Genomic DNA, 43,525 nt, shown 5'->3' with positions numbered 1-43,525 from the left:
CGATATTGACGATGCCCGCTTCGCGCCGTTCCAGGAAGGGATGGCCCGCCGCCGAGGCCGGTTCGGTCTGGTCGGGCAGCTTGAGGCTGCCACCGGCCGGCACCGCGCCGCCGATCACGAACCGCTCATTATGGCTGTAGTTGAGGACGACCTTACCCTCGACGAACATGCCACCCACCAGATGGCGGTCGCGCAGGCTCTCATTGTCCACGCACTCCATCATGTCTGGGTGCGTCGCGTGATAGGTCTTCTCGAACACAGGAATCTCCTTTGGGGATTTTTCCTGCTTATAGCGCCCGGCGACGCGAAAGTAAGCCTTTATTCCCGTAATGTGGAATGAAGTTCTACCATGCGGTGATTAATCGCGAAGCAGGATGACATGAAGGAAGCGCGGGCCATGTGCACCGCGGACATAGGTACCCTCGATATCCGTCGTGCCCGATACGCCCGTCACCCAATAATGGGCGCGGGGCTGGGCGCCCGGCAAGGGGCAGTCTTCAAGATAGGCGGCGATATCCTTCACCGCCAGCAGCACGATATGATGCAGGGTCAGGAAATTGGGGAGCATCGGTGATTGCGGTGATGTCTCGAAGACCAGCGAGCCGGTTTCGGCGATCCCCTTGCGCGCGATGGCGAGGGCGGCGGCTTCGTCGGGCGCCGCGGAATCGTGGAGGGTGAAGCCGCTCCAGTCGCACCCCGTCAGCCGCGGATCCGGTGGCAGGTATAGGGCAAGGGATTCGCCCTGCGCGTCGAGATAGCGGGCGATGGCGGCGGGCAGATCGGCGAGGGCGCCGATGACGTCATGGCTGGCATTGACGCTGGGGAGCGCGAGGCGGGCGAGAAATTCGGCCTCCAGCGCCGATTCATCTACGGCCGGACGTTCGGGCGCGATCAGCAGCGTGGCGGCCTCGGCCTCGATCGGGCCGGGTGTGGTGCTCTTCAGGCGGGCGAGGATAGCGTCGCGGGCGCTCATTTGCGGCGCTCCCTTTGATATTGGGCCATGAAGGTCTGCGCGGCAGGCCTGGGCATGTCGCGATATTGGGTCCAGCCGCCCGCGAGCGGCAGCTTGTCGATCCAGCCCTTGCGCCCCAGCAGCCGCATCGCGCGCACGGCGACGCCGGTGCCGAAGCGATAGAGCGCGGGGCGACGGGCGACCCAGGCCCAGACGCCGAGGCCAAAGCGCATCGAGGTCGGCTCCAGCCCCTCGCGCCAGCTTTTTTCGCGCCAGCCCCTGAGCAGGGTGGGGAGCGGGATGCGGACCGGGCAGACTTCCTGACATTTGCCGTTGAGCGTGCAGGCATGGGCGAGGTCGCGATTCTTCGGCAGCCCGTCGAAGACCGGGGTCAGCACCGATCCCATCGGTCCCGGATAGGTGCCGCCATAGGCATGGCCGCCGATCTGGCGGAAGACGACGCAATGATTCATGCAGGCGCCGCAGCGGATGCAGCGGAGCATTTCGGCAAGGCCTTCCTCGCGCATCCTGGTGCGGCCATTGTCGACGAGGACGATGTGCATCTCCTCCGGCCCGTCGCGGTCGCCGGGGCGCCTGGGGCCGGTGTAGAAGGTCGTATATTGGGTGAGCGCCGCGCCGGTGGCGGAACGCGCCAGCATCCGCAGCATGTGGATGGCATGGGGCATGGAGGGCACGATCTTCTCGATCCCCGCCGTCACGATATGGACGCGCGGCGGGACGAGCGAGAGTTCGGCATTGCCTTCATTGGTGACGGTGCAGATAGCGCCGGTGTCCGCGATCAGGAAGTTCGCGCCCGAAATGCCGACATCCGCGCCCAGCATTTCGCCCCGCAATTGACGCCGGGCGCTTTCGGCCATGGCGGCGATGGTCTCTTCCTCATGCGGGCTGCGATGCTTCGCCTTGAAGAGGGCGGAGACCTGCTCGCGGGTCTTGTGCATGGCGGGCCAGATGATGTGCGAGGGGCGCTCGTCGGCGAGCTGGATGATATGTTCGGCCAGGTCGGTTTCGACCCGGCCGATCCCGGCTTCGGCAAGCGCATGGGGCAGGCCGATTTCCTCGCCCAGCATCGATTTGGAGCGGGCGACGGTTTTTGCGTTGGCCCTTTTGCAAAGGTCGATGACGATGCGGCAGGCTTCGTCCGACGTGCTGGCCCAGTGGACCTTCGCGCCCGCAGCGACGGAGTTGGCTTCGAACTTTTCGAGATAATGGCCGAGATGGGCGATCACATGATCCTTGATCGCGGCGGCGCGGATGCGGGCGGCGTCGAAGTCGGGGAAGGCGGCGACGGCGATCCCGCGTTTGGCCTCGGCGGTGCCTGCGGTGCGCTCGACCGCGATCTTGAGGATCGGGTCGGCCAGCGCCGCGTCGGCGCGGTCTGTGAAGCCGCTCATGCTTCTTCCCCGATGGCCGGGCCGTCGCCCATGCCTGCGATCAGTTCGATGGCGTGGTAGGCGCGGACCTTGCTCCCCTTGCGGTTGAGCTTGCCCGCCATGTTCATCAGGCAGCCAAGGTCGCCCGCCAGCAGCAGGTCGGCGCCGGTGGCGTCGATGGCGTCGGCCTTTTCCCCGACGATGGCGTTGGAGATGGCGGGATATTTGACGCAGAAGGTACCGCCGAAGCCGCAGCATGTTTCGTCGCCCGCGAGCGGTGCGAGTTCCAGCCCGTCGATATTCTTGAGCAACCGGCGCGGCTGCGCCTTGATGCCGAGTTCGCGAAGTCCGGAGCAGCTGTCATGATAGGTGGCTTTCGCGTCGACGCTCACGCCCTCGGGTTTCCAGCCGCACACTTCGTCCAGATAGGCCATGACCTCGAACGTTTTCGCCGCCACCGCCTGCGCGCGGGGGAGCCAGGCCGCGTCATGCTCGAATATCTCGGGATAATGGCAGCGGATCGTACCCGCGCAGGAGCCGGACGGTACGACGATCGCCTCATAGGGTTCGAGCGCTTCGATGGTCTGCTTCGCCAGCGCGGCGGCATGGTCGCGGTCGCCGCTGTTGAACGCGGGCTGGCCGCAGCAGGTCTGGCCTTGCGGCACGACCACGTCGCAGCCCGCCGCCTCCAGCGCGCGAATCGCGGCGAAGCCGATGCGCGGGCGCATGACATCGACCAGGCAGGTGACGAAGAGGGCGACGTTGCGTGTCATAATGTGTGGCGTTTCGCGAAGGAGAGGAAGAGGTTGGGCCAGTGCGCCGGCGCGGCCGGTTCGGGGACGAGGCCGAAGCCATGGCCACCATTTTCGAACAGATGGCATTCGGCCGGGATGCCCTTCGCCCGCAGTGCGGCCAGCATGGACAGGCTGTTTTCGGGCGGTACTGCCTTGTCGTCCAGCGCATGGGCGAGGAACACAGGCGGGGTTTCCGCGCTCACATCCTGATCGAGCGAAAGGCCACGCAGCCGTTCGGGCGCGGGATTGGCGCCCAGCAATTGGGTGCGCGATCCGGCATGGGCGAACGGCCCCTGCATCTGGATCACCGGATAGATGTAGGCGGCGAGCGCGGCCTTGATCGGTTCGCGGTCCGCGGCGTCGATCGGCCTGTAGGTCTCCGCAGGCGTCCGGCTGGTCAGCCAGGCGGCGAGATGGCCGCCGGCAGAGAAGCCCATCACCCCGATACGGCTGGCGTCGAACTTCTCCTTCCGTGCGAGTGCGCGGACGAGGCGCAGCGCGCGCTGCGCATCCTGCAAGGGCGCTTCCGGCCCGGCGGCCCAGCCATCGCCGGGCAGGCGGTAGAGCAGGACGAAGCAGACATAGCCCGCCTGCGCGAAACGGCGGGCGAGGCTGTAGCCTTCATGGCCGATGGCGACGCGCAGATAGCCGCCGCCGGGGATGAACAGCATCGCCGCGCCATTGGGTTTCGCGCCAACCGCCTCCGGCCGCAAGATCGTCAGTGTCGGTGTCACGATATGGGCGAAGACGCCGTCGTCGGGGCCGCTGTCAGGGCGGCGCAGCGACTCCACCTCCTGCACATGGACATTCTCGCCGCCCGGCGCCTTGCCGGGCCAGATCGGGAAGCGCTCGAACCCCTGCGGCAGCGGGAAGCTCTGGGCGAATGCGGCGGTCGCGGGCGCCATGGCGGCGGTCACGGCCGCGCCGGTCAACAGGGTGCGTCGATCGATTTGCGTCATTGGCAGCTCGTCTTTCCCAGTGGCGTGATGCGGGCAAGGGCGGGCCGGTCGGCCAGCACCTTCGCGGAGATGGGCAGGTTCAGCGCTTTCAGCCCGCCTGCTACCAGATTGGCGACATTGCGGGCACCCACTTCGCTGAAATGGGTATTGTCGGCGATGCCCTTGGGGAAGCCGGGGGCATGATCCTCCGGCGCGTAATGGAGATAATAGGTCTTGGACGCCGCTTCCCCGGCGCGGTCGACCCAGGCGCGCGACAGCGCTTCCAGATCGATCAGCGGCGTATGTGTGCTGGCGGACAGGTCTCGCATCACGGCGGAATAGTCGGCAAAGTCCGCCTTCGCCTTGCCGTCCGCGCCGAAGCTGCGCCGCGCGACCGGCGTGACCAGCACCGGCGTGCCGCCTGCTGTCCGAACGTCCCAGATGAAGCGCAGCAGATTGTCGCGATAGTCGGTCGCGGCGGGTGCCCAGCGTTCGGGCTTGGCGCGGGTCGCATCATTATGGCCGAACTGGATCAGTACCGTGTCCCCGGGGGTGATTTCGCCGAGCAGCCTCTCCCACCGCCCTTCGCGCAGGAAGCTGCGGGTCGAGCGGCCGCCCATGGCGTGGTTGCTGACCCGGACGTCCGGGGACAGGCCGCAGGACAGCATCTGGCCCCAGCCGGTCTGGGGGTAGCGATCCGCCTTGTAGGCGGAGGCGGTGGAATCGCCCGCGATGAGGATCGTGCTGCCGGGCGGCGTCGCGAAGCCGGGCAGGGGCGCGAGCAGGGCGGCGAGGGTTGCTGCGAGCTTGGGGGCGATCCTCATGCTTTTTCTCTTTCATTCGTCATTCCAGCGAAAACGGGAACGCATCTCTTCACCTTTCGCCTGGGATAGCGGGAGATGGGTCCCCGCCTTCGCGGGGATGACGGTAATTACTGCAGATTCACATACATGCCGCCGTCGACCAGCAGCGCGGCGCCGGTGACATAGGCGGCCATGTCGGACGCGAGGAAGACGATCGGCCCGGCCAGATCCTCCGGCTGTCCCAAGCGGCCGAGCGGCGTGCGGGCTTCCATATACTGGCGCTTCTCGACATCGGCCAGGTCATCCTTGTTGATCTCGGTCAGGATGGTGCCGGGCAGGACGCTGTTGCAGCGGATGCCATGCTTGCCCAAGGCAATAGCCGTCGATTGCATCAGCGAATGCACGCCCGCCTTGGTCGGGGTATAGTGCGTCTGATATTCGCCGCCGACCAGCGCCGAGATGGAGGAGACCGCTACGATCGATCCGCCATGGCCCTGTTTCACCATCTGCTGCGCGGCGGCCTGCACCATATAATAGGCGCCGTGCAGGTTCACCTTGAAGGTGCGCTCCACCACGTCGACCGGCATGTCCAGGAAGGCGTGGAAGGGGCAGATGCCCGCATTGCTGACCATCACGTCGACCTTGCCGAAGGCTTCGACCGCCTTCGCGACAAAGTCCTGAGCGGTCTGCGGGTCGGCGACGTCGCCCTTCACCGCGATGGCCCGCTGGCCGAGCGCCTCGATCTCCGCCACGCAGCTGGCGGCCGGGCCGTCGCTGCTGGCATAGTTGATGACGACATCGGCGCCATGCCTGGCGGCGCCGATGGCCGCGGCGCGGCCGATGCCGGTCGATGCGCCGGTGACGAGGACGGTCTTGCCTTCAAGCAGTTTCATGGGATCGGTTCCTTGGTGTAGCGATTGTGACAGTCCTTCCCTGGCAGGGGAGGATTTGGTTTGCGCGTGGCGCCACCCTAGCGCCGCACCGGGCGGCGGGGCGGCTTGACGCCGGGGGTCCAGCCCAGATCGGCGCTGATCTTCTGCGCGGTGTCGCGGACGTCAGTGCTGAGCGCCTGCATCCGCGCATCGTCCATATATTGAGCGGCGCTCGACAGGCTGATGGCAGCGACGATTGCGCCCGACGCATCGCGGATCGGGGCGGCGACGCATCGGATCTGATCCTCATTCTCCTCCAGGTCGAAGGAACGGCCTTCACCGGCATAGCCGCGCATCCGATCCAGCCAGAGGCCATAGTCGGCCATGTGGGTGCCCGCGGCATATTCGGCGTCAAAGACGCGGCGCCAGGTCGGTTCCGAATCGTCGAGCAGCAGCGCCTTGCCGAGGCCCGTCGATGTCAGCGGATGGCGGTCGCCGATCCGGCTGGAAATATCGACGCGGCGGCGGCCGGGAATCTTGTCGAGATAGAGCGCCTGGTCGCCGTCGAGCCGGCCCAGATGTACCGTATCCTCGCTGGCCGCGGCCAGTTGTTCCAGATGCGGCCGGGCGATCTGCACCACGTCGGCCTGGCTCTGCGCCAGGAAGCCCAGTTGCAGCAGCTTCGGCCCGAGCTGATAGCCCTCGCGCGGGAGGAAGGTCAGGAAGCCGCGCTCCACCAGCGCATTGGCGAGGCGGTGGGTGGTCGACCGGGTCAAGCCCATGCGTTCGGACAGGTCGGCGAGCTTCACCGGCCCGTCAATCACCTGGTCCAGCAGGTCCAGCCCGCGTTGCAGGGTCTGCGATCCCGATGCCTTGGCTCCCTCGGCTTTCTCCGGCGCCGTCGCCATATCCTCTCGCTCTCCCGCTTCCGGACCCAATTCAGGGTTTGACGAAATTTGTCTCATCTACTAATACTCTATCCCACAAAATGAGAAAAACAAGGGTGAAGGAGGGGCCGACATGATTCTTCTCGATCGCGCCAGACCCTCATACTCGCCCGGCATCATGCGAGTTTGACCATATATTGGAAGTAGTTGCCGCTGTTTCCCAACATTTGGACAGTGGATAGGCTCAAGGAGTGAGTGCGTGCCGATCGTGACCTTGCCGAAGATCAAACATGTCCGTGCCTTCACCGTGCGCGGGGGCGGTGCTGACTATCATGACCAGGGCGAAGGCCACTGGATCGACGATCACATCGCGACGCCCATGTCGCGCTATCCCGAATATCGCCAGTCGCGGCAGAGCTTCGGCATCAACGTACTCGGCACGCTGGTCGTGGAGATAGAAGCCGAGGACGGGACTGTCGGTTTCGCCGTCACGACCGGCGGCGAACCGGCCGCCTATATCGTGGAAAAGCATCTCGCCCGTTTCCTCGAAGGGCGTTCGCCGACCGACTATGAGAAGATCTGGGACCAGATGTATTTCTCGACCCAATATTATGGGCGCAAGGGTCTGGTCGTGAACGCGATTTCGGGGGTCGACCTGGCGCTGTGGGATCTGCTCGGCAAGTTGCGGCAGGAGCCGGTCTATCATCTGCTCGGCGGCGCGGTGCGCGACGAACTGCAATTCTACGCCACCGGGGCGCGGCCGGACAAGGCCAAGGAATTCGGCTTCATCGGCGGCAAGATGCCGCTGCATCACGGCCCGGCCGAAGGGATCGAGGGGCTGAAGAAGAACATCGCCGAACTGGCCGACATGCGGTCCAAGGTCGGCGACGATTTCTGGCTGATGTGGGATTGCTGGATGGCGCTCGACGTCGACTATGCGACGCGCCTTGCCATTGCCGCGCATGACCTTGGTCTCAAATGGATCGAGGAAGCGATCAGCCCGGACGATTATTGGGGCTACCAGCAATTGAAGCGCAACGTGCCCAAGGGGATGCTGGTGACGACCGGCGAGCATGAGGCGACCCGCTGGGGCTTCCGGATGCTCATGGAAATGGACTGCTGCGACATCATCCAGCCCGACGTCGGCTGGTGCGGCGGCGTAACCGAACTGCTCAAGATCAGTGCGTTGGCCGATGCCCATGGCAAGATGGTCGTGCCGCACGGATCGTCGGTTTATTCCTATCATTTCGTCATCACCCGGCACAATTCGCCCTTCGCCGAATTCCTGATGATGCATCCGGGACCGACGGAGGTGGTGCCGATGTTCCACCCGCAGCTGATCGGCGAGCCGGTGCCGGAAAATGGCCGGCTGAAGGTCAGCGCGCTCGATGCGCCGGGCTTCGGCGTCGAGTTGAACCGCGATATCGCGATGCACCGTCCCTACACCCATTGATCTGCAAGAGAGTATAAACCCATGAAATTCGTTCGTTTCGGCCAGCGTGGCCAGGAAAAGCCCGGCGTCATCGACAGCGAGGGCCAGATTCGCGACCTGTCGGCGGTCGTCCCTGAACTGACCGTCGCCACCCTCGCCAAGGCGAAGGGCGCGGACGTGGATTCACTGCCGGTCGTGGAAGGCCAGCCGCGCTATGGCGTTCCGGTCAAGGGGATCGGCAAGATCGTCGCCATCGGCCTCAATTATGAGGATCATGCGATCGAATCCAACCTGCCGATCCCGACCGAGCCGATGATGTTCATGAAGGCGCTGTCGTCGCTCAACGGCCCGAATGACGAAGTCGTCCTGCCGAAGAATTCGACGCATGGCGACTGGGAAGTCGAACTGGGCGTCATCATCGGCGAAACCTGCCGCTTCGTGAGCGAGGAAGAGGCGCTGTCGAAGGTCGCGGGCTATACCCTCGTCAACGACGTGTCGGAACGCTTCAACCAGAAGCAGCGCGGCACCCAGTGGAGCAAGGGCAAGGGCCATGACACCTTCTGCCCGGTTGGCCCCTGGCTGGTGACGCCCGACGAAGTGGGCGACCCGCAGGATCTCGACATGTATCTGGACGTCAACGGCCAGCGGATGCAGACCGGCAACACGAAGACGATGATCTTCAACGTCGCCCAGCTCATTTCCTATGTCAGCGAATATATCACCCTGTATCCGGGCGACCTGATGATCACTGGCACCCCTCCGGGCGTGGGCGAGGGCAAGAAGCCGACCGCCATCTACCTCAAGGCCGGTGACGTCATGGAGCTGGGTATCGAGAAGCTGGGCACGCAGAAGCAGCAGGTGTCCGAATGGCGTCATCTGGGCGATGAGGTGCTGGGATGAGCGTTTACGCCGGACGGTTCGCGGGCCGTAACGCGATCATCACCGGCGGTGCGTCGGGCCTGGGCAAGCAGGTCGCCGCGCGCATCGTTGCGGAAGGCGGTAAGGTGGCGCTGTGGGATCTCAATCCCGAAGCGCTGGCCGCCACGAAGGACGAAGTGGGCGCGATCCATGTGGTCGCCCTCGACGTCAGCGATTACGCGGCCGTCGCCGCCGCTGCCAAGGAAACCGCCGCAGCGCTGGGCAAGGTCGATATCCTCATCTGCTCGGCCGGCATCACTGGCGCCACCGCGACGGTATGGGACTATCCGGTCGATAGCTTCCAGCGGGTGATCGACATCAACCTCAATGGCCTCTTCTACTGCAACCGGGAGGTCGTGCCCTTCCTGCTCGAAAATGGCTATGGGCGGATCGTCAACCTCGCCTCGGTCGCGGGCAAGGAAGGCAATCCCAATGCCAGCGCCTATTCGGCGAGCAAGGCGGGCGTGATCGGCTTCACCAAGAGCCTGGGCAAGGAACTGGCCGGCAAGGGCGTGATCGCCAACGCGCTGACTCCGGCGACCTTCGAAAGCCCGATCCTGGCCCAGCTGCCGCAGAGCCAGGTCGACTATATGCGCTCGAAAATCCCGATGGGCCGGCTCGGCCAGGTCGAGGAATCGGCGGCGATGGTGTGCTTCATGGCCAGCGAGGAATGCAGCTTCACGACGGCGTCCACCTTCGACACGTCGGGCGGCCGGACCACCTTCTAAATCCAAAAGTCGCGCGGCGCGACCGGCCAGCCAAAGAGCCGGCGCGCCGCCTGTTTTCCGGGGATGATGCCGTTGACCATCGCCTGTGACCGTCGCGCCTTGCTGACCGGCCTTGCCGGAACGGCCTGCGCGTTCGGGCTGGAGCGCGTCGCTGCGGCCCGCAGACCCGACATTTCGCGGGAGAGCAGCATGATCCCCTTTATCGATGCCCATATCCATCTGTGGGATCTGAACCATATCCGCTACGACTGGCTGAGCCCGCCTTTCTCCGACGAGGGGCCGAACGGCAGCGTCGAAGCGATCGCGCATGACTATGGGGTCGCGGACTATCGCGCGGACCTTGCCCGCTGGAATGTGGTGGGCGCGGTCCATGTCGATGCCGGCGCGGCGGCGGAGAGCGCGGTGCGGGAAACGCAATGGCTCGACGGGCTGGCCCAGATTGAAGGGTTGCCGACCGGCCTGGTCGCCTTCGCCGCGCTGAACGACCCGCAAGTCGACGCCCTGCTGGCCGCCCAGGCCGCCCATAAGCGCGTGAAGGGCATCCGCCATATCGTCAACTGGCATCCCAGCCCCAAGCGCACCTATGGCCCGGTCGACCAGACGCTCGATCCGCAATGGCAGGCGGGCTATGCGCTGCTGGCGAAGCATGGCCTTTCCTTCGACCTGCAATGCTATCCGGGGCAGATGCCCGGCCTCGCCCCGCTGATCGCGCGGCATCCCGATATTCCCGTCATCATCAACCATATGGGGATGCCGGTGCTGACCGACGCGGATGGCCTGGAGGACTGGCGCCGGGGCATGAAGGCGCTGGCCGCGCTGCCGCATGTCGCGGTCAAGCTGTCGGGCATGGGCTTCATCCGCCGCGACTGGAGCCGCGAAACGATCGAACCGCTGGTCCGCGAGACCATCGACCTGTTCGGCGTGAAGCGTTGCGCCTTCGCCAGCGACACGCCCACCGACAAGCTGTTCGGTCCTATCGACCGATATATGGAAGCCTATCACGCCATCGTCGCCGACTTTTCCGAAGCCGATCGCCGCGCCCTGTTCGCCGATAATGCCAATCGCCTCTATCGCCTGGGACTTGCCCTATGACCCCCAATCCGCTGCTCGGCGTTCTCTTCCACTGGCTGGGCGGTTTCGCCTCCGCCAGCTTCTACGTCCCCTATCGCGGCGTCAAACGCTGGAACTGGGAGATTTTCTGGCTCACCGGCGGCGTTTTCTCCTGGGTTATCGCGCCCTGGTTCTTCGCCTCGATCCAGACCAGCGACCTGATGGGAGTGATGGCCCAAGTGCCGTCTTCCGTTGTCGGCTGGTGCGTCTTCTTCGGCTTCCTCTGGGGTTTCGGCGGCCTGACCTACGGCCTCACCATGCGCTATCTCGGCCTGTCGCTGGGCATGGCGGTGGTGCTGGGCCTGTGCACCGTGTTCGGCACATTGATCCCGCCGATCTTCGACGGGACGTTCATGACCGAGATCGCCGGCACGCTGCACGGGCAGATCGTGCTGCTCGGCCTCGCGGTCACGCTGGCGGGGATCATCGTCGTCGCCCGCGCCGGGGCGCGCAAGGATGAGGCGCTGTCGGCGGAGCAGAAGGCTGCCGCCGTCGCCGAGTTCGATTTCCGCAAGGGCATCGCCGTCGCCATATTCTCCGGCATCATGTCCTCCTGCTTCGCCTTCGGCTTGGCGGCGGGCGAGCCGGTCAAGGCGCTGTCGGCTGCGGCGGGCACCGGGCCGCTCTGGACAGGATTGCCGACGCTCTGCCTCGTCATGTTCGGCGGCCTCATCACCAACGCGCTCTGGTGCGGATGGCTGATCGTGAAGAACAAGTCGGCGGGGCAATGGGCCGGAGCCCCCGACGCCAGCGGTCATCGGCCGAAGCTGCTGCCCAATTTCCTGCTCTGCGCGCTGGCCGGCACTGCCTGGTATTTCCAGTTCTTCTTCTACACCATGGGCGAAAGCCAGATGGGCCGCTTCGGCTTTTCGAGCTGGACGCTGCACATGGCGTCGATCATCATCTTCGGCACCTGCTGGGGCTTCGCCTTCCGCGAGTGGAAGGACGCGGCGCCCGCCGTGCGCCGAATGGTGTGGAGCGGGGTCGGGCTGCTGATCCTGGCCACCATCATCATCGGCTATGGCAACCGGCTGGCCGCCTGATGCGGATGCTTCTGGCTGCCCTGTTGCTGGGCTGGACGGTCCCGGCCGGGGGGGCCGCCGCGCCGCTGCTGACGTCGCATCTGCGCATCCATGATCCATGGGTGGTCGCGGAGGAAAGCGGGAAAAGCTACTGGCTCTTCTCGAAGAATGACCCAGCGGTGACGGGCGACAAGCGGCTGGGCATCATGGCCTATGCCAGCGGCGACCTCGCCCATTGGCAGAGGCCCAGGCTGGTCTTCGCCCTGCCGGAGGGGAATTGGGCGAATGACGGCGGCTGGGCGCCGGAAGTCCACCGGTGGAAGGGCCGCTGGTATCTGTTCGCGACCTTCCACAATGAGAAGGCGGCGATCGGCCCGGCGGCGAACCGCCCGCTCTATCGCCGCGCGACCTTGCTGGCGGTGGCGGACCGGATCGATGGGCCCTACACACTGATCCATGGGGGCGAACCGCCGACGGCGGCAGGCGACATGACCCTGGACGGCACGCTGCATGTCGATGCGGCTGGCAAGCCGTGGATGGTCTATGCCCATGAATGGATGCAGACAGGTGTCGGCACGGTCGAGGCGATGCCGTTGAAGGGCGATCTGTCCCCGGCCGGCAAGCCCCGCCTGCTGTTCCGTGCGAACGAAGCCGACTGGGTCGTGGGCCAGAAGCAGCCCGAAGGCGATACCGGCTATGTCACCGATGGCCCGGAGCTGTTCCGCACCCGGACCGGCACGCTGCTGATGCTCTGGTCGAGCTGGGGCAAGGACGGCTATGTCCAGGCCCAGGCGCGGTCGAAGAGCGGGACGCTGGCCGGGCCGTGGGAACAGCTCGGCCCGCTGGTCGAGCGCGACAGCGGCCATGGCATGATCTTCCGGGCGTTCGACGGCAAGCTGATGATGGTGCTGCACCGTCCGTTCAAACGCGCGATCGCCAAATTCTATGAGATGCGCGATGCGGGCGACCGGATCGAGGTGGTACGCGAGGCGGTCGAACTGGATGGCGAGGCCTATCCGACGCACGGTTGTCCGATGGGGGTGGACGATGCTGGCTGCTGATCTGGTCTGGCCGCTGCGTGGCGCGGCGAGCGGTGCCTTCACGCTGGAGGATGAGCGTGCGCCGCCCGAGCGGGCGGTGGTCAGCGCCGTCGATCGGCCGGTGCTGCTGGGCTATGCGCCCGACGCGCCCAATGGCCGCGCGATGCTTGTGCTGGGCGGGGGCGGCTATACTGCGTTGATGGCGGGGCGCGAGGGCGTGCAGGTGGCGCGCTGGCTGAATGGGCTGGGCTATCATGCCTTCGTCCTGATCCATCGCTTTCCCCACGCCGCGACCGGCCCGTGCGCGCCGCTCGACGATGCGCTGGAAGCCATGCGGATGATCCGTGGCAGCGGGCTGGCGAAAGCGGGGCTGGGCGTGGTCGGCCTGTCTTCGGGCGGGCATCTGGCCGCCTGCCTGATCGCCGACTATCCTGCGGCATGGGGCAAGGCGGAGCCAGAGCGGCCGGACGTGCTGGTGGTGGGCTATGCGCCCATCTCCACCAATGCGAAGGGGCGCACGATCATCGACGGCAAGCCGCCCCTGCCGCCGGTCGAGAAGCAGGCATTGTACGATGCGCTTCAACCCGATGCGCAACTGCTGCCCGATCCGCCGCCGGCCTTCATCGTCTATGCCGGCAATGACCCGGTCGTACCGGTCGACAATGGGTATCGTCTGGCGCAGGCGCTCCAGGGTGCGGGCGGCCGGACCGAACTCCACATTTTTGCCGACGCGCCGCATGGCTTCGCGCTCGATACGCAGGAGCTGCCGGTGTCGGTCTGGCCCGTGCTGTGCGAGGCGTGGTTGCGGCAGGTCGGGTTCCTCTGACGCCTGGAGCGGGCCAGGACCGGACGGCATCTCCGTCCGCTTCTCGATTTCGATCGGAGCGAACGGAAGAAGGGATCAATGTCGCGCCGGGACAGCGTCCGACTGACGGCGGATGAGCTGATAGTCGAGCTTCACCCGGCCGAGTGCATCGTCGTCCGATCCTTCGTCCTGGCTGCGGAAATGGGCGCCCAGCAGCCCGATCGCCTCGCGCGCCATGTCGCGGATCGGCTGGCGGATGGTGGTCAGCGCCGGCCAGATCGCGCCGGCCAGCGGCGTATCGTCGAAGCCGCAGATGGTGACGTCCGCCGGCACGTTGATGCGGCGCTGGTGCGCGACGGTGATCGCGGCGGCCGCCATGTCGTCATTGCAGGCGAAGATGGCGCTGGGCGGCGTATCGAGAGTGAGCAACTGCTCCGCCGCATCGAGCCCGGATCGGTAGGAAAAGTCCCCCGGTACGATCCAGCGTTCGTCGACGGCGATCCCGCAATCGGCGAGGCAGTCACGAAAGCCCTGCAACCGCCGGGCACTGGCGCGGTGACGGGGATTGCCCTGGATGAAGCCGATCCGGCGATGGCCGAGATCGACGAGGTGGCGGGTCAGGTCATAGGCTGCGTGGCGGTCGTCCGTCCCGACCGACAGCATCCCGGCCCCCTCCCGGTCCGGCGCGATCCCGACCACGGCGATGTCGCGCGCCTGGAGCAGTTCCACCAGATCGGCCCAGTCGCATAGCGGCGGCGGCAGGATCACGCCCGCGACATGGGCCTTGGCGACCTGATCGACGATTTCGGCGGCGAAGGCGCCCGGCGCGCATTGTTCGACCACCAGATGCAGGTGGCGTTGCGGCGCTTCGCCCAGAGCGCCCAGCAGCAGTTCGCCCAGATAGGCGGAGGTGGTGCTGTTGCTGTGCAGCAATGCGACGCGGCGGTCGGCGCTGCCGGCAAGCGCGCGCGCCGTCGCGTTGGGGACATAGCCCAGTTCGGCCACCGCCTGCTCCACCGCCAGTTGCGCCTTGGCGCTGACCAGCGCCTTTCCGTTGATCGCGCGGGACGCGGTCATCACCGACACCCCGGCGCGGGCAGCGACTTCGCGGATGGTGGGAGGCTTCCTCTTCGGGTTCTTCGGGCTTTTCATCCCGTCGGTCCTAGCTGCTTTTATGCGGCAGGAAAATCGGCGCGATCAGAGTTTCAGGCGGACATGAACGGGCGCGTCGCGATCGACGCTGATGACCCCGTCCTTCTCCCGGAGTTCGGCGATCTGGAGCACGGTGCGACGTTTCCAGTCGGGATTGGCTTTCGCTTCCTCCTCACCCTCCTGATGCACGAAATAGAGAATATAGGCGCGCGTCCCGGCGACGATGATGTCGGGATGCTGGCCCTTGGCGCGGTCGGTCGGATGGCGGCCGGGGGTTGCGAGGATATGACCCGGCTGGGTGAACCATTGTTCGCCATCATCGGAGCGCATGACCAGCAGCCCCTTCCACGCGTCGGAGATAAGCCAGTAGCGGCCCTTCCAGCGGAAAGCCTTCGGCCCTTCGCCCGGCGTTTGGGTCAGCCGGTCCCTGATTGTCCAGTGGACGAGGTCCGGGCTGTCGGCGGTGACGATCGCCTTGTTCTGCCTTTCGTCATTGAAGAAGAGGCGGTAGCCACCTTTCGGCAGCGCCAGTACGCTCGCATCGATCACCCGGTCGGAGCCCAGTTCGAGCCGATCGCCGCAGGTCCATGTCTTGAGGTCCGGGCTGGTCAGGTGGACGATGAAGCGCGGCGCGTTCCAGTCGCGATAGATGCCCGGTACGACGGTCAGCCACATATGCCACTGGCCTTCGAGCCATTGCACCTCGGGCGCCCAGAGGGTTTCGCCGGTGCAGCTGCCGGGAATATTCGCCGTGCCGGTGTAGCGCCATGCGGCCCCGTCCTTCGATCGGGCGACGCCGATCGCAGTGCCATGGACCCAGCGGACATCGCTGGCGTCGTCCTGCGGAAGGTCGGCGCGGCGGTTGGTGTAGAACATCACCCACTCGCCGGTCTGCGCGTCGCGCACGGTCGAGGCGTCGGCCGCGCCGTCATGGACGGGATCGCGGAACAGCGGCTTGGGCGCTACCGGCCCGCTGGCGGCAGCCGCCAGCAGCAGCAACGGCGTGATCACTGGAACAGCTTGAGGTCGAAGGCGGCGGCCATCGCCCGGAACCCCTCGTCATTGGGGTGGAGCGCGTCGCCCACATCATAGGCTTTGGCCATGCGTGCGGGGTCGGCGGGGTCGGCGATCGCCTTGTCGAGATCGACGAAGGCGTCCGCCTCCTGGTTGTCGCGAATCCATTTGTTCACCGCCATGCGGGCGGCGTCGCCCTCCGCGCTCCAATAGCCCGCGCCCTTATAGGGCAGGATGGTGGCGAGGATGACCTTCACGCCCCGGTCATGGGCGCGGGCGATCATCTGGCGATAGGCGCCGATCAGCGCTTCGGGCGGCAGCATCGGCTGCTGGCTGCGGGCGGCATTGCCCAGGTCGTTGACCCCTTCCAGGATCACGACATGGGTGACGCCGGGCACCGCCAGCACGTCGCTGTCGAACCGGGCAAGGGCATTGTAACCGTCGCCTTCGGACAGCAGCCGGTTGGCGCTGATCCCGGCATTGGCGACGCCGATCGATGTCCGCCCCGCTTTTTGCAGGCGCTCGGCCAGCAGGTCGGGCCAGCGGCGGTTGCTGTCTGGGGTGGCGCGCACGCCGTCGGTGATGGAATCACCAAGAGTGACGATGGTGGTGCCGGGTTTGCGGCTTTCCACCTCGACCCCGGAAATGATGACGCGGGGGCCGAGCGTCGCGGAGTTCGAAAGGCTGATGGCCGTCGTCTGGTCGCCCGGTGCGGTCCAGCCAGTGGCGGCGGAATAGCTGTGGACGGTCGCATCGGGCGCGCCCTGCGGCAGGTGGATGCTGATGGAGAGGCGCGTGAGCGGCTTCACCGCCATCGCGATCGGATCGCTCAACAAGGGTGCGCGGGCGGGGATGGTCGCGCCCTGCGCCTGGTTGAAGGTCACGACATGGTCGGTGCCGGGCAGCGTTTCGCCATTTTCGCCCGCGATCGCGACATGGACGGCGCCCAGCAGCAGGGGCTGGGTCGACATTTCGTTGGACAGGCGCAGGCGGATGCGCTGGCCGCCGCTGCTGATGCGGACGACCTGCCGCAGGGTGCGGTTGGCGAGGTCGGGACGCTTTTCCGGCGGCGCCTTCGACACAAGCGGCGCGGCCATCCAGCTACGCGACCAATGTTGTGCCTGCGCCGGCGTCGTGGCGAGCGCGAGCAGCAGCGTCGCGCCAAGCATCGTCCGTCCCGTCATCCTCATCCCCCTCAATGCGCGGCCGATTGGGCCACCGGATTGTTGCCCCAGAGCTGGTCGTAGCGCCAGCCCGACAGATCCTCCACGACGTGTCGCGCGCCGGGCGAACTGGGCGTGCGCGCCCCGCCGCGCAGATGTTCGATCTCGCGCATCAGGATGTCGTGGGTTGCGGGGCTGAGGCGAAAGCGGGTGGACACCCATATGCCGAAGGACAGGCAACCCACCGTGCCGATGGCCAGCAGCAGCGCCATCGTCAGGATCGCGTCCTGGCTCTGCGCCTGCGCGCCGGAGACGAAGCCGCCCGCCTGCATGATGAAGCCCACGCCCGCGACGGCGGCGGCCTGCGTCGCCTTGCGCACGAAGGTCATGACCCCGGCGAAGCTGCCCTCGCGCCTCTGGCCCGTGACGATCTCGTCCACGTCGGCCATATAATTATAGGTCGCCCAGGGGATATAGTTGAGCGCGCCGCGGCCCAGGCCCGACAGGATGATCGGCAGCCAGATCCAGGGGGACGTGGCCGGAACGCCGAGCAGCCACAGGCCAATGAGCGCGAATACGCCCACGGCGAAGTCGGCGGCGGCGACCTGATAGGCGCGGCTGGGGGAGGCGCGCAGCGCCAGGTTGATCGCGATGATGACCGCGACGAACTGGACGATATACATGGTGCCCAGCAGGCCGGAGGCGATGGCGGTGGAACCGGCCAGCGCGAAGATCACGAAGAAGGTGAAGGCCGCGTTGAAAATGTCCTGGCTGATATAGCCGCCCAGATACATGCCGAGGTGCAGGCGGAAGGCGCGGATTCGCATGGTCGAGAAGAGGTTGCGGTAAAGCGCCTTGAGCGCCTGCCCCGCGCCGCCGCCCTGCGTTCTTTCAGGCAACGCCTCCAGCGATCCCGGCATATGCCGTTCCCAGCTGAACAGATAGAGCAGTCCGGCCGTCACCATGAACAGGGTGGCGAAGATCAGGCCCATGTAGAAGAAGGTGTCGGCGCTGTCGCGGCCGAGCGCGTTGATGAGCCAGAGCGGCAGGAAGCCCGCGAGGATGGCCGACGCCTGGCCGAAGAGGATGCGCGATCCGGCGAACTTCGCCTTGGTGCGATAGTCGGTCGACATTTCGGCCGCGAGCGTTTCGAACGGGATGATCTCCATCGCATAGACCAGCTCGAACAGCACATAGCTGACCAGATAATACCAGAAGCCCTGTCCCGGCAGCCACATCAGCGCGAAGCTGGGCAGCAGGGGAATGGCCGCGAGGATGAAGAAGCGGCGGCGGCCGAACCTGCGGCCCAGCCAGGTCGATCCGAAATGGTCGGAGATATAGCCGATCATCGGCGAGGCGAAGGCGTCGAGGATGCGCGCCACCGCGAAGATGGTGGCCGCCTGCCCGGCCGTCAGGCCGCAGAACTGGGTGTAGAAGATCAGCACCCAGCCCGAAATGACCGCCATCGACCCTGCGCCCAGCACGTCGTTGGAGCCATAGGCGAGGTAGTTTTGCAGGCGGACGGGCCGGGGTGCGGATTGGGCTATGTCGGTCACTCTCGGCTCCTCCGCCTCTTATATTCTTGTCTCAAGCGGCGGCCGTCCTTCCATTTCCGGCCGCCGCCCAAGCTCGATGAACGGTCAGATATAGGTGCGCAGGAATTCACCCAGGGCGCAGATGGCCAGGCTCTGGCCATAGGGCATGGAGGTGAGCGCGATGTCCTTGTAGAATTGCTGGGTATCGCCCATCGCGGTGCCGAAGCTGACCTGCTGCAATTCGCCGCTCTCGTCGATATTGGCCAGCACGCCGCGCACCGCCCTGATGCCGACGTCCTCGTAATGGCGGGGTAGATAGCCCTTCCGCACGGCCTTCAATATGCCATAGGCGAAACCGGCGGTGGCCGATGCTTCCAGATAGCTGGTCGGATCGACGATCAGCGTGTGCCACAGGCCGGTTTCCGCGTCCTGCGTTTCGGCGAGCGTCTTCACCTGCGCCGCCAGCGTGTCGATCAGGAAGGTGCGGAAGAAGTCGCCTTCGGGCAGGTCGAGAATCTCGATGATCTCGGGAATGGCGATCGTCACCCAGCAATTGCCGCGCGCCCACAGCGCCTCGGCGAAATTGTGGCGGCCGTTGAAGTCCCAGCCGTGGAACCAGAGCCCGGTCTTCGTATCGAAGAGATATTTGATATGGACCAGGAACTGGCGCTTGGCTTCCTCGATATAGGCGGGGCGGTTCAGCAGCAGGCCGATCTTGGCCAGCGGCAGGACCGACATCATCAGCGTGTCGTCCCACATCTCGCCCGGATTCTCGTCATTATAGACGATGTGCTGGAACCCGCCTTCCTCGGTCTTGGGCAGGCCGTCCGGCGCCATCAGCCATTCGGCCCAAGTATCGAGATAGGGGATATAGCGCGGGTCGGGTTCGAACTCATACAGATAGGCGAGCGTGATGAACGGCGCCATCGTGTTGATATTCTTGGTCGGTGTGCCTTCGGCGAAGCGATCCTCAAACCACTGCTTGATGATCTCCAGCGCCTTGTAGTCGCCGGTCTGCTCGAAATAGCGCCACATGCCGAACAGGCCGACGCCATGGGTCCATTCCCATCCGGCCCAGCCCTTGGTGTCGATGATGCGGCCATCTTCCAGATGGAGCAGGAATTCGCCGGTCTCGTCCTTGATATTGACGAGATTGTCCATCAGCCGGTCGATGGACTCGACGACCTGCTGGCGCGGTACATCATGATTGAGAGCGGCCACTTATTTGATCTCCTTGAGGTCTGAAGGTGCATTTGGCGCGGCGACCATCTGCACTGGCAGACCGCCTTTGACGTTGCGTAGGATGACGAGGCGCACACTTTCGAGCGCATCGCCCGGCGCGCCGTCGGACGTGACGGCAAGCGCGATCTGGTTCCGGCCCCGGTGGTTCAATATGCCTTCGGGAATGGGGAAGGTGCGTTGCGGGCCGACATGGGCGATGAACTGGCCCATGTTCCAGCCATTGACGAAGATCAGCACGCGATAGCGGACCGGCGAGCGCGGCTTTTCGGAATCGCCGAAGCTCAGGCCGATGGTGGCGTCCTGCCCCTTGGGAAGGTTCAGCGCGAAGCTGGTGCGATACCAGCTGGTGCCTGCCTCCGCCTGGGTCGCGGGGACGCTGGCCTTGGTCCATGCGCTGTCGTTGAAGCCGGGCAGGTGCCAGCCCTTGCGCTCGCCAAAGAGGCCGCCATTGTTGGCGGGGCCACGGGCGGTGTCGGGCAGATCTTCGCCGCCTTGCTTGCCCTGGATCTTCCATGCGATCGGCACGGCGAAGCTGCGACCGCTGGGACCGCCTTCCAGCGAGGCGGAGATCAGGCCGCGCGCTTCCTTGTGGAAATCGTCGCTGTCCAGATCCCAGTTATGGCCGTTGTTGCGGACCATGACCGATATGACATGCTCGCCGGGTGCCTGCGCCTCGGCGGGCAGGGTGAAGCGCGCGGTGCCGGTGGTGATCGGGCGGGGCAGGCCGCCGGGCGTTTCGCCTTCGCCGATGAACTTGCCGTCGACCCAGACTTGCACCAGCCCCGAACCGCCCGCGCCATAATAGAGCGAGAGCGCCCTGGCGTCGGGCGAGCCGGTGAAGCGGCCGCGATACCAGACGTCGCCGTCATGGAAGCCATAGGCGTCCATGCTCATGTTGGGCTGGCCATCGGGCCGGGCGGTGATGCTGGCATAGGACCGGTTGTCGACCGCCTGCCATGCGCTGTCGTCGAAGGCCGGATCGGCTTCGGGCGATCCCTTGGCCATGCGCCAGTCGGTGAGCGCCGGCAAGGTGACGTCGCCGGGACCGGTGAGCAGCTGCACGGCGGCGAGGCTGCCGATCGCTGTCGATTTGGTCGCGACCTTCGCGCCGTTCCATGTGATGGACCGAACCGCCCTGGACGCCCAGATTTCGAGCGGGCTGGCCTCGGCAGTATCGCCGGTCAGCGCCAGCGTTCCGCCCTTGCCGACTGCGCTGCGGACCAGCGCGGGACCGCGCACCAGCACATCCTGTTCGCGCCAGTAGCGCGCGCCTTCCGCCTCGTCGGCGAGAATCAGCGTCAGCGGCGGACGATCGCCGCCCTCGACCCGCACGACCGCGCGGCCCTGATGGGTGTAGCTGAGCTTGAGGTCGCCCTTCGCAGCGTCGAAGGCGCTGGTCGCGCTGCCTTCCAGCACCGTCACCCTGGGCGCGGAAGCGTAGCGCAGCACCGTCTCGCCCGGCTCCCCGGCGCGGCCGTAGAGCAGGATCAGGTCGGCCTTGTCGATGACCTGCGCGGACTGGAGTTCGGAGGTCGAATAGACCAGCCGCTGCCCGCCCAGCGTCACGCCCGCGACCAGCCATTTCGCGTCGAAGCCGTTCAACTGCATCGGCACGGTATAGCGGCCATCGGGCAGGTCGGCGGTGAAGCTGAAGCTGTCGCTGGTCTGCCCGTTGGATGGCTTGTGCGTCACCATCAGGAAGCGCGCGTCCGTTTCCGGGCTTTTATTATGATAGACCTGGATATTGGGTGAACTGATCGCCGGCGTCCCTGCCGGGATCATCCCCGCCATGTCGGGGACCGAGGCGATCAGGCCGCCCAGCTGCTTCATCTCCAGCGCCTTTTCCCGTATCTCGCGCGGTTCGGAGATGGCGGAGCCATAGTCATAGCTGGTGAACACCACGGGCGCAGGCAGCCAGCCCCAGCTGGTGCCGCCATAGCCCATGTAGAAGCTCTGGATGCCAATGCCGTTGGCGAGGTTGGTGCCGTAGAAGACGCGCTGGAACCGCTTGCCGCGCTGGAGCGCGTTGCACTCATAGCCGCCGTTCGATCCCCAATAGTCGAACCAGCCGCCGCCGAACTCGGCAAGGAAGCCCGGCGTATCGGGCGATGCGGATGCGCCGCCCTTCGCCCCGCCGGGACCATAAAAGCCCCAGTCGGGCGCGGCCGACCCGCGCGTCGGCTGGCCGGTGACGGTGCAGGTGCCGCCGGGATAGCCGTCGAACGCATACATGTCGTTGGGGCCGTGGACGACCTTCTCGACCTTGCTGCTTGCCGGCGACCAGTAGCCGTTGCGGCCCTGATCGTTGTGGAACAGCGGCACGGTGATGCCGTCGGCGCGGGCCTTGGCATAGAGATGATCCATGTAGCGACGCTGCGCCGGGGTGGTCATCGCCAGCTCATTCTCGATCTGGTGCAGGATGACGCCATATTTGCGCCTGGGATCAATGTTGATCTGGTGCTTCGCGATGATCGCGTTGACCTTGGTCAGCCATTCGTCGGCGGCCGCCAGATAATCGGGATCGTCGGTGCGGGCGCGGGCGCGCTGGTTGACCAGCCAGCCGGGAAAGCCGCCGCGCGACAGTTCGGCATTCACATAGGGACCGGCGCGGGTGATGACGTAGAGGCCTTCCTCCTCCGCCATGGTCAGCAGCCGGTCGATGTCGCGGATGCCGGAGAAGTCGTACACGCCCTTTTTCGGGCTGTGGAAACCCCAGTCGAAATAGACGGCGACGCTGTTGAAGCCGCTGGCCTTCATCTTCTGGAGGATGTCGCGCCACAGATCGGGCGAGGGCAGGCGGAAATGGTGGAATTCGGACGACCAGATCACCATCCGCTTGCCGTCGATCATCAGCGACCGGGCGTCATAGGAGACGCGGCCGAAGGTCTTGACCGGCGCGGACAGGTTGGCGGTGGGCTTCGCCTGCTGTGCGAGCAGCGGCGTGGCCAGCATGGTGCCAAGGGCGAGGGCGGCGATGAGGGAGCGCATGGAAGCCGGATCAGTCCATATGGAACAGCAGGGGGAGCGGCCATTCCTTCGGCTGGTTGCTGGGCTGCACCTCCATCAGCGGCGCCATATAGTCCCACCAGCGCCGCATCACCGGATGATCGGGCAGCGTTTCGCGGCTGTTGTCTTCTCGCAGCTTGAGCACTGCGAACAGGCTCAGCGTCTCTTCGTCGAGGAAGATCGAATAGTCGTAGATACCCGAATCGGACAGCAAAGTGGACAGTTCGGGCCAGATTTCGTCATGACGCCGCCGATATTCCTCGACCACGCCGGGCTTCAGCTGCATCTTGAAGGCGTGGACAGTCATGGCATCCCCTCGTGAACCATATTATGGAACTTAAGACCTATATTTGGTAACATCGTCCCACATATTAGTCAATTGCCCAGTGGCGTGCGGCGCAGCGTCAATCCCGGCACATCATCGAATGCGAAGGGTGGGCGCGCGTCGGCCGTCATGGTTTCCGCCGTGAAATGGTCGATCGTCAGTCGCTCGGCATGGCGCGCCCAGAGCGCCCAGCTGGGCAGGATTCCGAACATGCTCGGTTCGGGATAGGCGTCCGCCAATTCCGCGGGCGCGCGCGCCGCATCCGTCGCCGTGCCGCCGCCGCGATAGACGAGGTGGATGTCGCGCAGCGTCACGTCGGCGATGCGATGGCCGGGCAGGCCGGCGATGGCGGCGGGAAAGCGATGGTCGATGCCGCGCGCGTCGACATCGCTGATTTCGACATGGCGGACCGCGCCGATGCCCGTTCCCTCCGGCCCGCGCCGGCGATCCCCCAGCCGCAGGAAGAGCGGCGCCGTGGTCACGTCCCGCATGGTGAGGCGGCGGGCGACGATATTCTCCATGACGCCCCCGTCCACCGTTTCCAGCGCCAGCCCGCGGCAGCGGGTGAAGCGGCAATCCTCGATGCGGACATTGCGGTAACCGCCATTGCTTTCGGTGCCGAGCTTGATGCGGCCGGTCACCCTGTCGCGATCGGGCGCCAGCTGCTGAGTCGTTCGGCGCGTGCCGTCGATCAGCGATCCCATGTCGTAGCCCGACACGTCGCAGTCGCGGATCAGGATATTGTCCGACGCGATGGCGCGGCCGAGCGCATGGCTGCTTTTCAGCACGATGGCGTCGTCATTGGGCGAATTGACGCGGCAGCGTTCCACCACCACGTCGCGCACGCAATCGAGGTCGATGCCGTCGCGGTCGGTGTCGATCGTCAGCCCGTCGATCCGCAGCCCCCGCGTGCCGGTGGCGAGGATCGCGAAATGCCCCCCCTTCAGGATGGTGAAGCCCGACAGATGGATGTCGCAGCCGTTTTTGAAGGCGATCGCCTTGTTGCCCAGCCCCTGCATGGCGGCGGCGTCGGGTTCCAGAGCGGCGATCTGGGCGTCCGTCATGCCCCGCATCGACAAGGGCCGCTCGCCCGCCTGCTTCTTCCAGCGTGCGCCGGGGCCGTCGCGGGTCAGGCCGATGCCGTGGATCATGCCCGGCCCGGTGATCGCCACCTGTTCCACCGCGTCGCCCCAGATCAGGCTGTTGCGCCAGTGGCTGTGGCCGAAATCCTGGTACAACTGGTCGATGCCGGTTTCCGGAAGGTCATAGCGTCCGGCGTGGCGGGCGGGATCGGCCGCCTCGATCACCGCGCCTTCGCCGAGCAACAGCGTGACATGGCTGCGCAGGCGGATGGAAAAGCAGAGATAGCGCCCGCGTGGCAGGACGACCGTACCGCCGCCGCTGCGCGACGCTGCCTCGATCGCGGCGTTGATCGCGCCGCTGTCGATCGCGACGCCATTGCCGCGGGCGCCGAAATCGCGACTGTCGAAGCGGCGCGCGGCCTGGGCCGGAAAGGGCAGGGCAGCCAGCGTCATTCCCAGAAACATATCGCGGCGGCTGATAGTCATGGCTCTAGCTGCCGGCCGGGCGCTGATCGCTGTGGATCAGGCTGGGGACGATCGCCGCCTGCGCGGCGGTCGGGGGCTTGGCCGGGACGAAGGCCGGGGCGGTCACATGGCCCGCCAGTGCGGGAATCCGTGCCTTGATCCGCTGCGCCACCGCGTTGGCCAGGAGCCAGGCCCCATAATTATTGTGATGCGTCTTGTCGGCGCCGCCATCGTTGAAGGCGGTCGGCGCGACGTCCGGTCCGAGCGCCTCGTAGATCGCCCGACTGTCGGCATTGAGGTCGATCAGCGGCACGCCTTCGTCCGCCGCCAGCTTGCGCACGGCGGCGGCATAGACGCCGAGCGTCTCCCTAATTCTGCCCTGCGCATCGAAATTGCGGCGTTCGGGCGACGTCACCAGCACCGGATGGGCGCCGCGCCGCCGCGCTTCGGCCATGTAGGTCCGCAGATAGGCGGGATAGGTGATGGCCGCGTCGGCATAGGTTTGCGGCCATTCCTGCTTCTGGTCATTATGGCCGAACTGGAGGAACAGAAAGTCGCCAGGCTTCATGTTCGACAACAGCTTGTCGAAGCGCAGGTCGGTGAGGAAGGATTTGAGCGTCGCGCCAGACTTGGCGTGATTGGCGACGGCGACCCCGTCGTCCAGCAGTGCGGGCAGCATCTGGCCCCAGCTTGCGGCCGGTTCGGCGAACTGGTCCGTCACGGTGGAATCACCGGCCAGATAGAGCGTCGGCGCCTCCACCGGGGCGATCGTCACCGACGCGACCTGCGGCTTGCCCAAAAATTCGAGCGTCAGCTTGTCGTCCCACGTATATTCCTGCCCATCGCGGGGCGAGAGCCGCACCTGCTGCCCGCCCGGCGCATTGGCGGGCGGCGGCGGCAGGGCGGGCGTGCGGACGTTCACCAGGAAGCTGCGCTCGACAAACTGCCCCTTGCGGGTCGCGACGTTGCGCAGCATCAACCGCCGCGCCTCCGCCTTGACCGTGGTGTTGCCTGCGCTGCGGGTATCGCCCAGCCGCACCGTGACCCGGTAATTGCCTTCGGGCAGCGCCACCGAGAAGAGATAGGCCGATTCGGTGCCGCCCGGTTCCATGCCATGGCCGCCAGCCTGATAGCTCTGCCGGCGCAGCGGGGACGCGCTGCCCAGATCGAATGTCAGGGGTGTGGGCGCGGCCGCGGCAGCCATGATGAGGAGGAGCGGCGTCAGCGGCATGGCGCGATGACCCTGTCAGCGAACAGGAAAATGGGGGAATGCGCCGCGATGGACGCATTCCCCCTAGCCGACCGCCCGTGCAGAGGCGGCGATTCCTGCGGTCCACGCCGAACAGGAGCAAGCGGGGCCAACTTCCTCAAGGGATTCTCCGTCCCATAAAATAGATTGGAGGACCATATGGCGGGACTTGTTATCTCGCAAGACCCTGGTTCCTTAACCATAATGTTTTTCACAATGTGGCACTTGCGATCACATAATGATTTTTCTGGCCAAAGAGCAGCGAATCCGGTACAATGAGCGACAGTTCCACATAGTGGGGCATCCGGCAAGAACCGGACAAAGGGGAGGATATTATGTTGCGCCACGTTACCCGTGCAGCCTTCGCGCGTCGCAGCTCGACCATCGCGATTGCATCCACCATCTTCATCGCCGGAACGGCCATCGCGCAGGACCAGCCTGTCGACGCGCCGCCCCAGGCGGACCAGGAAACCGCGGACATCGTCGTGACCGGCTTCCGCGCCTCGCTCGACAGCGCGCTGGGCATGAAGCGGCAGGAAGCCGCCGCGATCGATTCGATCGTCGCCGAGGATATCGGCAAATTCCCGGACTCGAACCTCGCCGAATCGATGCAGCGCGTGCCGGGCATCGCTCTGGCCCGCGGTGACGGCGGCGAAGGCCGCAACATTTCGGTTCGCGGCCTGGGCGCGGGCTTCACCCGCGTCCGCATCAACGGCATGGAAGGCACGTCGCAGACGGGTTCGTCCGACATCTATGGCGCGGGCAATAATGGCCGCAGCTTCGACTTCAACGTTTTCCCGACCGAAATCTTCTCGGCCCTGTCGGTGCGCAAGACCACTTCGGCCGATGTCGAGGAAGGCTCGCTCGGCGCCACGGTCGACCTGAGCGCACCCAAGCCGATGGATCAGAAGGAGGATTTCGTCCTCTCCATGACGGCGCGCGGCGTCTATAACGAGCTGTCGAAGAAGGTCGATCCGCGCGCCTCGCTGCTGATCTCAAAGCAGTTCGGCGACAGCGGCTTCGGCATTCTCGGCAGCCTTGCCTATCAGAAGCGCAACATCCGCGAGGTGGGCTATTCGGCGGTCGACATCCTGTCGGCCAATACCAATGGCGGTTTCTGCTCGCCGGTCGGCTTCGCGCCGCAGAACCCCTCGACCAACGCGGCCAAGGGTGCCGACGCGCTCAACTGCTCGACCGGCAATCCGCGCACCAGCACCAATGGCGCCTATCAGGCGATCGTCGACCTGCGCCGCGACGACCTGCCCAATGTTGCGGGCAGCGGCGCATTCCTGCCGCGCATTCCGCGCTACCTCAATTCGGAACAGGACCAGGAACGGATCGGCGGTTCGCTGACCCTTCAGTTCAAGCCGGACGATGAAACCGACATTTCGCTCGACTTCCTCTATTCGCGGTTCGAGGTGACGCGCCGGGACAATTATATCGCGGCGATCTCCTTCGCCCGTTCGGCCGCCAACAACGGCCAGCCGATGACGTCGGTGCGCGATATCGAGTTCGACGAGAATGGCTCGCTGGTCTACGGCCTGTTCGATGGCGTCGACGTCCGTTCCGAAGGGCTGGTCGATCATTTCGTCTCGACCTTCAAACAGGCGAACCTGAACTTCAAGCGCCAGCTCAGCGACAATCTGGAAGTGAGCGGCATCGTCGGCTTCAACCGTTCGATCTGGGACGGCAAGAAGCGTCTCCAGACCTTCATCGACGCGATCGACACCGACGGCTTCTCGATCGACTATCGTGACGGCGGCTCCACCCCGGTGCTGGGATTCGGCATCGACGTGAACAATCCGGCCAGCTTCACCTATGCGCCGGGGCTGGCCGACGGCACGGTGCTGGGCGGCTTCAGCTATCAGGGCAAGCCGTCGAAGAATACGACCGACAACATGACCGCCGAAGCCAATCTGAAATGGAGCTTCAGCGACGCCTTCTCGATCCGCGCCGGCGCCCAGTATCGGCGCAGCGATTTCCTCTCGACCTTCCTGCGCCCCTATTCGGCCGACCTGCTGGTCCGGGCATTGCCGGCGGGCACCAGCCTGGCCGACATCACGACGACGATCAGCGGCGTGGACAAGCTGTGGGGCAAGGGCGCGCCGTCCAGCTGGGTGGCGATCGATGCCGACAAGTGGGCCGACACGTTCGGCTTCGATTCGGTGCGTTACTGCGGCGTCGAATGCGGCGCCGGACGCAGCCGGGTGCGCGAAGAGGTCATGAGCAGCTACATCATGGCCAATTTCGACCTGGAGGATGCGATCGGCTTCGGCGTGCGCGGCGATGTGGGCGTGCGTTATGTCAAGACCGACATGGTGTCTTCGGGCTATATCACCGTGGCCAATGCCGCGTCGCCCACGGGCCTTGCCGGCCAGTTCGCATCGGCAAAGAACGGCTATGACGACTGGTTGCCCTCGGCCAATGTCGTGATCGAGCCGATCGACAATCTGCTGGTCCGCGTGTCGGGCGCGAAGGTCCTGGCGCGGCCCGAACTGGGCCTGCTGACGCCCACCAGCGGGGTCAATCCGGTGACTCGTGTCGGCAACGTCAACAACCCGTTCCTGGACCCGATCCGCGCCACCACATTCGACCTGGCGGTGGAATGGTATTTCCGTCCCGGCTCGCTGCTCTCGGCCGCCTTCTTCTACAAGGACATCAAGAGCTTCATCCAGAATGTGAACAGCCAGATTCCCTTCAACCAGCTGGGCTTGCCGGACGCCCTGCTGATCGGCAGCAATACGCTGCCCACCGAGCTGTTCACCGTGTCGCAGCCGTTCAACACGCCGGGTGGTCCGCTCAAGGGCATCGAACTCAACGCCCAGATCCCCTTCACCTTCTTCGATGGCTTCCTCGCCAATTTCGGCGTGCTTGCCAATTACACCAAGGTAACGTCGAAGATCGACTATATCCTGGCCAGCGTGAACGGCGTGCCGACGGTGACCACCACGGCGGACCTGGTCGGCCTGTCGAAGAATACCGCGTCGGCGACGCTCTATTATGAGGATGACAAGTTCAGCATCCGCAGCACGGGCAATTTCCGCGACAAGTTCATCCGCGGCATCCCGGCCTCGCCCGGCAGCGATCTTCAGGGCAATGCCAAGACCTTCTACATGGATGCGTCGGCCAGCTACAATGTCACCGATCGGCTGAAGATCATCGTCGAGGCGCAAAACCTGACCGACGAGCAGAACCGTCTCTATATCGACAGCCAGCGCCAGGACACGCTGTTCGAAACGCGGATCGGCCGGACCTTCACCTTCGGCGTGACCTACCGGATGTAACGCCGGCGCCTATCCTTCTCCCCAACCTGAAAGGGCGCGACCACTCCGGCGGTTCGCGCCCTCTTTGTTCGGGATCGATCAGCGCGGCCCGCTATAGCCCACCGCGGCGCCGATCTGCTCGGCCGACCGCATCACCTGTTCGGCAAGGCCCGGCCGCAACTCGTCCGTCAGATAATGGGCGGCGCTGGCGATCGAGATGGCGATGCAGATCTTGCCCTTCGCATCGCGGATCGGCACCGCGATCGACCGGACACCGTCGCCCAGCTCGCTGTCGTGCAGCACCTCGCCGCGCGCCTTGTGCGCCCGCATTTCCTCCAGAAAGGCGTCGATCTGAGCGCGGTCCGCATTGCCGCCCTTCGCCTCGCCATAGAGGCGCTCCCACGTCGCCTCCTCCTCATCCAGCAGCAGCGCCTTGCCCAGGCCCGTTTCCGCGACAGGGCGGCGATCGCCCGGCGCGGTCGCGACGCGCAGCCGCTGGGTGCCGGTCACGCGGTCGAGGTGGCGGGAGAAATCGCCCTCGCGCTTGCCGACGAAGACGCAGAAGCCGGTGCGTTCCGACAGCAATTCCATGAAGGGGCGGGCGACGCGGACATAGTCGATCTGCTCGGTCGCGAGCACGCCCAGCTGCAACAGCTTGGGGCCGAGTGCGAAACCGTCGCGCGTGACGGCCAGATAGTTGCGCGAGCGCAGGGCCTGCACCAGCCGGTGCGCCGTGGTCTTGCTCATGCCCAGCTTGCGGGCGAGGTCGGCGGCGCGGATCGGGCCGTCGATCACCTCGTCCATGATGTCGAGCGCGCGCATCAGCGTCTGGGTGCCCTTGACCCCCTGCTCCTGTTTTTCGTCGGTATCCTGCATGGTCGTTCCGTTCGCGATGGCGTCCCACATATCGGACGCGTCCCATATATAGGAAGCATATCGACCAATTCGGACCGCTTGTCAGCAGCTTTGTTATACGCATGGAAAAGGCCCGCGAGTCGCGGGACCGGCGGGCCTTTTCCGGGTCAGTGGGTGCGGGTCAATATTGGATGGTGACGGTCACGGCGCGGCGGTTCTGCGCCCATGCGGCCTCGTCGGAACCGAGCGCGGCCGGGCGTTCCTTGCCATAGCTGACGGTGGTGATACGGCCCGGATCGATGCCGAGCGAGGCGAGATAATTCTTCGCCGCATTGGCGCGGCGCTCGCCCAGCGCGATATTATAGTCGCGGGTGCCGCGTTCGTCGGCATGACCCTCGATCGTCACGCGCACCGCCGGATTCTGCTGCAACCAGGCGGCCTGGCTCTGGAGTGTCGCCTGATCCTCCGCATCGACATCAAATTGGTCGAGCGCGAAGAAGATGCGGTCCGACGCGACCGAGGCGATGAAATCCTCCTGGCTGCCCTTGACCGGGCCGGAGGGCGTGGCCGGGCCGGTCGGCGCGGTGGTGCCGCCGGTGCCGCCGGGCGCGGGGGGCAGTTCCGCCGGCGGCTTCTTCGAACAGGCGGCGAGCGCGATGATGGCGGTGGCCATAACCAGGGTCCGGGACAATTTCATCGGGGGTCTCCTTCTTGCGCTGTCGATCGCACAGGGGGGCAACGACAGGGTTCGTGATGTTCGTTACGCTGTCAAGACGACAGGGTTCCGCCGGGGGATGTCCCCCATGCGAATCTTACGGCAGCAGCGGTCCCCAGGCCGGGTCCGAGCCGCTGAGCGGCGTCGGGATGCGCCGCTCGTTCACGCCGGTCAGATCGACCTGCCACACCTGGCTGCTGCCCTGGCGGCCCGGCGTGGTGCGGAAATATTGCAGTACGCGGCCATTGGGCGACCAGGTCGGCTGTTCGTCCTGCCAGCCATTGGTCAGGATGCGCTCATTGTCCCCATTGGGGGACATGACCGCGATCTTGAAGTCGCCCGACATCTTGGTGAAAGCGATGAGGTCCCCGCGCGGCGACCATTCGGGGGTCGCATAGCGGCCGCCGCCATGGCTGATGCGGCGCTGGCCGGATCCGTCGGCGTTCATGACATAGATTTGCTGCCCGCCCGACCGGTCGCTTTCGAACACGATCTGCCGGCCGTCGGGCGAATAGCTGCCGCCCACGTCGATGCCGGGCGTATTGGTGAGGCGCACCGGCGACCCGCCGCTCGCCGAGACACGGTAGATGTCGGTATTGCCCGCAACCGCCATGGAGAAGAGGATGCTGCGGCCGTCGGGGGACCAGCGCGGCGCGAAGGTCGGGTTGTTGCTTTCCGTCACCAGCTTCTGCTGGCCGCTGCCGATGTCGTAGACGTAGATCCGCACCCGGCTGCCCAGATAGCTGACATAGACGATCGACTTGTAATCGGGGGAGAAGCGCGGGGTCAGCGCGATCGACTGGCCATTGGTGATGAAGCGGTGGTTGGCGCCGTCCGAATCCATGATGGCGAGCCGTTTGACGCGATTCCCCTTGGGGCCGCTTTCGGCGATATAGGCGATGCGGCTGTCGAAGAAGGGGCTTTCGCCCGACAGGCGGGCATAGATGGCGTCGGCGCATTTATGCGCGGCACGGCGCCAGTCGCGCGGGGCAACGACATAGCCCTGGCGGGTCAGTTCCTGCTTCAGAGCCACGTCATAGAGGTAGCAACCCACCGTGATGTCGGATTCGCCGCCGCTTGTGCGGACGAAGCCCTGGACCAGCGCCTGGTAGGCGCCCCATTTGTCATATTGCGGGAAGGTGACTTCGGGGAAGGCGATGGCGGGCAGCCCGCCTGGACCGGACGGGTCGAACAGGCCGGAGCCCTTGAGGTCGGACACGATCACTTCGGCGATCTTGCGGCCCAGATCGCTTGCGGTGCCGGCGGGGGTCGCGACCTCCTGCTGCGCGGGGAGCGGGGGGACGGCGATCTTCAGGTTGCTGTCGATCTCGCCGGTGACATCGACCGACAGCTGGGCCATGGCGGGCGCGGAAAGGGCGGCGGCCAGCGCGACCGTGGCGGCGAAGGCAGTGGGCGCCAGGCGGCGGAGGAGGGTGGTCTTCATCGGTTCAGCCTCGCGTCAAAGCGGAGTGGCCGGAGCCATTTCCATTGGTCATAATATTCGGGCGGCAGGTTGCGGAAGGGCGCGGCCAGCTTCACCGCCTGGATCGCGCGCTCCGCATGGAGCCGGGCCTGCGGCTGGTTGCTGGCCGTCACGCCCAGCTGATCGATCAGCTGGGGCGCGCCGATCAGGCCGCCATTCTTGTCGAGCCGCACCTCCAGCAGGGTGACGAGCTTGTCGGCATCCGCGCCGGACGGCGCGCGCCAATGGGGCTTGAGCTGCCGCCGGATTTCGGCGTCGAGCGCGGCCTTCTGCTGTGGTCCCATGGCGGCGGCGAGTGGCGGCGCGGCTTTGCGCGGCGCGTCCGCGCTGGTGTCGATGCCCTTGAGGAAATCCTTGCCCAGTAGCGACCCCTTGGGCTTGTCCGCCTTGCCCGCGCCGGACGCCCTGGCGTCGCTTTTGGCCTTGGCGTCGCTCTTGGCCGGCTTCGACGGCACGGCGGCGGCCTTGGGCTTTTCGGGCGCTGGCTTGGCCTTGGCCACCGGCTTTTCCGGCGTGGGCTTCGCTTTGGGCGCTGGCTTTTCCGGCGCCGGCTTGGGCTTGGCCGGGGTTTTGGCCGCTTCCTTCTTGGGCGGGGTCGGCTTCGGTTTGGGCGGTTGTGCCTTCGCCACCGGCTTGGGCGGCGGCGGAGCAGGCGTCGGCTTTGGCGGAGGCGGCGCGGGCGTCGGTTCGGGTTCCGGCGCAGGTTCGGGGAGCGGCGCGGGCCTGGCGTCCTGCGTCGGCCCTTGCTCCGGTGCGGAGCTCGGTGGGGGCGGCTGGGTCGAAATCTGTGGCGCGGTCGATTGCAGCGCCACCTCGTCCACCAGGCTGACGTCCATTGGCGGGGACTTGAGCTTCAACGGGTTGGGGGTGGCCAGGAACCCGGCCGACAGCAGGCCGAACAGCAGGACATGTCCTGCCGTCGCGACGCCAAGGCCGATCTTTTCCGCGCGATCCATATCCTCGACCTATGGCCCCTATTCTGAACCGCCGCTGTCCGAGCCAGAGCCCGAACCGGCGTCCGACCCGGCATCGGTGCTGACCAGCGACACTTTGTTGAGGCCCGCACGGTTGAGTTCGCCCATCACCCGCATCACCCGGCCATAGTCGAGGGCGGTGTCCGCGCGCAGGAAGATTTGCGGCGGCTCCGGCTGGCCGGCATGGGCCGAAGCGATTTCGGCCAGGCGGTCCGGCAGGTCGGCATCGCTCACCTGCGCCTCGTCGATGAAGAGGCCGCCGTCGCGGTCGATCGACAGAACGGTCGGCTTGGCGTCCTGGTCCAGCCCCTTGGCGCGGGTTTCGGGCAGGTTGACCGGCACGCCCGTCACCAGCAGCGGCGCCGTCACCATGAAGATGATCAGCAGCACCAGCATGACGTCGACCAACGGCGTCACGTTGATATCGGCCATCGGCGCCCGCTGGCGCCCGCGACGGCCGGACGGAGGACCGGACATCGCCATCAGCGCGTTCCCTGTTTTACAGCGATGCCCAAGTTCATCGCTTCTTTCTGTGCAGCGATGCCCAAGTTCATCGCTGCGCCTCCAACTCACGGCTCAAGGTCGAATAGAAGCCGTCGGCGAAGCGGGTCAGCCCCGATTCCAGCCGATTGATGCCATGGCTGAAGCGGTTGTAGGCAATCACCGCCGGGATTGCCGCGAACAGGCCGATGGCGGTGGCGAACAGCGCTTCGGCAATGCCCGGCGCGACGACCGCGAGCGAGCTGTTCTGTTCCGCCGCGATCGAGGTGAAGGCGCGCATGATGCCCCAGACGGTACCGAACAGGCCGACGAAGGGTGCGACGGAACCGATGGTGGCGAGGATGTTGAGCCGGTCGGACAGGCGGTCGACCTCCGCCGCGATCGTGCTCGACATCGATGTCGACAGCCGGTCGCGGGTGCCGTCGCGGTCGATCACCTTCTGCGCGGTCGATCGCCGCCATTCGGTGACGCCCGCCGCCATCACCTTGGCCGCAGGAAAGTCGGATTTTCCGCGCGTCTCGTAAAAACGGTCGATATCCTCGGCCTTCCAGAAGTCCGCCTCGAACTTGCGGCTTTCCTTGCTCGCCCGGCGCAGGGTGAAGCTGAAGCCGATGATCATCGCCCAGGTCCAGATGCTGGCAAGCAACAGGCCGATCATCACCCCCTTGACGACGATGTCGGCCTGCAGAAACAGGGCGAGCGGGGAAATGGTCGCGGCGTCGGTCATCGCGCCGGCAGGCAGGTTGAGGGTCATGGGTGGATGTCTTCCCCTTGGCAAAGGCGAGTGAAAATGTCGGTCCAGGCCTTGGGCTGCCGCTGCGGGCGGCCCTGCGGCGTCAGCCAGGCGACGGTGATGGTGGCGTCGGTCAACTGTTCCGCGCCCCGCATGACTGACTGATGAATGGAGCAGCTGGCCGCGCGCACGTCGGTGACGCGGCTCGACACCATCAGGTCGTCGTCCAGCCGCGCCGGGCGGCGGTAGCGGATCTGGAGGTCGGTGACGGCGTAGACGCCCCCGCCCGTTTCATGGGCGCAGCGCTGGTCGATGCCGGCGATGCGCAGCATGTCGGACCGGGCGCGCTCCATGTAACGGAGATAATTGGCGTGATAGACGAGGCCCGACAGGTCGGTATCCTCGAAATAGATGCGCAGCGGGAAATGATGCACGGCGGCGACGAAGCGTCCGGTCGCCGGCGCTGGCATCAATTCGGAAACGGGCATGGCGGGCTTTTAACCATGGCGGAGGCTCGGCGCAAAGCCGGAAATGCCGGTGGCGCAACCATTCCGTCGGTCATGGCGGCACGCTTCACCGCCTGCCGGATTCCATAGACGTCCGGTACTGGCCGTCGGCCGACCGCGCGGCTAAGGGGAATGGACGATTCAAGAGGGAGGATTGGAGCATGGCGGACATTCGCACGGTGGGCGTGATCGGCGCGGGGCAGATGGGGGCCGGGATCGCCCAGGTCGCGGCGCAGGCGGGCTATGACGTCATCCTGTCCGACGTCGACCTGCCGCGCGCGCAAAAGGGCGTGGCCGGGATTGGCAAGCTGCTCGCCCGCGCGGTCGAGAAGGAGAAGCTGACGCAGGCCGATGCCGATGCGATCCTGGCCCGGATCAGGCCGGTCGGTGAGGTCGCGCCGCTGGCCGACGCGCAACTGGTGATCGAGGCGGCGACCGAGCGCGAGGAGGTAAAGCGGGCGATCTTCACCAATGTCGGCGCGATCCTTGCGCCCGACGCGATCCTGGCCACCAACACCTCCTCCATCCCCATCACCCGCCTGGCCCAGGCGGCGCCCGATGCGGGGCGGTTCGTGGGCGTCCATTTCTTCAATCCCGTGCCGGTGATGGTGCTGGTCGAGGTCATTCGCGGCCTGGCGACCACGCCCGAGACGGTGGCGGCGGTGGAAGGCTTCGCCGCTAAGATAGGCAAGACGGTCGTCCATGCCTTCGACGCGCCGGGCTTCGTCGTGAACCGCATCCTGCTGCCGATGCTGAACGAGGCGGTGTTCGTGCTGGGCGAGGGCGTGGGCAGCGTCACTGACATCGACCAGGGCTGCAAGCTGGGTCTCAACCATCCGATGGGGCCGCTGACGCTGCTCGATTTCGTCGGCCTCGACACCGCGCTGGAAATCCTCAACGTCTTCCTCAGCACGACGGGCGATCCAAAATATCGCCCCGCGCCGCTGCTGGTCAAATATGTCGAGGCCGGCTGGTACGGCCGCAAGACCGGACGCGGCTTCTACGACTATTCGGGTCCGGAGCCGGTGCCGACCCGCTGAGAGTCCGTTTGGAAAATGCGCAGAAGCGCATTTTCGGTGGTGCGGAAAATCCGGCTTCAGCCGGAAGCAGGCTCTGACCGGTCAGCGCGGATAGGCCTCGTCCATATGGGCGAGGCTTTTCGCGATCAGCCCCTCCAGCACCGCCATGTCTATGCCCGACAGGCGCTTCACATAGAGGCAACCCTTGCCGCGCCGATGCGTGCCGAGCGGCGCGAAATCAGCGTCGTCCAGTCCGGCAAGATAGAGGACCAGTTCCGCCTTGCGCGGCGAAAAGCCGATCCGGCAACTCTCGCCCTCGCGTCCGCTGTCATAGCGATAATGATAGCGGCCGAAGCCGATGATGCTCGGACCCCACAGGCGCGGCGGCTCGCCCGACAGGCGCGCCATCAGCGCGGCGAGGGTCCGCCCGTCTTCCCGGCGCTCCGCCTGCTCCACGCCGGCAAGGAAGGCATCGACATCCTCCTGTGTCTGCGTGGTCTTGTTCTCGCCTGCCGCCATGGCTTGCCTTCCTCGCCCGATGTCCCTACAGGCTAGCGCGTCATCTGGGGAGTAGCCAGCCGTTCCGCGCCATGCGGACGGGCCATATGTCAACATATTTGGCCGAGAGGCCATGGCATATGGGAGGCGGATCGCAAGCATCCGCATCGGGCGAGACCAATGGCATCGGCGCTTTTCTGTCCGGCCGGGCGGGAGGCGACGGTGGCATTGCGTCTGTTCACCTCCGCCCGGCCCCGGAACGTCTCGATGGAAGCCCTGCTCACCTCCTCCGCGCTCGTCGCGCTCGCCGAAATGGGCGACAAGACCCAGCTGCTCGCCATGCTGCTCGCCACCCGCTTTCGCAAGCCGGTGCCGATCATCCTGGGCATATTGTTCGCGACGCTCGCCAATCATTTCCTTGCCGCGCTGGTCGGCCATTCGATCGCGGGCGTGCTGGACCAGGGCTGGTTCCGCTATGCGGTCGCCGCCTCCTTCATCGCCATGGCGGCCTGGACCCTGATCCCCGATGTGATCGACGAGGATGCGCCCCTGAAGGCGCCGTCCGGGGCGGGCGTGTTCATGACCACGCTGGTCGCCTTCTTCCTGGTCGAGATGGGCGACAAGACCCAGGTCGCGACCGTGGCGCTGGGCGCGCGGTTCGACGATCTGGTCGCCGTGACCATGGGCACGACGCTGGGCATGATGATCGCCAATGTCCCAGCGGTGCTGTTCGGCGAGGCGCTGGCGCGCAAGGTGCCGATGCGGGCGCTCCAGATCGGCGCGGCGCTGCTGTTCCTGGCGCTCGGCCTGTGGATGATTGCTGACCTTCGGGGCTGGATCGGGTAAAAAGACATGCTCGCGCCGCCGGGCGGTTGTCAGCGCGCGGCGGCTGTTGCAAGGGGATGGGCAGTCATTCCCCTGAAGCGAAAGATATGGGACGCGCGTGATGAAGGACAGTCTGGTTACGATCTTCGGCGGCGGCGGCTTTCTGGGCCGCCAGGTCGCGCAGGCGCTGATGGCACGGGGCGCGCGCGTGCGGATCGCGCAGCGCGACCTGGCGAGCGCGGTCAAGGTGAAGTCGCTCGGCAATCTGGGCCAGAGCCAGTTCGTGGCGGCCGACATCCGCAAGCCGGAGACGGTCGCCCGCGCCATTGCCGGCAGCGATGTCGTCATCAACCTGGTCGGCATCCTGGCCGGCGATTTCGAGGCCTTCCATCATCAGGGCGCGGCCAATGTGGCCAGGGCCGCATCGGCGGCTGGGGTCAAGGCGCTGGTCCATGTCTCCGCGATCGGCGCCGACGCCGCCAGTCCGTCGGCCTATGGCCGGTCGAAGGCGGCGGGCGAAGAAGCGGTGCGGGCGGCCTTCCCGACCGCGACCATCATCCGCCCCTCGATCATCTTCGGGCCGGAAGACCAGTTCCTCAACCGCTTCGCCGACATCATCCGCCTGGCGCCGGTGGTGCCGGTGATCGGCGCGGCGACGAAGTTCCAGCCCGTCTATGTGGCCGACGTGGCGCAGGCGATCGCCAATGCCGCCGAGCAGCCGGGCGTCCATGGCGGCAAGACCTATGAGGTCGCCGGGCCGCAGGTGATGAGCATGAAGGAGATCAACGCCTGGATCGCCAAGGCGATCGGCCGCGACCGGCCGCTGGTCGAGGTGCCCGGCGGCTTCGCGTCGCTGCTGGCGATGCTGCCCGGCGGGCCGATCACGCGCGACCAGCTGGCAATGCTGGGCCGCGACAATGTGCCGGCGCCCGGCGCGCCGGGGCTGGAGGCGCTGGGCGTGGCGCCCACGCCGCTGGGCGCGGTGGCCGACAAGTGGATGGTCCGCTATCGCAAGCATGGCCGCTTCGCCGGCCGGGCCAAGGCCTGATCGCGCCGGCCCGTCCTGCTGCCGACCCGTCCGGTCCGGCTCGACGGGCCGATCATCGGTCGCGACCGGCCGTGCCGGCGCGTCCTTGCCTTTTCGCTGCACTGCGGCATGGTGCGGCTCCCGTCGGTTGACGCCTTTCGACCCTTCCTCGGTACAGGGGGAGGGTCTGGCGCGGCTGGCCCCATTTCTCGCCCCATCGAGGATCGCACACCCCCATGGACATGCATTATCTGACGGTCATCCTGCTGGGCATCGTGGAGGGGTTGACCGAATTCCTGCCCGTGTCCTCGACCGGCCACCTGATCCTGGCGAGCGAGCTGCTGGGCTATGACGCGTCCACCTGGGCGATGTTCAACGTCGTCATCCAGCTGGGCGCGATCCTGGCGGTGGTGGTGCTCTACTGGCGGACTTTCTGGGCGGTCGCGATGGGTCTGTTGCGGCGCGAGCCGGTGAGCTGGCGCTTCCTGCGCAATCTCGTCATCGCCTTCATCCCGTCCGCCATCATCGGCCTGGCGCTGCACGACTATATCGAGATCCTGCTCGGCGCGCCGCAGGTGGTCGCATGGGCGCTGATCGTGGGGGGCGTGGCGATCCTGCTCATCGAACGGATGGTGAAGGAGCAGCGATTCCACGGCATCGCCGACATCCCGCTGCTGCGCGTGATCGGAATCGGCCTGATCCAGTGCATTTCGATGATTCCCGGCGTCAGCCGGTCGGGCGCGACGATCATGGGCGCGCTGACCCTGGGCGTCGAGCGGCGCACGGCAGCGGAATTCAGCTTCTTCCTCGCGATCCCCACGATGCTGGGCGCGAGCACGCTGGAACTGCTCAAGAAAGGCGACCGGATCACCAGCGCGACGGTGGGATGGGACAGTATCGCGCTGGGCTTCGTCGTCTCCTTCATCGTCGCCCTGCTGGTCATCAGATGGTTTGTCGGCCTGGTGTCGCGCCAGGGCTTTGCGCCCTTCGCCTGGTATCGAATCATTGCGGGCATCGGCGCGCTGATCTGGCTGTGGATGAGGTAGGGCCGGATCGGAACTAATATTTGAAAGATTATTACAGGATTTTGCCGCAGCCGCGAGAAAAGCCCGTAAAATAGGTAATATATACTGACGTAAATGGCAAAATCCGCGTGACTCTGCGGGTTTTTCTGCTATGCGCGCTGCTGAAACAGATTCAGGGACGTGCCATGGCTGACAATCCGATGCTGAAATTCGTGGGCTTGGGCCAAGCCTATCCGGAAAAGCGCGCTGCCGACGACCGCGCCGACGATTTTCTGGAAATCAGCCGCAGCTTCATCCTCGACAAGGCTGAGGAGCAGGCGTCGCGCTGTTCGCAATGCGGCGTGCCCTATTGCTCGACTCATTGCCCGCTGCACAATCATATCCCGGACTGGCTGCGTCTGACGGCAGAGGGGCGGCTGCGCGAGGCCTATGAGCTGTCGAACCTGACCAGCACCATGCCCGAAATCTGCGGCCGCATCTGCCCGCAGGATCGCCTGTGCGAAGGCAATTGCGTCATCGAATTTTCCGGCCATGGCGCCGTCACCATCGGCAGCGTCGAAAAATACATCACCGACACCGCCTGGAAGGAAGGCTGGGTCGAACCGCTCGTCCCCGGCAAGCCCACCGGCCAGTCGGTCGGTATCATCGGCGCGGGGCCGGCCGGCCTCACGACCGCCGAATATCTGCGCGTTGCGGGCTATGCGGTCCATGTCTACGACCGGCACGATCGCGCGGGTGGCCTGCTGACCTATGGCATTCCGGGCTTCAAGCTGGAGAAGGACGTGGTCATGCGCCGCATCCAGCGACTGAAGGACGGCGGCATCGTCTTTCATGAGAGCTTCGAGGTCGGCCGCGACGCGACGCTGGAGCAGCTGCGCGAGAAGCATGACGCGGTCCTGATCGCCACCGGCGTCTACAAGCCGCGCGACATTCGCGCGCCGGGCGTCGGCGCGCCGGGCGTGGTCAAGGCGCTCGACTATCTGACCGCCTCCAACCGCGCGGGCTTCGGCGACGCCGTGCCCGAACATGAGGATGGCACGCTGCTGGCGACGGGCAAGAATGTCGTCGTCATCGGCGGCGGCGACACGGCGATGGACTGCGTCCGCACCGCGATCCGCCAGGGCGCGGCATCGGTGAAGTGCCTCTATCGCCGCGACCGCGACAATATGCCCGGATCGCAGCGCGAGGTCGCCAATGCCGAGGAGGAAGGTGTCGAGTTCGTCTGGCTGACCGCGCCGATCGCGTTCGAGGGCACCGAGCATGTCACTGGCGTCAAGGTGACGAAGATGCGCCTCGGCCAGCCCGACGCATCGGGCCGCCGCGCGCCCGAACCCGATCCGGGCAGCGAGCATGTGCTGGACGCGGACCTGGTCATCAAGGCGCTGGGCTATGACCCGGAGGAACTGCCCAGGCTGTTCGGCAGCGAAGACCTGTCGGTCACGCGCTGGGGCACGCTGCGCGTCGATCACAAGACGATGATGACGAGCGTCGATGGCGTGTTCGCGGCGGGCGACATCGTGCGCGGCGCATCGCTGGTCGTCTGGGCGATCCGTGATGGCCGCGACGTGACCGAGCATATGCACCGCTATCTGAAGGCGAAGGCCAAGGCAGGCGAGAAGGTGCCGGCGTGATGCGCCTCGCTTTCCTCTCCTTGCCGCTGCTTTTGCTGTCGGCTCCACTAGCTGCGCAGGTTCAGCCCGCTCCCGCGCAGGGGGCCGACGTACAGTCCGTCGATCCGGAATTGCTGGCGAAGGCGCAGCCGATCGCCTCCGTCATCCTGCCCGATGGCACGATGGAACGGATGATGGGGCCGATGATGCAGAAGATGATGGCTCCGATGATGGACGGCATGACCAAGATGCCGATCCGCGAGTTCCTCAAAGTCGGAGGCATGGACCCGGACAAGGCGGACAGCCTTGGCGAAGGCACGATGGAGGAGATGATGGCAATCATCGATCCCAGTTTCCGCAAGCGGATGGATGTGATCGTCAACACCATGATGCCGGCTATGGGCCGCTTCATGGGACGGTACGAACCGGAAATGCGGGAAGGCATGGCGGAGGCGTTCGCCTATCGCTACAATGCGGCCGAACTGGACCAGATCGCGGCCTTCCTGAAAACGCCCATCGGTGCCAAGTTTGGCGCGGGCTTCATGCAGTTGGCCACCGATCCGCATTATCTCGGTCGGATGCAGAAGATCATGCCCGACATGCTGCGAGCGATGCCGGAGATTATGAAATCGTCCGAAGCTGAACTGGCCAAGCTGCAGAAGCCGCGCAGCTATAAAGACCTGACCAAGGCCGAACGTGACCGTCTGACCGCATTGCTCGGGGCGGACGCAGGCAAGGCCAACTGAAAAAGACGCCGGCAATGCCGGAACCAATGGACTGACAGAGGCCGTACCGAAGAAGCGGGCGGCCATAGGCAAGGGTAAGTCATCATGACCGACACCAATTTCATGGCCAGCCCCGAAGAGCGCGCGCGGATCGCTGCCGAGGGCATGTATCACCCCGATCTGGAAGGCGACGCCTGTGGCGTCGGCCTGGTCGCCGCGACCGATGGCCGGGCGAGCCGCCGCGTGGTCGCCAGTGCGATCGACGCGCTGAAGGCCGTGTGGCACCGTGGCGCGGTCGATGCGGACGGCAAGACCGGCGACGGCGCGGGCATCCATGTCGACCTGCCGGTGCGCTTCTTCGATGACTGCATCGCCGACAGCGGCCACAAGCCGCTGCCCAACCGGCTGGCCGTCGGCATGATCTTCCTGCCGCGCACCGACCTTAGCGCGCAGGAAACCTGCCGCACCATCGTCGAGGCGGAGATCATCGACGCGGGGTACACCATCTACGGCTGGCGCCAGGTGCCCGTCGACGTGTCGGTCATCGGCGAGAAGGCGCAGCGCACCCGCCCCGAGATCGAGCAGATCATGATCGCCGGCCCGATGCCGGAAGAACGCGACATGGCCGAGTTCGAGAAGGATCTCTACCTGATCCGCCGGCGCATCGAGAAGAAGGTGATCGCCGCGCAGATCAACGATTTCTACGTCTGCTCGCTGTCCTGCCGCTCGATCATCTACAAGGGGCTGTTCCTCGCTGAATCGCTGTCGGTCTTCTACCCGGACCTTCAGGACGAGCGGTTCGAGAGCCGCGTCGCCATTTTCCACCAGCGTTATTCGACCAACACCTTCCCGCAATGGTGGCTGGCCCAGCCGTTCCGCACGCTCGCCCATAATGGCGAGATCAACACGATCCGCGGCAACAAGAACTGGATGAAGAGCCACGAGATCAAGATGGCCAGCCTTGCCTTCGGCGAGCAGTCGGAGGACATCAAGCCCGTGATCCCGGCCGGCGCGTCGGACACCGCCGCGCTCGACGCCGTGTTCGAGGCGATCTGCCGCTCCGGCCGGGACGCGCCGACCGCCAAGCTGATGCTGGTGCCCGAGGCGTGGCAGTCCGACAGTGCCGAACTGCCCAAGGCGCACGCCGACATGTATGAATATCTGGCGAGCGTCATGGAGCCTTGGGACGGCCCGGCCGCGCTGGCGATGACCGACGGCCGCTGGGTCGTGGCAGGCGTCGACCGCAATGCGCTGCGCCCGCTGCGCTATACGCTGACCGGCGACAATCTGCTGATCGTGGGTTCGGAAACCGGCATGGTGGTCGTGCCCGAAACCACCATCGTCAAGAAAGGACGCATGGGGCCGGGCCAGATGATCGCGATCGATCTGGCGGAAGGCGAACTGTATGACGACCGCGCGATCAAGGACCAGATCGCGGGCGAGCGCCCCTATGGCGAACTCATCAAGGACTTCCTGACCGTCGATGACCTGGCCGACGCGCCGAGCGCGCTGCCGGCCTGGGACAAGGCGGAACTGACGCGCCGGCAGGTCGCGGCCAACATGACCCTGGAGGACATGGAACTGATCCTCAGCCCCATGGTCGAGGATGCCAAGGAAGCCGTCGGGTCGATGGGCGACGATACGCCGCTGGCCGTCATTTCCGACAAGCCGCGCACCATCAGCCATTTCTTCCGGCAGAATTTCAGCCAGGTCACCAACCCGCCGATCGATTCCCTGCGCGAACGGCATGTCATGAGCCTGAAGACGCGCTTCTCCAACCTCCACAACATATTGGAGGAAGGCGCGCAGAACAGCCATGTGCTGGTGCTGGAATCGCCGGT

General features: G+C 65.8%; 39 protein-coding genes, 1 pseudogene and 1 riboswitch (1 of these 41 cut by a window edge). Of the genes and pseudogenes, 15 read left to right on the top strand and 25 right to left on the bottom strand.

Annotated features, from left to right (window positions below; genetic code table 11):
* The 8 genes and pseudogenes from A7Q26_RS23275 to A7Q26_RS23240 all read right to left on the bottom strand — a co-directional run.
* A pseudogene (locus A7Q26_RS23275) lies at positions 1-259 on the bottom strand (5-dehydro-4-deoxy-D-glucuronate isomerase); the annotation flags it as partial.
* Positions 260-358: 99 nt separating this feature from the next.
* Positions 359-973, bottom strand: a complete 615-nt coding sequence (locus A7Q26_RS23270; RefSeq protein WP_066865187.1) for a LutC/YkgG family protein — start codon at positions 971-973, stop codon at positions 359-361.
* On the bottom strand, positions 970-2,364 hold the full coding sequence (locus tag A7Q26_RS23265) for a lactate utilization protein B (protein ID WP_066865184.1): 1,395 nt from the start codon (positions 2,362-2,364) through the stop codon (positions 970-972). Before A7Q26_RS23265 ends, A7Q26_RS23270 begins: the two co-directional genes overlap by 4 nt.
* Positions 2,361-3,116 carry a (Fe-S)-binding protein gene (locus A7Q26_RS23260; RefSeq protein WP_066865181.1) on the bottom strand — a complete coding sequence of 252 codons (756 nt, stop codon included), beginning with the start codon at positions 3,114-3,116 and terminating at the stop codon, positions 2,361-2,363. Before A7Q26_RS23260 ends, A7Q26_RS23265 begins: the two co-directional genes overlap by 4 nt.
* Positions 3,113-4,096: an alpha/beta hydrolase gene (locus tag A7Q26_RS23255; RefSeq protein WP_066865178.1), complete on the bottom strand. Its 984-nt coding sequence runs from the start codon at positions 4,094-4,096 to the stop codon at positions 3,113-3,115. The genes A7Q26_RS23260 and A7Q26_RS23255 overlap by 4 nt, the downstream gene beginning before the upstream one ends.
* Complete coding sequence (locus A7Q26_RS23250; RefSeq protein WP_066865175.1) at positions 4,093-4,899, bottom strand: rhamnogalacturonan acetylesterase; 807 nt, start codon at positions 4,897-4,899, stop codon at positions 4,093-4,095. Before A7Q26_RS23250 ends, A7Q26_RS23255 begins: the two co-directional genes overlap by 4 nt.
* Positions 4,900-5,006: 107 nt before the next feature.
* On the bottom strand, positions 5,007-5,771 hold the full coding sequence (locus A7Q26_RS23245) for an SDR family NAD(P)-dependent oxidoreductase (protein WP_066865172.1): 765 nt from the start codon (positions 5,769-5,771) through the stop codon (positions 5,007-5,009).
* Positions 5,772-5,848: 77 nt separating this feature from the next.
* A complete protein-coding gene (locus A7Q26_RS23240; RefSeq protein ID WP_066865169.1) occupies positions 5,849-6,715 on the bottom strand; it encodes an IclR family transcriptional regulator in 867 nt (288 codons plus the stop codon).
* Between the two features lie 190 nt (positions 6,716-6,905).
* Here A7Q26_RS23240 and rhmD point away from each other — a divergent pair, with 190 nt between their 5' ends.
* The 7 genes from rhmD to A7Q26_RS23200 all read left to right on the top strand — a co-directional run bounded on the left by rhmD (position 6,906) and on the right by A7Q26_RS23200 (position 13,713).
* On the top strand, positions 6,906-8,090 hold the full coding sequence (gene rhmD, locus A7Q26_RS23235) for an L-rhamnonate dehydratase (RefSeq protein WP_066865362.1): 1,185 nt from the start codon (positions 6,906-6,908) through the stop codon (positions 8,088-8,090).
* 21 nt (positions 8,091-8,111) lie between these two features.
* Positions 8,112-8,969, top strand: coding sequence for a fumarylacetoacetate hydrolase family protein (locus A7Q26_RS23230; protein WP_066865166.1), 858 nt, complete (start codon positions 8,112-8,114; stop codon positions 8,967-8,969).
* Positions 8,966-9,715 (top strand): SDR family NAD(P)-dependent oxidoreductase, encoded by a 750-nt coding sequence (locus A7Q26_RS23225; RefSeq protein WP_066865163.1) that lies wholly within the window; start codon positions 8,966-8,968, stop codon positions 9,713-9,715. The genes A7Q26_RS23230 and A7Q26_RS23225 overlap by 4 nt, the downstream gene beginning before the upstream one ends.
* A 189-nt stretch (positions 9,716-9,904) precedes the next feature.
* Positions 9,905-10,807 (top strand): amidohydrolase family protein, encoded by a 903-nt coding sequence (locus tag A7Q26_RS23215; RefSeq protein WP_066865157.1) that lies wholly within the window; start codon positions 9,905-9,907, stop codon positions 10,805-10,807.
* Positions 10,804-11,868 carry an L-rhamnose/proton symporter RhaT gene (gene rhaT, locus A7Q26_RS23210; RefSeq protein ID WP_066865154.1) on the top strand — a complete coding sequence of 355 codons (1,065 nt, stop codon included), beginning with the start codon at positions 10,804-10,806 and terminating at the stop codon, positions 11,866-11,868. Before A7Q26_RS23215 ends, rhaT begins: the two co-directional genes overlap by 4 nt.
* Complete coding sequence (locus tag A7Q26_RS23205) at positions 11,868-12,908, top strand: glycoside hydrolase family 43 protein (protein ID WP_066865153.1); 1,041 nt, start codon at positions 11,868-11,870, stop codon at positions 12,906-12,908. The genes rhaT and A7Q26_RS23205 overlap by 1 nt, the downstream gene beginning before the upstream one ends.
* Positions 12,895-13,713: an alpha/beta hydrolase gene (locus A7Q26_RS23200; protein WP_066865151.1), complete on the top strand. Its 819-nt coding sequence runs from the start codon at positions 12,895-12,897 to the stop codon at positions 13,711-13,713. Before A7Q26_RS23205 ends, A7Q26_RS23200 begins: the two co-directional genes overlap by 14 nt.
* 75 nt (positions 13,714-13,788) lie before the next feature.
* Here the strand turns inward: A7Q26_RS23200 and A7Q26_RS23195 are convergent, their stop codons facing one another.
* The 9 genes from A7Q26_RS23195 to A7Q26_RS23155 all read right to left on the bottom strand — a co-directional run bounded on the left by A7Q26_RS23195 (position 13,789) and on the right by A7Q26_RS23155 (position 25,907).
* Positions 13,789-14,844, bottom strand: coding sequence for a LacI family DNA-binding transcriptional regulator (locus A7Q26_RS23195; protein ID WP_066865149.1), 1,056 nt, complete (start codon positions 14,842-14,844; stop codon positions 13,789-13,791).
* A 45-nt stretch (positions 14,845-14,889) separates the two neighbouring features.
* A complete protein-coding gene (locus A7Q26_RS23190) occupies positions 14,890-15,855 on the bottom strand; it encodes a family 43 glycosylhydrolase (protein ID WP_066865145.1) in 966 nt (321 codons plus the stop codon).
* A complete protein-coding gene (locus A7Q26_RS23185; protein WP_066865142.1) occupies positions 15,852-17,042 on the bottom strand; it encodes an SGNH/GDSL hydrolase family protein in 1,191 nt (396 codons plus the stop codon). The genes A7Q26_RS23190 and A7Q26_RS23185 overlap by 4 nt, the downstream gene beginning before the upstream one ends.
* An 11-nt stretch (positions 17,043-17,053) precedes the next feature.
* The gene (locus A7Q26_RS23180) at positions 17,054-18,577 is read right to left on the bottom strand and encodes an MFS transporter (protein ID WP_066865139.1); all 1,524 of its coding nucleotides are present in this window, start codon (positions 18,575-18,577) and stop codon (positions 17,054-17,056) included.
* Positions 18,578-18,661: 84 nt separating this feature from the next.
* Positions 18,662-19,777, bottom strand: coding sequence for a beta-galactosidase BglB (gene bglB / locus A7Q26_RS23175; protein ID WP_066865137.1), 1,116 nt, complete (start codon positions 19,775-19,777; stop codon positions 18,662-18,664).
* Positions 19,778-22,786, bottom strand: coding sequence for a glycoside hydrolase family 35 protein (locus A7Q26_RS23170; RefSeq protein WP_066865135.1), 3,009 nt, complete (start codon positions 22,784-22,786; stop codon positions 19,778-19,780).
* A gap of 10 nt (positions 22,787-22,796) precedes the next feature.
* Positions 22,797-23,111, bottom strand: coding sequence for an L-rhamnose mutarotase (locus A7Q26_RS23165; RefSeq protein WP_066865132.1), 315 nt, complete (start codon positions 23,109-23,111; stop codon positions 22,797-22,799).
* Between the two features lie 68 nt (positions 23,112-23,179).
* On the bottom strand, positions 23,180-24,697 hold the full coding sequence (locus A7Q26_RS23160) for a rhamnogalacturonidase (protein WP_157102664.1): 1,518 nt from the start codon (positions 24,695-24,697) through the stop codon (positions 23,180-23,182).
* 4 nt (positions 24,698-24,701) lie between these two features.
* Positions 24,702-25,907, bottom strand: a complete 1,206-nt coding sequence (locus A7Q26_RS23155; RefSeq protein WP_066865129.1) for a rhamnogalacturonan acetylesterase — start codon at positions 25,905-25,907, stop codon at positions 24,702-24,704.
* Positions 25,908-26,260: 353 nt separating this feature from the next.
* Between A7Q26_RS23155 and A7Q26_RS23150 the strand changes: the two genes are divergently transcribed.
* The gene (locus A7Q26_RS23150) at positions 26,261-29,209 is read left to right on the top strand and encodes a TonB-dependent receptor (protein ID WP_066865126.1); all 2,949 of its coding nucleotides are present in this window, start codon (positions 26,261-26,263) and stop codon (positions 29,207-29,209) included.
* A 78-nt stretch (positions 29,210-29,287) separates the two neighbouring features.
* Here the strand turns inward: A7Q26_RS23150 and A7Q26_RS23145 are convergent, their stop codons facing one another.
* From A7Q26_RS23145 to A7Q26_RS23115, 7 genes are all read right to left on the bottom strand, one after another.
* Entirely contained in the window at positions 29,288-30,064 is a 777-nt protein-coding gene (locus A7Q26_RS23145) for an IclR family transcriptional regulator (protein WP_066865355.1), read from the bottom strand.
* Positions 30,065-30,224: 160 nt separating this feature from the next.
* The gene (pal, locus tag A7Q26_RS23140; RefSeq protein WP_066865123.1) at positions 30,225-30,740 is read right to left on the bottom strand and encodes a peptidoglycan-associated lipoprotein Pal; all 516 of its coding nucleotides are present in this window, start codon (positions 30,738-30,740) and stop codon (positions 30,225-30,227) included.
* A 115-nt stretch (positions 30,741-30,855) separates the two neighbouring features.
* Entirely contained in the window at positions 30,856-32,202 is a 1,347-nt protein-coding gene (tolB, locus tag A7Q26_RS23135; RefSeq protein WP_066865120.1) for a Tol-Pal system beta propeller repeat protein TolB, read from the bottom strand.
* Complete coding sequence (locus tag A7Q26_RS23130; protein ID WP_066865117.1) at positions 32,199-33,197, bottom strand: cell envelope biogenesis protein TolA; 999 nt, start codon at positions 33,195-33,197, stop codon at positions 32,199-32,201. The genes tolB and A7Q26_RS23130 overlap by 4 nt, the downstream gene beginning before the upstream one ends.
* 18 nt (positions 33,198-33,215) lie before the next feature.
* Positions 33,216-33,698 carry an ExbD/TolR family protein gene (locus A7Q26_RS23125; protein ID WP_066865114.1) on the bottom strand — a complete coding sequence of 161 codons (483 nt, stop codon included), beginning with the start codon at positions 33,696-33,698 and terminating at the stop codon, positions 33,216-33,218.
* A 67-nt stretch (positions 33,699-33,765) separates the two neighbouring features.
* Positions 33,766-34,470 carry a protein TolQ gene (gene tolQ, locus A7Q26_RS23120; protein ID WP_066865111.1) on the bottom strand — a complete coding sequence of 235 codons (705 nt, stop codon included), beginning with the start codon at positions 34,468-34,470 and terminating at the stop codon, positions 33,766-33,768.
* Complete coding sequence (locus A7Q26_RS23115; protein ID WP_066865108.1) at positions 34,467-34,937, bottom strand: YbgC/FadM family acyl-CoA thioesterase; 471 nt, start codon at positions 34,935-34,937, stop codon at positions 34,467-34,469. The genes tolQ and A7Q26_RS23115 overlap by 4 nt, the downstream gene beginning before the upstream one ends.
* 179 nt (positions 34,938-35,116) lie before the next feature.
* Here A7Q26_RS23115 and A7Q26_RS23110 point away from each other — a divergent pair, with 179 nt between their 5' ends.
* Positions 35,117-35,995, top strand: coding sequence for a 3-hydroxybutyryl-CoA dehydrogenase (locus A7Q26_RS23110; RefSeq protein ID WP_066865105.1), 879 nt, complete (start codon positions 35,117-35,119; stop codon positions 35,993-35,995).
* Between the two features lie 81 nt (positions 35,996-36,076).
* Here the strand turns inward: A7Q26_RS23110 and A7Q26_RS23105 are convergent, their stop codons facing one another.
* Complete coding sequence (locus tag A7Q26_RS23105; RefSeq protein WP_066865102.1) at positions 36,077-36,493, bottom strand: DUF1801 domain-containing protein; 417 nt, start codon at positions 36,491-36,493, stop codon at positions 36,077-36,079.
* A 33-nt stretch (positions 36,494-36,526) separates the two neighbouring features.
* Positions 36,527-36,722: riboswitch (yybP-ykoY riboswitch) on the top strand.
* 17 nt (positions 36,723-36,739) lie between these two features.
* Here A7Q26_RS23105 and A7Q26_RS23100 point away from each other — a divergent pair.
* The 6 genes from A7Q26_RS23100 to gltB all read left to right on the top strand — a co-directional run.
* Positions 36,740-37,318: a TMEM165/GDT1 family protein gene (locus tag A7Q26_RS23100; RefSeq protein ID WP_066865352.1), complete on the top strand. Its 579-nt coding sequence runs from the start codon at positions 36,740-36,742 to the stop codon at positions 37,316-37,318.
* A 100-nt stretch (positions 37,319-37,418) separates the two neighbouring features.
* Positions 37,419-38,345, top strand: coding sequence for a complex I NDUFA9 subunit family protein (locus A7Q26_RS23095; protein ID WP_066865099.1), 927 nt, complete (start codon positions 37,419-37,421; stop codon positions 38,343-38,345).
* A 215-nt stretch (positions 38,346-38,560) separates the two neighbouring features.
* The gene (locus A7Q26_RS23090) at positions 38,561-39,370 is read left to right on the top strand and encodes an undecaprenyl-diphosphate phosphatase (RefSeq protein ID WP_066865096.1); all 810 of its coding nucleotides are present in this window, start codon (positions 38,561-38,563) and stop codon (positions 39,368-39,370) included.
* Between the two features lie 164 nt (positions 39,371-39,534).
* Entirely contained in the window at positions 39,535-40,980 is a 1,446-nt protein-coding gene (locus tag A7Q26_RS23085) for an NAD(P)-dependent oxidoreductase (RefSeq protein WP_066865093.1), read from the top strand.
* On the top strand, positions 40,980-41,705 hold the full coding sequence (locus A7Q26_RS23080) for a DUF2059 domain-containing protein (RefSeq protein ID WP_066865090.1): 726 nt from the start codon (positions 40,980-40,982) through the stop codon (positions 41,703-41,705). The genes A7Q26_RS23085 and A7Q26_RS23080 overlap by 1 nt, the downstream gene beginning before the upstream one ends.
* Before the next feature lie 84 nt (positions 41,706-41,789).
* Positions 41,790-43,525 carry the start of a glutamate synthase large subunit gene (gene gltB, locus A7Q26_RS23075; protein ID WP_066865087.1) on the top strand. Its footprint extends 2,800 nt past the window's final position, so only the first 1,736 of its 4,536 coding nucleotides appear in the window; it begins with the start codon at positions 41,790-41,792; its stop codon lies beyond the right edge, outside the window.

It is taken from the genome of Sphingobium sp. TCM1, from assembly GCF_001650725.1.
GTDB lineage: Bacteria > Pseudomonadota > Alphaproteobacteria > Sphingomonadales > Sphingomonadaceae > Sphingobium.
Note: the sequence above shows the minus strand (reverse complement) of the source record. Positions and strands in the feature narration are given on the sequence as shown.

What these genes read in the sequence shown, in the direction of transcription:
- A7Q26_RS23270 (WP_066865187.1), bottom strand. Translation starts at nt 973, where the DNA reads ATGAGCGCCCGCGACGCTATCCTCGCCCGCCTGAAGAGCACCACACCC.
- A7Q26_RS23265 (WP_066865184.1), bottom strand. Translation starts at nt 2,364, where the DNA reads ATGAGCGGCTTCACAGACCGCGCCGACGCGGCGCTGGCCGACCCGATC.
- A7Q26_RS23260 (WP_066865181.1), bottom strand. Translation starts at nt 3,116, where the DNA reads ATGACACGCAACGTCGCCCTCTTCGTCACCTGCCTGGTCGATGTCATG.
- A7Q26_RS23255 (WP_066865178.1), bottom strand. Translation starts at nt 4,096, where the DNA reads ATGACGCAAATCGATCGACGCACCCTGTTGACCGGCGCGGCCGTGACC.
- A7Q26_RS23250 (WP_066865175.1), bottom strand. Translation starts at nt 4,899, where the DNA reads ATGAGGATCGCCCCCAAGCTCGCAGCAACCCTCGCCGCCCTGCTCGCG.
- A7Q26_RS23245 (WP_066865172.1), bottom strand. Translation starts at nt 5,771, where the DNA reads ATGAAACTGCTTGAAGGCAAGACCGTCCTCGTCACCGGCGCATCGACC.
- A7Q26_RS23240 (WP_066865169.1), bottom strand. Translation starts at nt 6,715, where the DNA reads ATGAGACAAATTTCGTCAAACCCTGAATTGGGTCCGGAAGCGGGAGAG.
- A7Q26_RS23230 (WP_066865166.1), top strand. Translation starts at nt 8,112, where the DNA reads ATGAAATTCGTTCGTTTCGGCCAGCGTGGCCAGGAAAAGCCCGGCGTC.
- A7Q26_RS23225 (WP_066865163.1), top strand. Translation starts at nt 8,966, where the DNA reads ATGAGCGTTTACGCCGGACGGTTCGCGGGCCGTAACGCGATCATCACC.
- A7Q26_RS23215 (WP_066865157.1), top strand. Translation starts at nt 9,905, where the DNA reads ATGATCCCCTTTATCGATGCCCATATCCATCTGTGGGATCTGAACCAT.
- rhaT (WP_066865154.1), top strand. Translation starts at nt 10,804, where the DNA reads ATGACCCCCAATCCGCTGCTCGGCGTTCTCTTCCACTGGCTGGGCGGT.
- A7Q26_RS23205 (WP_066865153.1), top strand. Translation starts at nt 11,868, where the DNA reads ATGCGGATGCTTCTGGCTGCCCTGTTGCTGGGCTGGACGGTCCCGGCC.
- A7Q26_RS23200 (WP_066865151.1), top strand. Translation starts at nt 12,895, where the DNA reads ATGCTGGCTGCTGATCTGGTCTGGCCGCTGCGTGGCGCGGCGAGCGGT.
- A7Q26_RS23195 (WP_066865149.1), bottom strand. Translation starts at nt 14,844, where the DNA reads ATGAAAAGCCCGAAGAACCCGAAGAGGAAGCCTCCCACCATCCGCGAA.
- A7Q26_RS23185 (WP_066865142.1), bottom strand. Translation starts at nt 17,042, where the DNA reads ATGACGGGACGGACGATGCTTGGCGCGACGCTGCTGCTCGCGCTCGCC.
- A7Q26_RS23170 (WP_066865135.1), bottom strand. Translation starts at nt 22,786, where the DNA reads ATGCGCTCCCTCATCGCCGCCCTCGCCCTTGGCACCATGCTGGCCACG.
- A7Q26_RS23165 (WP_066865132.1), bottom strand. Translation starts at nt 23,111, where the DNA reads ATGACTGTCCACGCCTTCAAGATGCAGCTGAAGCCCGGCGTGGTCGAG.
- A7Q26_RS23160 (WP_157102664.1), bottom strand. Translation starts at nt 24,697, where the DNA reads ATGACTATCAGCCGCCGCGATATGTTTCTGGGAATGACGCTGGCTGCC.
- A7Q26_RS23155 (WP_066865129.1), bottom strand. Translation starts at nt 25,907, where the DNA reads ATGCCGCTGACGCCGCTCCTCCTCATCATGGCTGCCGCGGCCGCGCCC.
- A7Q26_RS23150 (WP_066865126.1), top strand. Translation starts at nt 26,261, where the DNA reads ATGTTGCGCCACGTTACCCGTGCAGCCTTCGCGCGTCGCAGCTCGACC.
- A7Q26_RS23145 (WP_066865355.1), bottom strand. Translation starts at nt 30,064, where the DNA reads ATGCAGGATACCGACGAAAAACAGGAGCAGGGGGTCAAGGGCACCCAG.
- pal (WP_066865123.1), bottom strand. Translation starts at nt 30,740, where the DNA reads ATGAAATTGTCCCGGACCCTGGTTATGGCCACCGCCATCATCGCGCTC.
- tolB (WP_066865120.1), bottom strand. Translation starts at nt 32,202, where the DNA reads ATGAAGACCACCCTCCTCCGCCGCCTGGCGCCCACTGCCTTCGCCGCC.
- A7Q26_RS23130 (WP_066865117.1), bottom strand. Translation starts at nt 33,197, where the DNA reads ATGGATCGCGCGGAAAAGATCGGCCTTGGCGTCGCGACGGCAGGACAT.
- A7Q26_RS23125 (WP_066865114.1), bottom strand. Translation starts at nt 33,698, where the DNA reads ATGGCGATGTCCGGTCCTCCGTCCGGCCGTCGCGGGCGCCAGCGGGCG.
- tolQ (WP_066865111.1), bottom strand. Translation starts at nt 34,470, where the DNA reads ATGACCCTCAACCTGCCTGCCGGCGCGATGACCGACGCCGCGACCATT.
- A7Q26_RS23115 (WP_066865108.1), bottom strand. Translation starts at nt 34,937, where the DNA reads ATGCCCGTTTCCGAATTGATGCCAGCGCCGGCGACCGGACGCTTCGTC.
- A7Q26_RS23110 (WP_066865105.1), top strand. Translation starts at nt 35,117, where the DNA reads ATGGCGGACATTCGCACGGTGGGCGTGATCGGCGCGGGGCAGATGGGG.
- A7Q26_RS23105 (WP_066865102.1), bottom strand. Translation starts at nt 36,493, where the DNA reads ATGGCGGCAGGCGAGAACAAGACCACGCAGACACAGGAGGATGTCGAT.
- A7Q26_RS23100 (WP_066865352.1), top strand. Translation starts at nt 36,740, where the DNA reads ATGGAAGCCCTGCTCACCTCCTCCGCGCTCGTCGCGCTCGCCGAAATG.
- A7Q26_RS23095 (WP_066865099.1), top strand. Translation starts at nt 37,419, where the DNA reads ATGAAGGACAGTCTGGTTACGATCTTCGGCGGCGGCGGCTTTCTGGGC.
- A7Q26_RS23090 (WP_066865096.1), top strand. Translation starts at nt 38,561, where the DNA reads ATGGACATGCATTATCTGACGGTCATCCTGCTGGGCATCGTGGAGGGG.
- A7Q26_RS23085 (WP_066865093.1), top strand. Translation starts at nt 39,535, where the DNA reads ATGGCTGACAATCCGATGCTGAAATTCGTGGGCTTGGGCCAAGCCTAT.
- A7Q26_RS23080 (WP_066865090.1), top strand. Translation starts at nt 40,980, where the DNA reads ATGCGCCTCGCTTTCCTCTCCTTGCCGCTGCTTTTGCTGTCGGCTCCA.